Source organism: Streptomyces sp. NPDC048288 (assembly GCF_043201555.1).
GTDB lineage: Bacteria > Actinomycetota > Actinomycetes > Streptomycetales > Streptomycetaceae > Streptomyces.
In genome coordinates this window covers 172009-215221 of the sequence record NZ_JBICZD010000005.1, presented here as the reverse complement: position 1 = coordinate 215221, position 43213 = coordinate 172009, and the positions used below count along the sequence as shown (strand labels likewise).

Annotated in this window: 43 protein-coding genes and 2 pseudogenes (1 of these 45 cut by a window edge); 20 read left to right on the top strand and 25 right to left on the bottom strand. The window is 72.1% G+C overall.

Translation table 11 applies throughout. The features are described from left to right. Positions 1–201 precede the first annotated feature (201 nt). The 5 genes from ACGFZS_RS19730 (at position 202) to ACGFZS_RS19710 (ending at position 5412) form a co-directional block, all read left to right on the top strand. Positions 202–1161, top strand: coding sequence for a threonine/serine dehydratase (locus ACGFZS_RS19730; protein ID WP_393796179.1), 960 nt, complete (start codon positions 202–204; stop codon positions 1159–1161). Positions 1162–1359: 198 nt separating this feature from the next. Then, positions 1360–2982 carry a serine/threonine-protein kinase gene (locus ACGFZS_RS19725; RefSeq protein ID WP_393796178.1) on the top strand — a complete coding sequence of 541 codons (1623 nt, stop codon included), beginning with the start codon at positions 1360–1362 and terminating at the stop codon, positions 2980–2982. 158 nt (positions 2983–3140) lie between these two features. Beyond that, positions 3141–4187, top strand: coding sequence for a hypothetical protein (locus ACGFZS_RS19720; RefSeq protein WP_393796177.1), 1047 nt, complete (start codon positions 3141–3143; stop codon positions 4185–4187). Positions 4188–4249: 62 nt separating this feature from the next. Next, positions 4250–4675 carry an SsgA family sporulation/cell division regulator gene (locus ACGFZS_RS19715; protein ID WP_393543577.1) on the top strand — a complete coding sequence of 142 codons (426 nt, stop codon included), beginning with the start codon at positions 4250–4252 and terminating at the stop codon, positions 4673–4675. 68 nt (positions 4676–4743) lie between these two features. Next, entirely contained in the window at positions 4744–5412 is a 669-nt protein-coding gene (locus ACGFZS_RS19710; protein WP_393796176.1) for a DUF2238 domain-containing protein, read from the top strand. On the opposite strand, the gene ACGFZS_RS19705 is transcribed toward ACGFZS_RS19710, so the two are convergent. Continuing rightward, complete coding sequence (locus tag ACGFZS_RS19705; RefSeq protein WP_393796175.1) at positions 5397–5882, bottom strand: DUF6328 family protein; 486 nt, start codon at positions 5880–5882, stop codon at positions 5397–5399. The genes ACGFZS_RS19710 and ACGFZS_RS19705 overlap by 16 nt on opposite strands. A gap of 83 nt (positions 5883–5965) precedes the next feature. Then, positions 5966–6949, bottom strand: a complete 984-nt coding sequence (locus tag ACGFZS_RS19700) for an aldo/keto reductase (protein WP_393796174.1) — start codon at positions 6947–6949, stop codon at positions 5966–5968. A gap of 138 nt (positions 6950–7087) precedes the next feature. Here ACGFZS_RS19700 and ACGFZS_RS19695 point away from each other — a divergent pair, with 138 nt between their 5' ends. Next, complete coding sequence (locus ACGFZS_RS19695) at positions 7088–8794, top strand: cholesterol oxidase substrate-binding domain-containing protein (protein WP_393796173.1); 1707 nt, start codon at positions 7088–7090, stop codon at positions 8792–8794. A gap of 50 nt (positions 8795–8844) precedes the next feature. On the opposite strand, the gene ACGFZS_RS19690 is transcribed toward ACGFZS_RS19695, so the two are convergent. Next, on the bottom strand, positions 8845–9732 hold the full coding sequence (locus ACGFZS_RS19690) for an SDR family oxidoreductase (RefSeq protein ID WP_393796172.1): 888 nt from the start codon (positions 9730–9732) through the stop codon (positions 8845–8847). A gap of 133 nt (positions 9733–9865) precedes the next feature. Here ACGFZS_RS19690 and ACGFZS_RS19685 point away from each other — a divergent pair, with 133 nt between their 5' ends. Next, on the top strand, positions 9866–10762 hold the full coding sequence (locus tag ACGFZS_RS19685) for a LysR family transcriptional regulator (protein ID WP_393796171.1): 897 nt from the start codon (positions 9866–9868) through the stop codon (positions 10760–10762). On the opposite strand, the gene ACGFZS_RS19680 is transcribed toward ACGFZS_RS19685, so the two are convergent. The 3 genes from ACGFZS_RS19680 to ACGFZS_RS19670 all read right to left on the bottom strand — a co-directional run bounded on the left by ACGFZS_RS19680 (position 10759) and on the right by ACGFZS_RS19670 (position 14130). Further along, positions 10759–11346, bottom strand: a complete 588-nt coding sequence (locus ACGFZS_RS19680; protein ID WP_393666647.1) for a TetR family transcriptional regulator — start codon at positions 11344–11346, stop codon at positions 10759–10761. The two genes, ACGFZS_RS19685 and ACGFZS_RS19680, sit on opposite strands and share 4 nt — an antisense overlap. Beyond that, positions 11343–12842 (bottom strand): MFS transporter, encoded by a 1500-nt coding sequence (locus ACGFZS_RS19675; RefSeq protein WP_393796170.1) that lies wholly within the window; start codon positions 12840–12842, stop codon positions 11343–11345. Before ACGFZS_RS19675 ends, ACGFZS_RS19680 begins: the two co-directional genes overlap by 4 nt. Positions 12843–12939: 97 nt before the next feature. Further along, a complete protein-coding gene (locus ACGFZS_RS19670; protein WP_393796573.1) occupies positions 12940–14130 on the bottom strand; it encodes an FAD-dependent monooxygenase in 1191 nt (396 codons plus the stop codon). 343 nt (positions 14131–14473) lie between these two features. Between ACGFZS_RS19670 and ACGFZS_RS19665 the strand changes: the two genes are divergently transcribed. Both ACGFZS_RS19665 and ACGFZS_RS19660 read left to right on the top strand, forming a co-directional pair. Then, positions 14474–14860 carry a tyrosinase cofactor gene (locus ACGFZS_RS19665; RefSeq protein WP_393796169.1) on the top strand — a complete coding sequence of 129 codons (387 nt, stop codon included), beginning with the start codon at positions 14474–14476 and terminating at the stop codon, positions 14858–14860. Between the two features lie 35 nt (positions 14861–14895). Next, positions 14896–15717 (top strand): tyrosinase family protein, encoded by an 822-nt coding sequence (locus ACGFZS_RS19660; RefSeq protein WP_393796168.1) that lies wholly within the window; start codon positions 14896–14898, stop codon positions 15715–15717. 9 nt (positions 15718–15726) lie between these two features. Here the strand turns inward: ACGFZS_RS19660 and ACGFZS_RS19655 are convergent, their stop codons facing one another. After that, the gene (locus ACGFZS_RS19655; protein ID WP_393666639.1) at positions 15727–16419 is read right to left on the bottom strand and encodes a ribonuclease H; all 693 of its coding nucleotides are present in this window, start codon (positions 16417–16419) and stop codon (positions 15727–15729) included. A 47-nt stretch (positions 16420–16466) separates the two neighbouring features. Next, on the bottom strand, positions 16467–17261 hold the full coding sequence (locus ACGFZS_RS19650) for a VOC family protein (RefSeq protein ID WP_393796167.1): 795 nt from the start codon (positions 17259–17261) through the stop codon (positions 16467–16469). Between the two features lie 148 nt (positions 17262–17409). Here ACGFZS_RS19650 and ACGFZS_RS19645 point away from each other — a divergent pair, with 148 nt between their 5' ends. The 4 genes from ACGFZS_RS19645 to ACGFZS_RS19630 all read left to right on the top strand — a co-directional run bounded on the left by ACGFZS_RS19645 (position 17410) and on the right by ACGFZS_RS19630 (position 22096). Then, positions 17410–18417 (top strand): zinc-binding alcohol dehydrogenase family protein, encoded by a 1008-nt coding sequence (locus tag ACGFZS_RS19645; protein WP_393796572.1) that lies wholly within the window; start codon positions 17410–17412, stop codon positions 18415–18417. Positions 18418–18645: 228 nt separating this feature from the next. Continuing rightward, on the top strand, positions 18646–20088 hold the full coding sequence (locus tag ACGFZS_RS19640) for a family 2B encapsulin nanocompartment shell protein (protein WP_393796166.1): 1443 nt from the start codon (positions 18646–18648) through the stop codon (positions 20086–20088). Positions 20089–20105: 17 nt separating this feature from the next. Next, entirely contained in the window at positions 20106–21158 is a 1053-nt protein-coding gene (locus ACGFZS_RS19635) for a family 2 encapsulin nanocompartment cargo protein terpene cyclase (RefSeq protein ID WP_393796165.1), read from the top strand. A gap of 50 nt (positions 21159–21208) precedes the next feature. Beyond that, positions 21209–22096 (top strand): geranyl diphosphate 2-C-methyltransferase, encoded by an 888-nt coding sequence (locus ACGFZS_RS19630; protein ID WP_355720201.1) that lies wholly within the window; start codon positions 21209–21211, stop codon positions 22094–22096. A 57-nt stretch (positions 22097–22153) separates the two neighbouring features. On the opposite strand, the gene ACGFZS_RS19625 is transcribed toward ACGFZS_RS19630, so the two are convergent. Together ACGFZS_RS19625 and ACGFZS_RS19620 are read right to left on the bottom strand one after the other, a co-directional pair. Then, on the bottom strand, positions 22154–22636 hold the full coding sequence (locus tag ACGFZS_RS19625; RefSeq protein ID WP_393796164.1) for a VOC family protein: 483 nt from the start codon (positions 22634–22636) through the stop codon (positions 22154–22156). 111 nt (positions 22637–22747) lie between these two features. Then, positions 22748–23107 (bottom strand): helix-turn-helix domain-containing protein, encoded by a 360-nt coding sequence (locus tag ACGFZS_RS19620; RefSeq protein ID WP_393796163.1) that lies wholly within the window; start codon positions 23105–23107, stop codon positions 22748–22750. A 56-nt stretch (positions 23108–23163) separates the two neighbouring features. Between ACGFZS_RS19620 and ACGFZS_RS19615 the strand changes: the two genes are divergently transcribed. Then, entirely contained in the window at positions 23164–23985 is an 822-nt protein-coding gene (locus ACGFZS_RS19615) for a class I SAM-dependent methyltransferase (protein WP_393796162.1), read from the top strand. Positions 23986–24166: 181 nt separating this feature from the next. Beyond that, positions 24167–25054 carry an RNA polymerase sigma factor SigF gene (locus ACGFZS_RS19610; protein WP_365690842.1) on the top strand — a complete coding sequence of 296 codons (888 nt, stop codon included), beginning with the start codon at positions 24167–24169 and terminating at the stop codon, positions 25052–25054. An 83-nt stretch (positions 25055–25137) separates the two neighbouring features. Here the strand turns inward: ACGFZS_RS19610 and ACGFZS_RS19605 are convergent, their stop codons facing one another. From ACGFZS_RS19605 to ACGFZS_RS19595, 3 genes and pseudogenes are all read right to left on the bottom strand, one after another. After that, positions 25138–25590 (bottom strand): ATP-binding protein, encoded by a 453-nt coding sequence (locus ACGFZS_RS19605; RefSeq protein ID WP_393796161.1) that lies wholly within the window; start codon positions 25588–25590, stop codon positions 25138–25140. Positions 25591–25757: 167 nt separating this feature from the next. Further along, positions 25758–25916, bottom strand: coding sequence for a pentapeptide repeat-containing protein (locus ACGFZS_RS19600; protein WP_393796571.1), 159 nt, complete (start codon positions 25914–25916; stop codon positions 25758–25760). 44 nt (positions 25917–25960) lie between these two features. Then, a pseudogene (locus ACGFZS_RS19595) lies at positions 25961–27187 on the bottom strand (DUF6777 domain-containing protein); the annotation flags it as partial. A 155-nt stretch (positions 27188–27342) separates the two neighbouring features. Here ACGFZS_RS19595 and ACGFZS_RS19590 point away from each other — a divergent pair. Continuing rightward, positions 27343–28632 carry a streptophobe family protein gene (locus tag ACGFZS_RS19590; RefSeq protein ID WP_393796160.1) on the top strand — a complete coding sequence of 430 codons (1290 nt, stop codon included), beginning with the start codon at positions 27343–27345 and terminating at the stop codon, positions 28630–28632. Here ACGFZS_RS19590 and ACGFZS_RS19585 read toward each other — a convergent pair. The 4 genes from ACGFZS_RS19585 to ACGFZS_RS19570 form a co-directional block, all read right to left on the bottom strand. Beyond that, positions 28629–29591: a serine/threonine-protein kinase gene (locus ACGFZS_RS19585; protein WP_393796159.1), complete on the bottom strand. Its 963-nt coding sequence runs from the start codon at positions 29589–29591 to the stop codon at positions 28629–28631. The two genes, ACGFZS_RS19590 and ACGFZS_RS19585, sit on opposite strands and share 4 nt — an antisense overlap. Then, positions 29591–30139 carry a hypothetical protein gene (locus ACGFZS_RS19580; protein WP_393796158.1) on the bottom strand — a complete coding sequence of 183 codons (549 nt, stop codon included), beginning with the start codon at positions 30137–30139 and terminating at the stop codon, positions 29591–29593. The genes ACGFZS_RS19585 and ACGFZS_RS19580 overlap by 1 nt, the downstream gene beginning before the upstream one ends. Before the next feature lie 8 nt (positions 30140–30147). Next, positions 30148–32487 carry an FHA domain-containing protein gene (locus tag ACGFZS_RS19575; RefSeq protein WP_393796157.1) on the bottom strand — a complete coding sequence of 780 codons (2340 nt, stop codon included), beginning with the start codon at positions 32485–32487 and terminating at the stop codon, positions 30148–30150. 68 nt (positions 32488–32555) lie between these two features. Continuing rightward, positions 32556–32966, bottom strand: coding sequence for a hypothetical protein (locus ACGFZS_RS19570; RefSeq protein WP_393796570.1), 411 nt, complete (start codon positions 32964–32966; stop codon positions 32556–32558). Between the two features lie 311 nt (positions 32967–33277). Here ACGFZS_RS19570 and ACGFZS_RS19565 point away from each other — a divergent pair, with 311 nt between their 5' ends. Continuing rightward, entirely contained in the window at positions 33278–33661 is a 384-nt protein-coding gene (locus ACGFZS_RS19565; protein WP_393796156.1) for a nuclear transport factor 2 family protein, read from the top strand. A gap of 102 nt (positions 33662–33763) precedes the next feature. On the opposite strand, the gene mgrA is transcribed toward ACGFZS_RS19565, so the two are convergent. Next, positions 33764–34756, bottom strand: coding sequence for an L-glyceraldehyde 3-phosphate reductase (mgrA, locus tag ACGFZS_RS19560; protein ID WP_359213287.1), 993 nt, complete (start codon positions 34754–34756; stop codon positions 33764–33766). Positions 34757–34867: 111 nt separating this feature from the next. Here mgrA and ACGFZS_RS19555 point away from each other — a divergent pair, with 111 nt between their 5' ends. From ACGFZS_RS19555 to ACGFZS_RS19545, 3 genes are read left to right on the top strand one after another with little or no spacing between them, the layout of a single operon-like run. Further along, on the top strand, positions 34868–35782 hold the full coding sequence (locus ACGFZS_RS19555) for a LysR substrate-binding domain-containing protein (protein ID WP_393796155.1): 915 nt from the start codon (positions 34868–34870) through the stop codon (positions 35780–35782). A 60-nt stretch (positions 35783–35842) separates the two neighbouring features. After that, positions 35843–37324, top strand: a complete 1482-nt coding sequence (locus ACGFZS_RS19550; RefSeq protein ID WP_393796154.1) for a carotenoid oxygenase family protein — start codon at positions 35843–35845, stop codon at positions 37322–37324. A gap of 27 nt (positions 37325–37351) precedes the next feature. Beyond that, a complete protein-coding gene (locus tag ACGFZS_RS19545) occupies positions 37352–37867 on the top strand; it encodes a DUF664 domain-containing protein (protein WP_393796153.1) in 516 nt (171 codons plus the stop codon). Here ACGFZS_RS19545 and ACGFZS_RS19540 read toward each other — a convergent pair. The 7 genes and pseudogenes from ACGFZS_RS19540 to ACGFZS_RS19510 form a co-directional block, all read right to left on the bottom strand. Further along, positions 37849–38919: an adenosine deaminase gene (locus tag ACGFZS_RS19540; RefSeq protein ID WP_393796152.1), complete on the bottom strand. Its 1071-nt coding sequence runs from the start codon at positions 38917–38919 to the stop codon at positions 37849–37851. The genes ACGFZS_RS19545 and ACGFZS_RS19540 overlap by 19 nt on opposite strands. Positions 38920–38962: 43 nt before the next feature. Then, positions 38963–39358, bottom strand: a complete 396-nt coding sequence (locus tag ACGFZS_RS19535; protein WP_393796151.1) for a VOC family protein — start codon at positions 39356–39358, stop codon at positions 38963–38965. Between the two features lie 179 nt (positions 39359–39537). After that, a complete protein-coding gene (locus ACGFZS_RS19530; RefSeq protein WP_393796150.1) occupies positions 39538–40461 on the bottom strand; it encodes a M56 family metallopeptidase in 924 nt (307 codons plus the stop codon). Then, entirely contained in the window at positions 40458–40841 is a 384-nt protein-coding gene (locus ACGFZS_RS19525; RefSeq protein WP_393666597.1) for a BlaI/MecI/CopY family transcriptional regulator, read from the bottom strand. Before ACGFZS_RS19525 ends, ACGFZS_RS19530 begins: the two co-directional genes overlap by 4 nt. Before the next feature lie 138 nt (positions 40842–40979). Next, on the bottom strand, positions 40980–41885 hold the full coding sequence (locus tag ACGFZS_RS19520) for an aldo/keto reductase (RefSeq protein WP_365690816.1): 906 nt from the start codon (positions 41883–41885) through the stop codon (positions 40980–40982). Between the two features lie 35 nt (positions 41886–41920). Continuing rightward, complete coding sequence (locus ACGFZS_RS19515) at positions 41921–42604, bottom strand: chitinase (RefSeq protein ID WP_393796569.1); 684 nt, start codon at positions 42602–42604, stop codon at positions 41921–41923. A 282-nt stretch (positions 42605–42886) separates the two neighbouring features. Continuing rightward, positions 42887–43213, bottom strand: a pseudogene (locus ACGFZS_RS19510) (aldehyde dehydrogenase family protein) (its annotated part continues 1011 nt past the right edge of the window); the annotation flags it as partial.

Below are 43213 nucleotides of genomic sequence, written 5' to 3'. Positions count from 1 at the left end.
CACCCGCACCGGGACACGCCCACACACCCCGCACGCCGGAACACTCCTCACCAGGCCGCCACTCACCACCACGGACCTCCACGGCCTGCTGGACCTCCTGAGCCGCCGGGACCTGTGAATCCGGGTTGACCTGGGACGTCCGGCCGGGTCAGGGTGCGAAGGGCGCGGTCCTCCACCTCCGCGTCGGAAGGGTGAACCACCTTGATCGGCATCTCGGACATCGAAGCCGCCGCACAGCAGATCGCCGGGCATGTCGTCCGCACGCCCACCGTGCCCAGTCCTGGTCTGTCGGAGCTGCTCGGCGCCCCCGTCACCGCCAAGCTCGAACTCCTCCAGCGCACCGGCTCGTTCAAGGCGCGCGGCGCCACGGCGAAGCTGCTCTCGCTGAGCGAGGCCGAGCGGGCGGCGGGCGTGGTGGCCGTCAGCGGCGGCAACCACGGCATCGCCCTCGCGGTGATGGCCGAGGCCCTCCAGGTGAAGGCGACGGTGGTCATGCCCCGTACCGCGCCCGCCCGGTCGATCGCGCTGGTCGAGGCGGCCGGGGCGTCGGTGCGGCTGACCGACGGCATGGGCTCGGCGTTCGAGCTGGTCACCGTGTTGCGCGACGAGGGCCTCACCCTGGTCCACCCGTTCGACGACCCGATCGTCATCGCCGGGCAGGGCACGGTGGGCCTGGAACTCGCCGAGGACGCGGACGACCCCACCGACGTGATCGTCAGCATCGGCGGCGGAGGCCTGATCGCGGGCGTCGCGGCGGCCCTGCGCGCGAAGCGCCCGGACGTGCGGGTGTGGGGCGTGGAGACGGAGGGCGCGCAGGCCATGTCCGAGGCGCTCGCGGCGGGCGGTCCGCTGCCGGTCGCGGTGTCCTCGATCGTGACGACGCTCAGCGCGCCGGCCGTGTCCCGGCTGACCTACGACCACGGGGCGGCCCTCGTGGAGGAGGTCCTGGTGGTCCCGGACCGGGAGGCCGTACGGGGCAGCCTGGAGTTCGCCGAGCACGCCAAGGTGTGGACCGAACCGGCCGCCGGCTGTCTGCTGCCCGCGGCCCGGCAGGTGCGGGAGCGGGTCGGCGACGGGGTGCAAATCGGGCTCGTGGTGTGCGGGGGCAATGTGACACACCGGGAAATCGCCGAGTGGACCGAGCGCTTCGGGCTCGGCTGACCACCGCATCGCAGCCGGGCATTTACCGTCGGTTACCCGCAGGTCGAAGCCCGGCCATTCACTGTTTTCCCCAAGTTCGCCGCTGGTGCCGCCGTTTGAATAAAAGGCAAGAACCCTCCCGGAGTTGCAGATCCTTTGAACAAACCCGGGCGCGTCCCCCGTACCTCTGGTCAAGACGAGGCAGGGGTTCAGCGAGGGATGACGATGGTCAAGGCGCATGTCTCCGCACAAGAGTTGGTCGCCGGAAGGTATCGGCTCCTCGAGGTCGCCGACCGCGAGCCGAACCGCATCGGCTGGTACGCGGAGGACATCCAGGCGGAGCGCCCGCGCCTGGTGACCCAGATCGCGCTTCCCGGCGACCTCACCCCCGACATCGTGCGCCGGGCCACCGCCCGGGTGCTGCGCTCCTCCGAGGTCATGAGCGCGCTGCGGCCGGGCCGGGTGGCGATGGTGATCGACGCCTTCGAGGAGGCGGGCGCGCTGTGGACGGTGACGGAGCTGATCGACGGCACACCGCTCAGCGAAGTCCTCGCGCAACAGGGCTCGTTCGACTACGTACGGGCCGCCCGGATCGCCCTTGAGGTGCTCGACGTGCTGGAGGCCGCGCACAGCGACGGCTACACCCACGGCGAGCTCAGCCCCGGCCAGATCTTCGTCCGCGACAAGGGTCCGGTCGTGGTCACCGGGTTCGGTCTCGCGGGCGCGACCCTGGCACCCCGGGTCACCGCGCCGTCGTACGCCTCACCGGAGCAGGCCCGTGACGAGCGCATCGGGCCGGCCGCCGACCTGTGGGCGCTGGGCGCGATCCTCTACACGATGGTCGAGGGGCGGCCGCCGTTCCGGGACCGGGGCAAGGCCGACGCCACCCTGAAGGGGGTGGACCGGCTGCCGCTGCGCACCCCGTTGCGGGCGGGCCCGCTGACGCAGGTCGTGCAGGGGCTGCTGCGCAAGAACTCCCGGGAGCGGCTCAGCCGGCCGGTGGTCCGCCAGGCGCTGACACGAGTCCTCGACGAGGATCCCGACACGGTCGGGCAGCCGGCCCCCGTGCCCCGGCTGCGCGGCGCCTATGTGGCCGCCCGGGCCTCGGGATGGAGCAGGACCACCATGATCGGCGGCACCGCGCTGGCGGTGGTGACCGTGTCGGTGGCCGTACTGGCCGCGACCCAGGGACTGCCGGGCGGCGGCAGCACCTCGGCGGGCTCGGCGCCGAGCGCCACCGCCACGACCGACCAGCCGGGCAACCGCACCGACGGCAACGGACCGAGCCCCTCCCCCTCGAAGACCTCGGCCTCCCCCAGCGCCACCGCCGACCCGTCCCCCTCGGCCTCCGCCACTGCCACCGCCGGCGCCCTGCCGGCCGGCTTCCACCGCTACACCGCCCCGGAGGGCTTCTCCGTCGCGCTCCCCACGGGCTGGAAGCGCATCGAGACCTCCCGGGTCGATGACCTGGCCTACCGGGTCACCTTCGGCCCGGGCGGCGAGGACCCGCGCACCCTGGCGGTCACCTACAGCACCCAGGCCGGCCCCGACCCGGTCGCCGTCTGGCGGAACGACGTGGAACCGCAACTGGAACAACTGGACGGCTACCAGCTGGTCGGCCAGATCACCGCCACCACCTACCAGGGCTACAAGGCAGCCGACATGGAATGGCTCTCCGGCACCGGCGCCGATCGCGTCCACACCTTCGGCCGCGGCTTCCTCCTCGGTGGCGGTCGCAGCTTCTCCCTGCGCATCACCACGTCCGCCGTCACCTGGGACCTGCCCGCGAACAAGCTGGCGATGAAGACCTTCCTCACCACGTTCCGCCCGGCGAAGGCCTGACCGCCCACCCTCCCCGGGCCGACGCCGCCGGATGCTCCGGTCGGCGCCACGCGGCGCGCTCGGGCGGTCTTCGGTGGTGTGGCAAAGGCTGGTCAATGGGCGGATATAGGCTGCCGGTCTGTACGCATGCAGTTCCGCAGCCTTCAGGAGTGTTCTCCGTGACCCTAGCGATCGACCCGTCCGAGACGTCCGGTGCGTCCCCGGCTCCCCTGTCCGACCTCGTGGCGCGGGACGCGCGGGAGTTCGGGGCCTATGTGCGCACCGGAGGCTGGACGTTCGGGCTGATGGTGGCGCGCAGTGTGCGGCCGGGCGGCCAGGGTGCGGACGAGACGGCGAAGGTGTCGGCGAGGGAGTTCGCGGAGCTGGCGGGCTGCTCCCCGGAGCGGGTGATGCGCTACTACAAGGCGTGGGACAAGGCCGCCGACGACGGTCTGGTCCCGCACTTCGAGGCGCTGGCCCCCGGGCAGGAGGCCGAACTGCCGGACTCCGACGTGTGGTTGGCGTACTACGTCGCCCGCAGCAGCGCGACCTCCGAGCGGGGCACCGCCATCGCCGAGGCCGCGGAGGCGGAGGGCATCCGGCCCACCAAGGCCCTTGAGGTCGCCGAGAACCCCACCGCGCTGCGGGCCGCGATCCTCGCCGACCCGTCCACCGCCAGCGCCGCCCGCACGGCTCTCCTGGACCGCGTCAAGGAGGATCCCGAGCTGCAGACGGTACTGGCCCGGGACGTGGTCCGCACCGCCGACCTGAAGAAGGCCGTGGCCACCGAGAGCCGCTCGGCGGACCGGATCGGTTATGTCCGCCAGATCGCGGAGTCCGGCCAGATCAAGACCCCGGCCGGACAGACCGTCGACGCCCCCGTGGAACTCCGCCAGGAGGCCGAGCGCCATCTCTCGCTCCTGGACGAGCTGGACGAGGACGAGGACACCGGCGAGTGGGCGTCCGAGGCCTACGACACCCTGAAGAACCTGGTCGTCGAGGCGGTCGAGGCCGACCCCGACCTGCGGGTCCAGGAGAAGCGGACGAAGTTCTACAACAGCCTCCAGAAGGCGACCAAGGCGTTCGAGGAGCTGACCTTCGACGACGCCCAGGACTTCTACGAGGACGACATGGTCCAGCAGCTGGAGGAACTCCAGCAGGCCATCGGTTCCTGCCTGGCCGCGCTGCGTTCGCGGGACTCGGAGGGCAATTCCGCTCAGGATTGAGCGTTTTTCCCGTGAGAGGGGTACTAGAGGGCACCCAGCCGATCGTTCTCGGAGGCCTCTCGGTGAACCCCATCGTGCACAGGACCCTGGTCGTACAGCTCCGGGCGGACGGGACGGGCCGCTGCCCGGTCCTCGCCCATCTGTCGTACGACGCCGGTGACCCGTTCGCCGTCACCGCGGTGTTCACCCTGGACGGCCGGGTGCTCGCCCGGTGGCGGCTGGACCGCGAGATGCTGAACGACGGGCTGAGAGAGCCGGTCGGGGTCGGGGACGTGCGGCTGCGTCCGGTGCGGCAGGGCCGCTGGCGGGAAGTGCGCATGGACTTCCTCGGCGATCCGCTGCCCGGCGGCACCCGGCACCACGCGGTGGTGTTCGCCTGGGCGCCCGCGCTGGCCGCGTTCCTGAGCGACACCTACATGGTCGTGGCGCCCGGGCGCGAGGAGGTCCAGGTGGACGACGTACTCGCGGCGATCCTCGCGACCGGCTGAGTAGCCGTACTCATGTCCGTGCCCCCGGGGCGCGGCCACGATGAGGGCTCCACGACAAGGAGTCCGCCATGACCGCAGTGCACCCCGCCCCGCGCCCCGTTCCGCACCGGGTGCCCCGCCGTGTTCCGCCCGTCCTGCTCGCCGGGGTGGTGGTGGCCGGCATGGCGCTCTCGGCATGGGGCGCACGGGACCGTACGACCTGGTTCCTGGAGACGGTGTGGGTGCTGGTGGGGCTGCCGCTGGTGGTGCTGACCTGGCGGCGCTTCCCGCTGACGGGCCTGCTGGCCGGACTGCTGACCGCGCACGCGCTGGTGCTGGCCGTCGGCGGCCACTACACCTACGCCGAGGTGCCGTTGGGCGACTGGGTCCGGGACACCTTCGGCCTGGACCGCAATCCGTACGACCGTCTCGGCCACCTCATGCAGGGGTTCGTGCCGGCGATCCTGGTCCGGGAGCTGCTCAGCCGTACCTCGCCGCTGCGCGGCAGCCGCTGGCTGGCCCCGCTCACCGTGTGCGCCTGTCTCGCGTTCAGTGCCTTCTTCGAGCTGCTGGAGTGGCTGGCGGCGGAGATCGGCGGGCACGGCGCGGACGCGTTCCTGGCCACGCAGGGCGATGTCTGGGACACCCAGTGGGACATGTGCTGCGCGCTGATCGGCGCGACGGTGTCGGTCCTGGTGCTCAGCAGGGTGCACGACCGGCAGCTGCGGGCGCTGGAGGCGGCTCAGCGGGTGCTGTGACGGCGCCTGGACCAGAACGGCAGGCCGTACCAGCACACCAGGTACCAGCCGACGACGGCCACCACCACCCAGGTCACCGCGCTGCCGCCGGTGGCCACCCGGAGGATCAGCACCAGGGACGAGGTCATGGTGGCCAGCAGCAGGAAGAGGCCTACCTGGGTCAGCCCGGAGGCCAGCCGTACCGCCTGCGGCTTGACCTTCCGTCCGGCGACCAGCCGGTGCAGGGACACCGGGCCGATGAGGGCGCCGGTGGCCGAGGCCCCGAGGACGACCGTGACGACGTAGATCGTCTTGTCCACGTCGGACAGCTCGGCGTACTTCTGCTGGAACACCACGGTCAGCAGGAAGCCGAAGAGGATCTGCACCCCGGTCTGGGCGACGCGCACCTCCTGGATGAGTTCGCCCCACATCCGGTCGGCGCGCTCCTCCTCCGTCTCGTCGCGCCCGGTGCGCCGGTCCTGGTCGGTCATGACATGCGGGTAACCGCCGGGCCGGTCTCCCAAACGGCGCGGGCCGGGGGCGGCGCCTGTCCGCTCCCGGCCCGTACCCGGTTCTACCAGCGGTTCTCGACCTGGTCCTTGATCCGGCCGAGGTACAGCTCACGGATGGCGGTGACGGTCTCGGCGGGCAGCTCGGGGAGCTTGGCGGCGGCCGCGTTGGCCCGGGCCTGCTCCTGGTTGCGGGCGCCGGGGATCACCGTGGTCACCCCGGGCTGCTCGATGATCCAGCGCAGGGCGAGCTGGGCCGGCGTGTACCCCTCGGGGGCGAGGGCGGCGAACTCGGCGGCGGCCTCGACGCCCGTCGCGTAGTCCACTCCGGAGAAGGTCTCGCCCTGGTCGAAGGCCTCGCCGTGCCGGTTGTAGGTGCGGTGGTCGTCGGCGGCGAAGACGGTGTCCTTGGTGTACTTGCCGGACAGCAGACCGGAGGCGAGCGGCACCCGGGCGATGATGCCGACGCCGGCCTCGCGGGCCGCCGGGAGCACCTCGTACAGCGGCTTCATGCGGAACGGGTTGAGGATGATCTGCACGCTGGCCACGCCCGGACGGGCGATCGCGGTGAGCGCCTCCGCGCAGGTCTCCACGCTGACGCCGTAGGCGGCGATGCGCTCCTCCTCGACCATCGTGTCGAGGGCGTCGTACACCTCGCCGGAGGAGTAGACCGGGGTCGGCGGGCAGTGCAGCTGCACCAGGTCGAGGCGGTCCACGCCGAGGTTGCGGCGCGACCGGTCGTTCCACGCGCGGAAGTTGTCGAGGACGTAGTTCTCCGGGATCTGGTCGACCCGGCGGCCCATCTTGGTGGCCACCAGCACGTGCAGGTCCGGCCGGCCGCGCAGGAAGCCGGCGATGGTCTGCTCGCTGCGCCCGTCGCCGTACACGTCGGCGGTGTCGAAGAAGGTCACCCCCGACTCGGCCGCCGCCTCCAGCACGGCGAGAGCGTCCTTCTCGTCCACCTCGCCCCAGTCGGCGCCGAGCTGCCATGTGCCCAGGCCGACGACCGATGCCCGCTGTCCCGACCTGCCGATTACGCGTTCGTCCATGGCGCCAGTCTGTCATCCGCCACCGACAACGCTGTCACGGGCCCGAGCGACCGCCCCCACCTGTGAATCGTTCACTCACACGGGTGATTGCCTTCGACAGAAATCAGGAGTGCGTCAACCCGGATCTAGCGTGACGGCGTGACTGACACTTCAGCGAACAACACGTCCTGGGGCGACGGCTGGAGCCGTCGGGCCTTCCTGCGGTCCGCCGCCGTGCTGGCCGCCGTACCGGTGCTGCTGGCGGCCGATCCGGCCGAGGCCGCAGCCGAACTGCCGGACTTCCCGGCGGGGGTCGCGCTGTACCGCTCGGCGTACCGCAACTGGGTGGGAGAGATCACCGCGGACGGGCTGTGGGCCTGTGCCCCGGCCGACGCCGGCCAGGTGCTGGCGGTCGTCGACTGGGCCTGGCGGAACAGTCGTCGGGTGCGTGCGCGGGGCGCCTCGCACGGCTGGTCGCCGCTGACGATCACGGAGGGGACGGCGGCCGACGACCAGGTCCTGCTCGTGGACACCACGGCTCATCTCACGGGTCTCTCCCTGGAGTCCGGTTCGCTGGTGCGGGCCGGGACCGGGGTCACCCTGGAGGCCCTGCTCACCTTCCTGGAGGGCCACGGTCTCGGGCTCACCGCCGCGCCGGCGCCCGGCGATCTGACGCTCGGCGGCGCCCTGGCCGTCGACGCGCACGGGACCGCCGTACCGGCCGACGGCGAGGACCCGCTGCCCGGGCACACCTACGGCTCGTTGAGCAATCTGGTGGTGTCGCTGACCGCGGTGGTGTGGGACGAGGACACGGGTGCGTACGTCCTGCGGACCTTCGGCCGGGGCGAGGCGGACTGTGCGGCGCTGCTCACGCATCTGGGCCGGGCGCTGGTGACCGAGGTCGTGCTGCGGGTGGGGGCGAACAGCAGCCTGCGGTGCGTGAGCCGGACCGACATCCCGGCCGGTGAACTGTTCGCGGCGCCGGGTTCCGGCGGGCGGACCCTCGACGGCTTCCTGACGCGGTCCGGGCGGGTCGAGGCGATCTGGTTCGCGTTCACCGAGTACCCGTGGCTGAAGGAGTGGAGCGTCGCGCCGGCCAGGCCGCTCACCTCGCGGCACGTCACCTCGCCGTACAACTACCCCTTCTCCGACAACGTCCCGACCGTGGTCGCCGACCTGGCGGGGCGGATGGTGTCCGACGCGGCGTGGTACCTCGCGCCGGTGCTGGGGAACGCGCAACTGGACGTCGCGGCGCTCGGGTTGGTGACGACGCTGTCCTCGGACATCTGGGGGCCTTCGAAGAACACGCTGCTGTACATCAGGCCGACCACACTGCGGATCAACGCGAACGGGTACGCGGTGCTGACGGAGCGGGGCGAAGTGCAGCGGGTGGTGCACGAGTTCACCTCGTTCTACCGGGAACGGCTCACCACGTACGCGGCGTCGGGGCGGTTCCCGGTGAACGGGTCGGTGGAGATCCGGGTGACGGGGCTGGACGAGCCGGAGGATGTGGGGGTGGCCGGGGCGCAGGTGCCGTCGCTGTCTGCGGTACGGCCGCGCGACGGGGCCGACACGGCGGTCTGGCTGGACGTGCTGACGCTGCCGGGGACGCCGTACGCGGAGGCGTTCATGCGGGAGTTGGAGACGTTTCTGTTCGAGAGGTTCGAGGGGACTCGGGTGGAGTGGTCCAAGGGGTGGGCCTATACGGAGTCGGGTGTGTGGAGCGACGAGGAGGTGCTCGGGGTGAGGATTCCGGATTCGTTCGGGGGTGCGGTGTGGGATGCGGCGGTGGGGGTGCTGGATCGGCTTGATCCGCATGGGGTGTTCGGCAATGGATTTCTGGATGGGGTGCTTGTGCGACGTTGAAGTCCGCGGGTGGGTGGGGGCTGGTCGCGTCCACGCGGCGGAGCCGGCGACTAGAAGTAGTGGCCTTCTTCCAAGTCCGCGATCAGGCCGGGGTGTTCCGGTTCCCAGCCCAGGAGCTTGCGGGTGCGTTCGCTCGACGTCGGGTTGTCGGCCGACGCCACTATGCCGAGCCAGCCGAAGTGGGTCTGGGCCTCTTCGGCCGGGATGCTCTTCAGCGGTACGTCGAGGCCTCGGCCGATCGCCGTCGCTATGTCCTTGAAGGGGACTTCCTGGTCGGCGGCGGCGTGCAGGGCGGTGCCGGCGGGGGCCGATTCGAGGGCCAGGCGGAACAGGTGGGCGGCGTCGAGGCGGTGTACGGCGGGCCAGCGGTTGGTGCCGTCGCCGATGTAGGCGGCGACGCCGGTCCGGCGGGCGACGTCGATCAGGCGGGGGACGAAGCCCTGGTCGCCGCGGCCGTGGACGGTGGGGGCGAGGCGGACCACGGAGCTGCGGACGCCGCGTGCGGCCAGGGCGAGCGCGGCGAGGTCCGCGGCGCTGCGGTGGACGGCCGGTGCCGGGGTGTCCTGCTCGGCCGCGACCCCGCCGTTCGGGGCGAGCATGAGGGTGCCCGAGGTGACGACGAAGGGCCGGTCCGAGCCGGCGAGGGCGGTGCCGACCGCCTCGATCACGCGGAGGTCGGTCGCCACGGGCCCGGTCATGTCGGGGAAGGAGTCGTGGTCGAAGGCGAGGTGGATCACGCCGTCGGTACCGGCCGCCGCGCGGGCCAGGTCCTCGGGGTCGTCGAGGCTGCCGCGGTGCACCTCGGCGCCCGCCGCCGTCAGGGCTTCGGCGGACTTGTCGGAGCGGGCGAGGGCGAGGACCCGGTGACCGGCGCCGAGGAGTCCGGGGACGACGGCCGAGCCGATGAAGCCGCTGCCGCCGGTAACGAATACCCGCATGAGGGGTGCTCCTTCGAGGGATGGGGTGGTGTCCCCATCGTTCGGGCGGCGGGTGTCGCGCGTCCAAAGCCTGTTTCGTACTACGCAATGCCTCTGAGGCATGAGTGCAGGTCATTGTGCATATGCTGAAGACATGGCTGATGCGGCTCCCGCCCCCGACCTCGATCTGCGGATCGTCCGGTACTTCACCGTCGTCGCCGAGCAGCGGCACTTCGGGCGGGCCGCCGGTGCCCTGCACATCACGCAGCCGTCGCTGAGCCGGCAGATCCAGCGTCTGGAGCGGGTGCTGGGGGCGCGGCTGTTCGACCGCACCCCGCAGGGCGCGCGGCTCACCGAGGCCGGTGAGGTGTTCCTGCCGCGGGCCAAGGGGCTGCTGCGGGCCGCGGGCGAGGCCGCGGCCGTCACCCGGGCCGCCGCGGAGCCCAGCCGGATCACCGTCGGGTACATCAACGGGATCTTCGTCACCCCGGCCGTGCGCGATCTGCGCCGCCGCTTCCCCGAAGCCGAGGTGCGGACCCTGCACCTCGACTGGGGCGAGCCGCGCGAGGCCCTGCTGGCGGGACGGGTGGACGCGGTGGTGACGCGGCTGCCGCTGCGCACCGACGGGCTGCGGGTGACGGTCCTCTACGACGAGCCCCGCGTCCTGGTCGTACCGCTGGACCACCGGCTCGCCGGGAAGGAGTCGGTCACGCTCGACGACTTCGCCGACGAGCCGTTGCCCCGGGGCCGGGATCCGCTCTGGAACGCGTTCTGGCGTGTCGATCCCCGGCCGGACGGCAGCCCGGCGCCCGGCGGTCCGCTGATCGACGCGGTGGAGGACAAGTTCGAACACGTGGCCGCCGGGCAGGCGGTGGCGATCGTGCCCCGGGTGCCCGGCATCTCCCTGCGCCCCGACCTCACCGCCGTCCCGCTGCACGGCGTCGAGCCGAGCCATGTGGTGCTGGCGACCCGGGCCGGTGACAACAGCCGCCTGCTGGCCGCCCTCCGCCGGTCCGTCGAGGCGCTCCTGACCGCGCCGGAGCCCGGCTAGGGCGTCAACTGGGCCTGGACGGCCGGGCCGTAGCGGTCGGCGATGTCGGTGACCGCCGAGTCGCGCAGCCGAGGGCCGCGGGCGATGCCGTACATCACGCCCAGGCCGATCAGCTGGGCGACGGCGAGTTCGGCGCGCAGGCCGGGGTCCGGGCCGGTGAGCCGGGCGGCGAGGACGTCGACCACGTGGGCGCGGAAGTTGGCGCGCAGCACGTCCCCGAGGTCGCCGTGCAGGGGTGCGAAGACGATCCGCAGCAGCGGGTCGGCGCCGCGGTCGCGCTGGCCCTCCAGGACGTACCGGACCATGTGCGGGCCGAGGCGGTCCAGGGGGGCGTCGAGCAGGGCGGCCGCGTCGGCGTCGAAGGACATCACCCGGGCGAACAGGCCGTCCTTGTTGCCGAAGTACTTGAGGATCAGGGGCGGGCTGACCCCGGCGCGCTCGGCGACGTCCTTGAGGGTGATGTCGGCGTGCGCGTGCCGGGCGAGGAGATGGCGGGCGGCCTTGAGGATGGCCGTCCTGGTGGCCTCCGCGTCCCGGCGGGCGGGCGCGGCGGGGAGGTCCGGTGGGGTGCTCACGGCACTCATGCTCCCTCCAGCGCGTCGTCGCGCACGCCCTCGGCGCGGTCCTTGGCACGGGGGGCGTCGTCGGTGGCCCGGTCCTTGTCGCCCGGGATGGACAGGGCGGCGGCGCCGGCCGCGAGCGCGATGACGCAGGCCATCGCGAACGCGAGCAGATAGCCGTGCAGGGTGGGGATCGCGGCGCCGCCGACGAGGCTCGTGTGGTGGGTGAGCACGGCGGCGACGGCGGCGCTGGAGGTGGCCTGGCCGATGGTGCGCATGAGGACGTTGACGCCGTTGGCGGAGGCGGTCTGGCTCGCCGGGACGGCCCGCAGGATCAGCGTGGGCAGCGCGGAGTAGGCGAGCGTGGTGCCGGTGGCGACGACGGTGGCGCCCAGGATGATCATCCAGAGGTCGCGGCTGTCGGCGATGCGTACGACGTAGCCGCAGGCGATGACGGCGGCGCCGAGGGCGAGGGTGATGCGCGGGCCGCGGGAGGCCGAGATCCGGGCGGAGACCGGCGAGAACAGCAGCATGGTGACGCCGCCGGGGAGCAGGCACAGGCCGGTGGCGACGATGGACAGGCCCAGGCCGTACCCGGTGGCCTTCGGCGCCTGCACCAGCTGGGCGGTCACCAGGGAGTTGGCGTAGAAGGCGAACCCGGTGAGCAGGGCGGCGACATGGGAGAGCCCGACCCGGGGCCGGGTGACGAGGTGCAGGTCGACCAGCGGCTGCTCGGTGCGCAGCTGCTGCCACCACCACAGGACCAGGACGAGGACCGCGGCGGCGAAGAGTCCGAGGACGCTCGGGCTGGACCAGCCCCACTGGCCGCCCTGGGAGACGCCGAGCAGCAGACAGGTCAGCCCGGCGGCCAGCCCGAGCGCGCCGAGCACGTCGAACCGGCCGGACTCGCGTACGGGCGACTCCCGGACCGCCCACCAGACGCCCGCCACGCCGAGCGCGCCCAGGAGGCTGGTCAGCCAGAACATGGTGTGCCAGTCGTAGTACTGCACGACCAGCGCGGCCAGCGGCAGGCCCAGTGCGGCCCCGATGCCGACGGTGGAGCTCATCAGCGCCACCGCCGACCCCCGGCGCTCCGGCGGCAGTTCGTCGCGCAGGATGCTGATGGAGAGGGGGACGACGGAGGCGGCCGCGCCCTGGAGCGCGCGGGCGACGATGAGGACGGTGATGTCCGAGGAGAGCGCGCACATCACGGAGCCGACGGTCATCAGCGCGAGGGCTCCGGTGAGCACCCGGCGCTTGCCGTACATGTCACCGGCCCGGCCGAGCACCGGGGTGAGGACGGCCCCGGCGAGGAGGGTCGCGGTGACGGTCCAGGAGACGGTGCCGGCCGAGGAGTGGGTGAGCCGGGGCAGGTCGGGCAGCAGGGGGACGACCACCGTCTGCATGACGGCCATCAGGATGCCGCCGAAGGCCAGGACCGGGATGGTCAGCCGTTGCCGCAGCGGGCGCGGTGCGGCGGGCGAGCCCGAGGGGGCGGCTATCGGGACGGGCTGCTCCATCGGCGCTCCTGCGGACGGCACGGAAAAGTAGGTGAATATGAATTCACCCTACCGGGTGAATTACCTTTCACCTACCCGGTATGCCGCCGGGCGGCCGCTACGACCGGGCGTGCAGGGCCCGCGCCGCCCGCGGCCCGAGCCACCGCTTGAACCGGCGCAGCACCTCAAGCCGCCCGGCCGCCTTGTCGATGCCGTAGTAGAGCTGCGGCGGCACATACGGCAGCAGGGGCGAGTGCCGCTGGCCGAGCAGGGCGAACATGCGGTGCGGGGGCAGGTCGATGTAGCGGGGCAGCTGCTCGTACCACTGGGCGCTGAGGCGGGCGGCGCTCTGGGCGGAGACCAGTTCGGCCTTGCGCCGCCGTTCGTAGGCGGCGAGCGCCTGGGGCACGGCGCCGTGCTCGCGCAGGGTGTCGGCGAGGCACATCGCGTCCTCCAGGGCGAGGGTGGTGCCGGCGCCGATGGAGTAGTGGGTGGTGTGGGCGGCGTCGCCGAGCAGGACGAGGTTGCCGTGGTGCCAGCTGCGGTTGGTGAGGGTGCGGAAGGCGGGCCAGGCCGCCGTGGCACCGCCGATCAGCGCGTGGCCGTCGAGGATGCCGGCGAACAGCTTCTCCAGCAGGGCCAGTTGGCCGGCCCCGTCCATGGCGTCGAGCCCGAGGCCGGCCAGGGTGTCCGGGGCGCACTCGATGACGCAGGTGCTGTGCTCGGCGTCGTACGGGTAGCCGTAGCACCAGACCCAGCCGTGCTCGGTCTCGACGAAGGCGAAGGTGAAGGAGTCGAAGACCTTGGTGGTGCCGAGCCACAGGTAGTGGTTGCGGCCCTCGGTGGTCTCGGTGCCGAAGTCGTCGGCGTGCCGGGTGCGCAGGGCGCTGTGGATGCCGTCGGCGGCGACGACGAGGTCGGCCTCGGGGAGGTGGTCGGGCGTGATCTCGTCCTCGAACTCCAGGCGCACACCCAGGGACCGGGCGCGGTCGGCGAGGATCTCCAGGAGCCGGTGGCGGCCGATGCCGTGGCCCGGGTCGCCGGGCTGCCGGGTGATCAGGTCGCGGACGTGGGCGACGCCCTGGTGCCAGCGCACCGAGCTCTCCTCGATCGCGCGCGCCGACTCGGGGTCGAGCGCGTGCAGCCGGTCGAGCAGGGCGCGCCAGTAGGTGACGCCCCAGCCGTAGGTCGAGCCCTCGGGGCCGCGTTCGTGGACGGTGATGTCGTGGGACGGGTTTTGCCGCTTGAGCAGGATCGCGAGATACAGGCCGGCGGGCCCGCCTCCGACACAGACGACCTTCACGCACACACCCCTGGATTTCACTGAACGTGGTCAATTGGCACCGCAGGGTAGCAGCGCGGGTGAGTCCGGCCGGGTTTTCGAATCGCGCCAGATTGACGCCGTGAGCCACGCCACCCGGACGGCGGACCGCTGCGAAAGATCGACGGAAACCCCCTCGCCAGAGCAAGGAATTACCCGTTCCGGTAGCGGCGAGCCCCCTGTCGCAGCAAGATCATCTTCGTTCAATCTTGTATGACATGTAGTCAATTGTCCTGATCGTAGCCAACCCGATCCGGGCGATTTCTCCCGCTCCGGAACCGGCGGATAGGCATACGGGGTCATCACCCGCACCCACCACAGGAGCACCCGTATGCCCGAACTCACCCGCCGTCGCGCACTCACCGGGGCGGCCGTCCTCGCCGCCGCGGTCGGCGCCCAGACCCTCGTCGCGCCCGGCGCCTCGGCGGCCGGTCACTCGCACGAGGGATCCCTCGAACCCTTCGACGAGGTCTACCGGGGCCGACGGATACAGGGCCGCCCGGCCGGCATGGGCGACATGGGCGGACACCACCACGGACACGGCGCCGGCTACGCGGTGTTCGTCGACGGGGTCGAGCTGCACGTGATGCGGAACGCCGACGGCAGCTGGATCAGCGTGGTCAGCCACTACGACCCGGTCGCCACCCCGCGCGCCGCCGCCCGTGCCGCGGTCGACGAGCTGCAGGGCGCCGCGCTGCTGCCGTTCCCCGCCAACTGACCGCCCCCGCAAGGACTTCCGGAGTTTCGAAGCACATGACCGTACGCAAGAACCAGGCCAGTCTGACCGCCGACGAGAAGCGGCGGTTCGTCGCCGCCGTCATCGAGCTGAAGCGCGACGGCCGGTACGACGACTTCGTGCGCACGCACAACGCCTTCATCATGTCCGACACCGACGACTCGGAGCGCACGGGCCACCGTTCACCGTCGTTCCTGCCCTGGCACCGCAGATTCCTGCTCGACTTCGAGCAGGCGCTGCAGGCGGTGGACCCCTCCGTCGCGCTCCCCTACTGGGACTGGAGCACCGACCGGACCGTCCGCGCCGCGCTGTGGGGCCCGGACTTCCTGGGCGGCACCGGGCGCAGCTCGGACGGCCGGGTGACGGACGGGCCGTTCGCCGCGTCCGGCGGGAACTGGCCGGTCAACGTCCGTGTGGACGGCCGCACTTACCTGCGCCGGTCGCTCGGGACGAGCGTGCGCGAGCTGCCCACCCGGGCCGAGGTCGACTCGGTGCTGAACATGGCGACCTATGACATGGCCCCCTGGAACAGCGCCTCGGACGGCTTCCGGAACCATCTGGAGGGCTGGCGCGGGGTCAATCTGCACAACCGGGTCCATGTCTGGGTCGGCGGGCAGATGGCCACCGGGGTCTCCCCCAACGACCCGGTGTTCTGGCTGCACCACGCCTTCGTCGACAAGCTCTGGGCCGAGTGGCAGCGCCGGCATCCGCAGGCGGGGTACGTGCCGGGCGGCGGCACCTCGGACGTGGTGGACCTGGACGAGACGATGAAGCCGTGGAACGACGTGCGGCCGGCGGATCTGCTCGACCACACGCGGTTCTACACGTTCGACGTCTGAGCCGTCCGGTCAGGCCTCGGCCGTACGGCACTCCGGGTGGCCCCAGCCCTGCGCGTTCTTGGCGATGGTCTCGCCCGCCGCGTAGGAACGGCCGCACAGGCAGCGGCCGGGGAACTTCGCCTTGAGGGTGCGGGAGGAGGAGCCGTTCGCCGTCTTGCGGGGTGCCGCCTTGCGGCGCGGGGCCGAGGCCGCGGGCGTCGGGGAGGACGGCGGTTCCGGGGAGCCGAGGGCGCTGCTCGCGGCCTCCTGGGCCGTCGCCGCCTGGCTGGCCGCCCGGTCGGCGAAGTCGTTCAGCGGGTCGCCGTCAACCTGGTGGGCGGGGACGTAGCGGAAGTCGACCGTGCGGCCGTCGAGGAGCGCGTCGATCCGGACCACGAGGTCCTGGTTGGCGACCGGCTTGCCCGCGGAGGTCTTCCAGCCGTTGCGCTTCCAGCCGGGCAGCCAGGTGGTGACCGCCTTCATCGCGTACTGCGAGTCCATCCGCACCTCGAGGGGCACGTCCGGGTCGGTGGCCGCCAGCAGCCGCTCCAGGGCGGTCAGTTCGGCCACGTTGTTGGTGGCCTTGCCGAGCGGCCCGGCCTCCCAGCGGGCCGCGGTCGCCGCGTCGTCGGACACCACCCAGGCCCAGCCGGCCGGTCCGGGGTTTCCCTTAGAAGCCCCGTCGCACGCGGCCACCACTCGTTCACGCATGGCCCCGATCATGCCACGGCCGGGCGCCCCGCCCGGCCGTGGCCCCGCGTCCGCCCTGGTCAGACGTCCTTGACCTGCGGCATCTCACCCTCGGTGGTCGTGATGTCGATCACCGAGAAGTTGGCGCCCTGCGGGTCGCTGAGCGCCGCGAACCGGCCGAAGGGGCTGCTCATCGGACCGAAGCGGAGGATCGCGCCGAGCTTGGTCGCCTTGGCGACGGCCTCGTCGCAGTCGGCGACGGTGAAGTAGACGTTGATGTACGAGGGCACCTCGGGCGGGAAGTCGTCGGTCATCCGCATCCGGCCGAGGACGGTCTGCTCGCCGAGGTCGAACATCCGGAAGTCGACGTTGTCGTCCTCGATCTGCTTGGCCGTGTAGGGGAAGACGGCGCTGAAGAAGGGGTCGGCCTTCTCCGGCTCACGGGTGAACACCTCCGCCCAGCAGTAGGCGCCGGGCACGGCCGTGGCCTCGAAGCCCTCGTGGACACCGCCCTGCCAGATGCCGAACACCGCGCCGCTGGGCTCCCGGGCCAGGCACATGGTGCCGAACTCGCCGACCTGCATCGGCTCCATCAGCACCTCGCCGCCGTTCTCCCGGATTTTCGCGGCGGTCGCCGCCGCGTCGGGCGAGGCGAAGTAGAGGCACCACTGCGACTGCCCCTCCTGGCCGGGCATGGGCGGGACGACGGCGGCGACGGCCTTGCCGTCCGCGTAGGCCTGGGTGTAGTTGCCGTACTCCGACGTCGACTCGCCGAACGTCCAGCCGAGGACCTCGCCGTAGAAGCTCTTGGCCCCCTCCAGGTCGCTGAACATCGCGTCGGCCCAACAGGGCGTTCCTTCAGGTTGTACCGCCATGGCCGCGGCCCTTCCGATCGAGCGGATTCTCCCGCTTCCTCACGCTAGCCACCGGGCGGTCCGCCCGCGCGCCGAACGCCGGACTCCGGCGGACACTGGGGAGGGGACCGGCGGCCTTCGGCGGACGGGGCGCGAGATGGCGGACACGATGCGGGCGTGGTCGGTGGTGCGGCCCGGGATGGTCGAGGCGGATCTGCTCCGCCTCGTCGAGCGTCCGGTGCCGGTGCCCGGGGCGGACGAGCTGCTGGTCCGGGTGCGGGCCTGCGGGGTGTGCCGCACCGACCTGCATGTCACGGAGGGTGATCTGCCCGTACACCGGGCCGGGGTGACCCCGGGGCACGAGGTGGTGGGCGAGGTCGCGGGCGCGGGCGGGGCGGTCACCGGCTTCGCGGTCGGCGACCGGGTCGGGGTGGCCTGGCTGCGGCGCACCGACGGGACGTGCGGGTACTGCCTGCGGGACGCCGAGAACCTGTGCCCGCACTCCGAGTACACCGGCTGGGACGCCGACGGCGGATACGCCGAGTACACGACGGTCCCGGCCGGCTTCGCCTATCGCCTGCCCGGCGGCCTCGACGACCCGGCGCTCGCCCCGCTGCTCTGCGCCGGGATCATCGGGTACCGCGCGCTGCGCCGGGCCTCGCTCCCGCCGGGCGGGCGGCTCGGGCTCTACGGCTTCGGGGGCAGCGCCCATCTGTGCGCGCAGGTGGCGCTCGCGGAGGGCGCGCGGGTCCATGTGCTGACCCGGGGTGCCGAGGCCCGGCGGCTCGCCCTGGAACTGGGCGCGGACTCGGCGCGGGACGCCTACGAGGTGCCGCCCGAGCCGCTGGACAGCGCGATCCTGTTCGCGCCGGTCGGGGATCTGGTCCCGGTCGCGCTGCGCGCCCTCGACCGGGGCGGGGTGCTGGCGGTGGCGGGCATCCACCTCAGCGATGTCCCCCCATTGAATTACGAACGCGAACTGTTTTACGAACGTGAGCTGCGGAGTGTCACCTCGAACACCCGTGCCGACGGGTGGGAGTTCCTGGCGCTCGCCGAGCGGTACGACCTCCGTGCGACCACCCACGCCTACCCGCTCTCGGAGGCCCCGAAGGCCCTGCGGGACCTCAAGGAGGGCCGCTTCGACGGGGCCGCAGTGCTGGTGAACGACCTTTCCTGAGTCCAACCCCGCGCCCGCCCGGGCACGAGAGCGAGCCACCGGCGCGCGATCTGGCGACGCGCCCCTTTCCGCATCGGACCACGGGTTTGCGCAACTCGGGCAAAGATCCGCCCCGTTCGCGCCGTACCCGGAGATCACCGGGGCTGTTTGGCTTGTCGGTGCGCATCACCACCTCGCACCCCACCGACCTTCCGGGTCACCGTCGTTCACCTCGTAGCTGGAGGGAAAGTGTCCACACCGGACAGCGTCATCGGTTCCGCCGTCGACGAGCCCGAGCCGGATCCCACCACCGACCGGCAGCTCACCAGTCTGAGCACCCGGGCGGCACGTCAGCTCGCCACGACCACCAAGTCCGAACCGCAGATGCAGGCCATCACCTCACGATGGCTGCTCAAGACACTGCCGTGGGTGGACGTCAAGGGCGGCACCTACCGGGTGAACCGGCGCCTCCAACTGCGCACCGGGCGCGGCCGGGTGAGCTTCGAGCAGAACGGCGGGAACGACATCCGGGTCATCCCGCAGACCCTCACCGAACTGCCCATCCTGCGCGGCTACGACGACCTGGACGCGCTCACCGAGATCGCCGGCCGCTTCCGGGCCCGTGAAGTGCGGGCCGGCCAGGTGCTGTTCGAGGCGGGCCAGCCGGTCACCGAGACCTACCTGGTGGTGCACGGCCGGTTCACCCGGTACGCGGCCGGCAAGTACGGCGAGGAGGAGGTCGTCGGCGTCATCACCGACGGCGACCAGATGGGCGACGAGGCGGTCGGCCAGACCGACCCGCTGTGGCTGACCTCGGTCCGGGCGGAGACCCCGGGCGTGGTGCTGGCCCTGCCCTGGTCGGTCGTCGAGGAGGTCATCGACCGGGTCCCCTCGCTGGGCGCCCACCTCCAGGCGTACGTGGACCGGCAGCGGCTGCCGATGAACCGCAAGGGCGAGGCCGAGGTCCCGGTGCAGGCCGGCCACAGCGGCGAACCGACCCTGCGCGGCGGCTTCGTGGACTACGAACTGGCGCCGCGCGAGTACGAGTTGTCCATCACCCAGACCGTGCTGCGGGTGCACACCCGGGTCGCCGACCTCTACAACCACCCGATGGACCAGACCCAGCAGCAGCTGCGCCTCACGGTCGAGGAGATCCGCGAGCGCCAGGAGTGGGAGCTGGTCAACAACCGCGAGTTCGGGCTGCTGCACAACATCGACTACGGGCAGCGGATCAGCTCCTTCACCGGACCGCCGACCCCGGACGACATGGACGAGCTGATCTCCATGCGCCGCAAGACCAAGGTGCTGCTGGCCCATCCCAAGGCGATCGCGGCCTTCTTCCGGCAGTGCAACCGGCGCGGCCTGGTGCCCATTACGGCGAACGTGGACGGGCACGAGATCCCCGCCTGGCGCGGGGTCCCGATCTACCCGTGCGGCAAGATCCCGATCAGCGACGACCACACCAGCAGCATCATCGCGCTGCGCACCGGCGAGGGCGACCAGGGCGTCGTCGGCCTCCACCAGACCGGTATCCCGGAGGAGTTCCAGCCCGGCCTCAACGTCCGCTTCATGGGCATCAACGAGCAGGCCGTCATCAACTACCTGGTCACCGCCTACTACTCGCTCGCCATCCTGGTCCCCGACGCGGCCGGGATCCTGGAGAACGTCCAGCTCGGCCGCACCGCCGACTGACGGCCTGGAGCACATCCATGACCACGACCACCACCTCCTACGTCCTGCCCGGGCCGCCGAACATCGCGGAGCGCCTGCGCCCGGCCCGGCGCACCGGTGCGGTCCCCGGACTGCACTACCGGCCGGCCGTGCCCGCCGACCCCGAGAAGGCCGCCGAGCTGGACCGCCGGCTCGAGGCCTGGGCCCGGGAACTCGACCTGTTCCCCGATGCCTGGACGGGGGACTTCTCGGACTTCCAGTTCGGCCGGGCCGTCGTCCTGCAGCATCCGGGCGGGCTCGACCTGGACCGGCTCACCGCCGCCGGCAAGCTGCTGCTCGCCGAGAACATCGTGGACTCCTGCTACTGCGAGGAGGACGAGGGGCGGGGCGGCTCGCGGCGCGGGCTCGGCGGCCCGCTGATCATCGCCCAGTCGGCGCTCGACCCCTACCACGGCATCCCGGAGATCGAGGAGGAGTGGCGCGAGGGCATCGCGGCCGACGGTCCACTGCGCTCCTACCACTTCGCGCTCTCGGACTTCGCCGAGTTCGCCACGCCGAGCCAGACCGACCGGTTCGTGCACGACATGGCCCGGCTGCACCTCGGCTATCTCGGCGAGGCGGCCTGGATGGAGACCGGGTACACGCCGCGGGTCTGGGAGTACCTGGTGATGCGGCAGTACAACAACTTCCGGCCCTGTCTGTCGATCGTCGACGCGGTGGACGGCTACGAACTGCCCGAGCAGCTCTACGCCCGCCCGGAGATCCAGCGGATCACGGCCCTGGCCTGCAACGCCACCACGATCGTCAACGACCTGTACTCCTTCACCAAGGAGCTGGCCAGCGACCCGGACCACCTCAACCTGCCCCAGGTGGTGGCGGCCAACGACCGGCAGGGGCTGAAGGCGGCCTATCTGAAGTCCGTCGACATCCACAACCGGATCATGGCGGCCTTCGAGGAGGAGTCGGCCGCCCTGTCCGCCGGCTCCCCGCTCGTCGCGCGTTACGCCGAGAGCCTGGCCGCCTGGGTCGCCGGCAATCACGAGTGGCACGCCACCAACACCAACCGCTACCACCTGCCGGACTACTGGTAGCCCCTCAGCCACATCCGAAACACCGTCAGAAACACGTCGAGGAGAACCTGTTGACCACCGCCCCTGTCGCCCGGAAGAAGACCACCACGTCAGCCCCGGTGCCGACCCAGTCCAGGTACCAGAACCGCGTCGCGGACTACTGGAATGCCGAGGAGAACCCGGTCAACCTCGAACTCGGAAAGATCGACGACCTGTACCACCACCACTACGGCATCGGCGAGGCCGACTGGTCGGTGCTCGACGAGACCGACCCCGAGCTGCGCAAGGAGCGCGTCACCGGCGAACTGCACCGGCTGGAGCACGCCCAGGCCGAACTGCTGGCCGGTCACCTCGGCCCGCTGACCCCGGCCGACCGGGTCTTCGACGCCGGCTGCGGCCGGGGCGGCGGCAGCATCGTGGCGAACCTGCGCTACGGCTGCCAGGCCGACGGGGTCACCATCTCAGCCAAGCAGCACGAGTTCGCCAACGACATGGCCCGCAAGCGGGAGGTCGGCGACAAGGTCCGCTACCACCACCGGAACATGCTGGACACCGGCTTCGAGACGGGCGCGTACGCGGCCTCGTGGAACAACGAGTCCACGATGTACGTCGAGTTGGAGCTGCTGTTCGCCGAGCACGCCCGGCTGCTGCGCCGGGGCGGCCGCTACGTCACGATCACCGGCTGCTACAACGACACCTACGGCCGGGCCTCGCGCGAGGTGTCCCTGATCAACGCGCACTACATCTGCGACATCCACCCGCGCTCGGAGTACTTCCGGGCGATGGCGAAGAACCGGCTGGTGCCGGTCCATGTGGAGGACCTCACCCAGGCCACCATCCCCTACTGGGAGCTGCGCAAGCAGGCCGAGCACCTGGTGACCGGCATCGAGGACGCGTTCCTCACCGCCTACAAGAACGGCAGCTTCCAGTACCTGCTGATCGTGGCCGACCGGGTCTGACCCGGCGGGGTCCGCGCGCGGGGCGGTGTCCGGACACCGCCCCGCGTCCGTGTGCGGTCACTCGCCCGCGTACGCCTTCTTCAGCGCGGCGATGTCGAGCTTGCCCATGGCGTACATCGCCCGGGTGGTACGCGCCGCCTTCTCCGGGTCGGCGTCGCCGATCATCTCGATCAGGCCGTCGGGGATGACCTGCCAGGACAGGCCGTACCGGTCCTTGAGCCAGCCGCAGGGGCCGGGTTCGCCGCCGTTCTCGGTGAGCTTGGCCCAGTAGTGGTCGACCTCCTCCTGCCCGTCGCAGTAGATCTGGAAGGAGATCGCCTCGCTGAACTTGAACTGCGGGCCGCCGTTGATGGCGACGAACTTCTGCCCGTTGGCCGTGAAGTCGACGGCCAGCACGGAACCCGGCTCGCCCGGTCCGGCCTCGCTGTACCGGCCGACCTTCCCGACGCTGGAGTTCTTGAAGATCGACACGTAGTAGTGGGCGGCCTCCTCGGCCTGGCCGTCGAACCAGAGACACGTGGTGAATCCGTCGGTGGTCATGGGCACCTCCTGGAGCGGGGAACGCGGTCATGTGTACCGACCGCCGCGCGGCCGGAAACTCATCGGTGGCCCGCCTACGATCCCGGCCATGACCACGTCGCTGAACCGCCGTCAGGCGGCCAGGCACAGTCCGTTGCAGGGCCTCGGCACGGGGCGGGCGGCGGCGGTCCTGCGGGCGAACTCGGTCTGGACCCGGGACAGCAGACTTCCCAGGTCGAGGCCGAGGGCGTGGGCGGCGGCCGCGAGGACCTCCGAGGAGGCCTCCTTGCGGCCCCGCTCGACCTCCGACAGATACGGCAGGGAGATCCGGGCGGTGTCGGCGACGTCCTTGAGGGTGCGTTCCTGGGTCAGTCGTTCGCGCCGCAGGACGTCTCCGACCAGGTCGCGCCAGAGCGGCTCCCTGGGGTCGGCGGGCGGCTCCTGCGGACGCAGCGGAAGGACGGGGGCGTGGTTCGGCGGTTGGCTGCTCACCCCGTCAGCCTAAAAGCAGTGGCCCACGCGGGAGGGAGATCGGCATTCTCCCCCGCATGGAAGCGCATGAGTCCAGCGGAGCACGGCAGCACCTGCGGGTCACCTTCGACGAGGACGCCGAACTGTACGAGCGGGCGCGGCCCCGCTATCCCCCTTCCCTCGTGGCGGAGCTGGGCCGGGTCACCGGCGCCGCACCGGGAGTCCGCGTCCTGGAGATCGCCCCGGGCACCGGCCAGCTGACCGTCGACCTGGCCGGGTCCGGCTGTGCGGTGACCGCCGTGGAGATGGGCCCGTCGATGGCCGCGGTCGCCCGCCGGCGCCTCGCGGGGTTCCCGGAGGTGGAGGTCGTCACCGCCGCCTTCGAGGAGTGGGAGCCGCCACCGGAGCCGTTCGACGCGGTGGTGTGCGCGACCGCGTTCCACTGGATCGACCCGGCGCTCCGGGTCACGAAGCCGGCCCGGGTGCTGCGCCCCGGCGGGCTGCTCGGCGTCGTCACCACCCACCATGTGGCGGGCGGCACCGAGGACTTCTTCGCCGACGTCCAGGAGTGCTACGAACGATGGGATCCGGCCACACCGCCCGGGCTGCGCCCGTCCCCCGAGTCCGCCGTCGCGACCGACACGGCCGAGTTCACCGGCTCCCCGTACTTCACGGACGTCACGGTGCACGGCCACGCCCAGGAGATCACCTACCGCACCGGCGCCTACCTGGACGTCCTGCTCACCTACTCGAACCACCGCGCTCTCCCCGAGCCCGCCCGCGACGCCCTGCTCGCCGACATCCGGGAGCTCATCGACTCCCGCTACGACGGAGTCGTCACCAAGCGCTACTGGCACGAGCTGATCACGGCCGTTCGCGTCGGGGAGACCGGCGGGTGAGCCGCTGATTTTCCGCCACGCGTGCGGACGGGACGCATGCGTGGCGTCACCCCGGGTACCCGACCGTCAAGCACGCATGGGATGTCCGGTTCCGGGTACCCGACCCAGGGGCGAAACCCTGGACAGGGCCGGAACGACAGGCCGAAGAGGCAGCCGCCGAACCGTGACTTGGGAGAGGGAAATGGATACCGCCGGGATCCGGTCGGAAGCAGTGGTCACCGCGCACACCGCGGAAGAGCTGACAGCGGAGGGAGCCCTGCCCGGAATCGAGGACCCGAAGTCCGTGGCCCCGCGCGACGCGCGGGAGTTGTCCCGGCAGTTCTTCCGCCGGCTCGCCGAGGTGGAGGAAGGAACCCCGGAGTACCAGTACGCCCGGAACACGCTCATCGAGATGAACATGTCGCTGGTGCGGTTCGCGGCCGGACGGTTCCGCAACCGGGGCGATGACATGGAGGACATCGTCCAGACCGGGATGATCGGCCTGATCAAGGCCATCGACCGGTTCGAGCTGTCGCGCGAGGTCGAGTTCACCTCCTTCGCGCTCCCGTACATCGTGGGCGAGATCAAGCGGTTCTTCCGGGACACCACCTGGGCGGTGCACGTGCCGCGCCGGCTCCAGGAGCTGCGTGTCGAGCTGGCCAAGGCCCGCGAGGAGCTGTCCAGCCGGCTGGACCGGGAACCGAGCGTCGTCGAACTGGCCACGCTGATGAACCTCTCCGAGGACGAGGTGGTCGAGGGCCAGCTGGCGTCCAACGGCTACAACTCCTCCTCCCTGGACGCGGCCCTGACCGGCGACGGCCCCGAGGACGGCGAGTCCGTGCTCGCCGACTTCATCGGCGTCGAGGAGGAGGGCCTGCGGCTCGTCGAGGACTTCCAGTCGCTGGCCCCGCTCATGGCCGAACTCAGCGAACGCGACCGGGAGATCATCCATCTGCGGTTCGTGGAGGAAGCCACCCAGGCGGAGATCGGCGAGCGCCTCGGCTGCTCCCAGATGCATGTCTCCCGGCTGATCAAGCGGATCATCACACGCCTGCGTCAGGGGATGCTGGGCGAACTCGGCTGCGCCTGACGGCAGGACTCCGGGCGCTGCCCCACACCGGCGCGTGGGGCGGCGCCCGTGGTGTCCGCGAGGGTCGGTGAAGAGGAAAGCGGTCAGTGCGGGAAGCGCACCAGGGCCTGCACCCGCTTGCCGACCGGCACCCGCTCGGCGCTGACCTCGGCGGCCAGGGCGTGCACGATCTCCAGGCCGTGCCGGCCGACCCGCTCGGGGTCCCGGGGGAAGCGGCGGGGCAGCGCGGCGCTGCTGTCGTACACGGAGACCAGGACCGCGCTGTCCGTGCCCTCCAGTTCGAGGATGTACGGGCCGTTGCTGTGCCGGTCGGCGTTGGTGACCAGCTCGCTCACCACGAGGAGCAGCTCGCCGTCGGCCCGGGGGTCGATCGCGGCGCACCACTCGGTCCTGAGCTGCTCCAGGAAGCGGGCCGCGAAATCCCGCGCCTCCGCTATGCAGCCGGGTTCGCCCGTGTAGTGCGCCGCCCGCCGCAGCGGCTCCACGGGTACGTCGAAGCCAGTCGGTATCACTGCCCCGCCCAGGTGTTCGGTCATGCGTGTCTCTCTCGGAGGCCGGTACGGCCGGTCGCTGTTGCATCCATGCTCGTACCCCGAGTGCGGTCGGGCAGTCCCGGGAGATGTTCGCCGATCGCGCACAAGAACGTCGCGCTTCTCACACCGGCGGGGACGCGGGGGCCGAGCCGGGCGGGACCGCCGGGGATTCAGGGGCGGCGGAGGACACCCCGGACTCCGGACCGGGCGACGCGGGGGACGGCGGCCCCTCGGAGCGCGGCACCTCGGAGGGCAGCACCCCGGAAGGGAGCACCTCTGAGGGCAGCACCTCGGAGGGTGGCACCTCGGACTTCGGAGACTCCGGGGATTTCGGGGACTCCGGCGACCTCAGCGACTCCGGTGATTTCGACCCCGGCCCCGGCTCGGTCGCCGGCGATTCGGACCCCGGGGACTCGGTCTTCGGGGACTCGGTCTTGGGCGACTCAGTCTTGGGCGATTCGGTCTTCGGCGACGCCGACGAAGGACCCTGCGACGAAGGCGGCTCGGAGGACGGCGACTGGGACGAGGGCGCCTTCGAGGACGGCCGTGGTGAGGACGGGGCGTGCGAGTTCGCCGACGGGGGTTTCGAGGACGGCGAGTGCGACGAGGGGGACGACGAGCCGGTGCCGGGGCTCGACGGCCGCGAGGGGCCGGTGGGGGCCGGCGGGTACATGGGGTTCGGGTCGGCCGGAGGCCTGGTGCGGTGGTCCTGGTGCCCGGTGTGGTCGCCCCGGTGGCGGCCGAACCAGTCGTCGTGCCGGTGGTCGAAGATGACGAAGACGTTGACGACCCGCGCGGCGGGTGCGACGACGACCACGTTCCCGGGCCGGTACGCGGACCAGGCGGCGCCGATGGTCCGGGGGGCGGTCCGCTGGGCGACCGGCGGGGTCAGCGGGTTGCCGCAGGCGCACCGCACCCGGGGCACGCCGTGTCCGTCGACCATGACGGCGGTACCGGCCTGGAGGACCGACTGGTAGGTCGTCGCACCGCCGTCGCGGTAGCCGTGGGCGGTGACCCGGGTGTCCGCGCGCAGCTGCACGGGGGTGAGCGAGCGCAGGTAGGCGGGGACACCGGAGGGCTGGACGCCGACCTGCGAGGCGAACGCCTTGTTGCGCGGCGGCGAGGCCTGGAAGTACTTGATCTGCTGCTCTACGTCGCAGCTGCCGCTGTTCTGGGTGCCGCTGTACAGGCCGGGCGCCGCGCCGCTCACCCCGCGCACCTCGTTCACCGGCGTCCCCGAGACCACCGGCGCGGCCGGGGCGGGGGACTCCGAGGTCGCGGAGCCCTTCACCGTGGTGGACTCGGTGAACGGGTCCTGGCCGGCGCTGTTGGCGGCCTGGAGGAAGACCTCGCCGCGCTTGCCGGTGCCGCTGCCCGCATGGGTGAGGACCACGGCGAGGACGGCGGCGACCACCACGGCGGTGGTGAGCATGGCGATCCGGGGCGCGGACCGCCACCACGGCTGGTGCGGCCGTCCGTCCTCGCCGCCTGGGCCGGTGGGAGGCTGCGAGGGGGGTCCGGCCGGTGGTCCTGAGGGCCCGGACAGCGGGCCGGAGGGAGGCCCCGTGGGGCGGCCGGATGACGGCGGTTGGACGCTCACGCGCTCATCTCCCCGCTGCGATAAACGGCATTTACAGAAAATGCCTCATTTGATGCACAACGAGCCCAATGTGCGCCGGTCCCGTACCGTCCGCAAGCGGACGCGGACGGCTCACCCGGCGGGCGGGGTGTCCGGCCGTTGCCTAGCGTGACAGCGTGAGCCCCCGAATCGCCTCCGAGCGGCCGGTGACCGCGCCGTCCGCCCGTCCCGTGGCCCGGCACGGCTGGCCACTGGCCCTGGCCGTGGTCCTGGCCGCGACGGTCGCCATGGCAGCGGTGGCCGCCGGGGGGCTGTGGGCGGCGGGCGCGACGGACCTGCCGAAGGGCGCGTTCGGGCCGGTGGTGCTCGCGACCGTGGTGACGGCGGTCGGCGGCACGGTCGAGCTGTCGGGGAACGCGGGGGAACTGGCCCGGACGAACGCCGGGCTGACCGCCGTACCCCTGTCGGTGACGCTGGTCGGGGCGCTCGTGGTGGCCGGGGGCTTCCTGCGGCCGCTGCGGCATCGGGCGGTGGCCGGTGCCCGGGAGCTGGCCGGGTGGGCGGCCCGGCTGGCGGTGCTGTGGCTGCTCGCGCTGATCGGCCTCGCTCTCGGCGCCCGGCACACCTTCACGGTGAACGTGGGCACCGGCGTCCTCGGTGACGTCACCGACCTCCTCGACGCCTCGCCGAAGGTGGGTTTCACCACGGATGTGCCGCTGACCGTCGGGTTCGGGCTGCTGTGGCTGGCCGGGATCCTGCTGCTGGCGCTGCTGGTGTCGCGCGGGGCGCCGCTGCCCGGGCTGCTGCTGCGCTTCCAGGCGTCGGTGCGCCCGGCGGCGTACGCGATGGTCGTGCTCGTCCTGGCGTACGTGGCGCTGGCACTGGTGATCGCCCTGGTCACGATGGTGACGCGCGGGCAGGCCAGGGAGACCCTCGCGCTGATCCTGCTCGGGCTGCCCAACCTGGCGTGGCTGGCCCTGACCGTGGGTCTCGGCGCGACCTGGGACGGCAGGGTCGACGGGCCGTTCGGTCTGCCGGTGCCGAAGGTGCTCGCGGAGGTGCTGCGCACCCCCGACGTCTCCACCCTGAGCGTGCGCACCCTGGCGGCCCACGACGGCAGGGCGTGGTGGCTGGTCGGGGTGGCCGCGGTGCTGCTGCTGGCGGCCGCCCTCGTGATGGTGGTGCGCTCCCCCGCCCGCATCCGCCCCTGGCAGCACGCGGTGCATCTGGCGGTCGCCCTCGCGCTGACCATGCTGACGCTCTGCCTGACCGTGCGGGTCTCCGCCCACTACGGCCTCTCGCTGTTCGGCCTCGGCGACCTGGGCGGCGGCCTGTCGGGTGAGGTGCTGCTGCGACCGCACCTGTGGTCGGCGGTGGGGCTGGGCGCGCTCTGGGGCCTGGTCGCCGGGTTCCTGGGCGCGCCGGCGGCCCGCCGGGTGCGCCGGCGGGGCGAGGTGGCCGCCTAGCGGACCCGCAGGACGGGTGTGGCCCAGGACGGCGGGCGGGGGACCGGCCGCCGCTCCCCCGGCGTGTCGGCCTGCGTGGCGGCGGGGGTGACGGCCGGCCTGGCGGCGCGCAGGGCGGTGACGAAGGCGAGGCAGGAGTCGTAGCGGTCGTCGGGGGACTTGGCGAGGGCCTTCGCGAGGACCTGGTCCACGGCCGGGCCGAGGTCGGGGCGGCCCGGGGTGAGCGCGGGCGGCTCGTCGTACTGGTGGGCCCAGAGCACGGCCATGTCGTCGTCGCGGACGAAGGGCGGACGGCCCGTCAGGGTCTCGTGGACGACACAGGCGAGGCCGTACTCGTCGCAGCGGCCGTCCACCGGGCGGCCCGCGATCTGCTCGGGTGCCACGTAGTCGAGGGTGCCGACCAGCTGGCCGACGGAGGTGAGGCCGGTCAGGGACAGGGATTTCTTCGTGAGGCCGAAGTCGGTGAGGTAGACGTGCTCGGGGTGGTCGCTGTCGGGGCCCCGGGCGACCAGGATGTTGCCGGGCTTGACGTCCCGGTGGACCAGGCCGTGGTCGTGGGCCGCGTCCAGCGCGGACGCCACCTGGGCGGCGATCCGCACGGCCGCAGAGAACGGCAGCGGGCCCTTGCGGTCCAGGAGTTGACGCAGGTCGCAGCCGTCGACGCAGCGCATGGCGATGTACAGGACACCGTCGCACTCACCGGCCTCGTAGACCGGCACGATGTGCGGGTGGTCGATGGCGGCGGCCGCCCGGGACTCGTGGATGAAGCGCCGGCGGAAGGTGTCGTCGCGGACGAGTTCGGGGGTGAGCAGCTTCAGTGCCACCGTGCGGTCCAGGCGCGGGTCGTGGGCGCGGTACACGACGGCCATGCCGCCGCGGCCGAGCCGGCTCCCGATCCGATAGCCGGCGATCTCCTGGCCGGCCAGGTCGGTGAGCGCCTGCGCGCCGCCGCCGGTCATCAGCGCTCTCCGTCGGGGGTGACCACCCGGGTCGGGCAGTGGCCGGGGCCGTCGGTGTCCGGCTCGGCCTGGTCGGTGACGTACGTGGTCAGCCGTCGTCCGTCGCCGTACAGCCAGCGGCCCTCGGCGGGGTCGTACAGCCACACGGACTCCCCGTCGACCACCACGCCGATGCGCAGCCCGTGCGTGCGGTCCCGGAAGGACTCGCCGTCGAGGGCGCCGCCCGCCAGCTCCTGGACGGCGGCGTTGTAGTCGGCCAGGGCCCGTTCGGCGCGGGCCAGCAGCGGACGCGGGTCGGTGGCCTCGGTGGACGGGCCGCCGGTGAGGGGCGGGTCGTGGGGTACGGCGACGAGGTAGCGGCCGTCGACCCAGGCGGCCCAGCCGTTGGCGCAGCCGATGTGCGCCCAGTCCCCGCGCCGCTCGACCAGTTGCACCGGCAGCAGCGGGTCGAGGGGCACCGTGGGCCGGGCGGGGTCGGGGGCCTCCCAGGCGGGCATGCCGTCGGCGGGGACGACGTGGGTGGGCCGGAATCCTGGCGTCGTCGTCATCGCCTCGCCTACTTTCGCATCACGGCCGGTTCGTGCCGGCGCAGCAGCCGGGACAGCACCACGCCGAAGCCGACCGCCAGGACCACCAGCATCAGCATGTTGCGCAGCCAGACGCCCGCCGAGTGCCGGAAGAGCGGGTCGGCGGTGAGGGCGCCGGGGACGATCCGGTGCAGGTCGACGGTGCCGGCCATGGCGCCGAGCCCCCACCGCGAGGGTGCCAGCCAGGCGAGCTGTTCGATACCGGGCACGCCGTTCACCTTCAGCACGGTCCCGCAGAAGACGACCTGGACGATGGTGAGCAGCACCAGGAGCGGCATCGTCACCTCCTCCTTGCGGACCAGCGCGGAGATCAGCAGGCCCAGCATCATCGCCGTGAAGGAGAGCACGGCCACGGCGACCGTGATCTCCAGCAGGGGCGACATCAGCACCCCTCTGCCGCCGGGCGCGTCGAGGTCGACGCCGGCGAGTCCCACCTGGGTGAGCACGATCGCCTGGAGCACGGTGATGGCGCCGAGGACGACGACCTTCGACATCACGTAGGCCGATCTGGGCAGGCCGACGGCTCTCTCGCGCTGGTAGATGACGCGTTCCTTGACCAGCTCGCGCACGGCGTTGGCGGCGCCGGTCAGCACCCCGCCCACGCACAGGATGAGCAGCGCGTTGGTCGCGGTGTCGACGGTGAGCCTGCTGCCGGCGACGGCCCGGGCCATCGAGCCCATCACGAACGGCAGCGCGATCATGATGGCGAGGAAGGTGCGGTCGGCGGCGAGCGCGGCCGTGTAGCGGCGCACCAGCGTGGCGAACTGGGCGCCCCAGCCGCGCGGCCTCGGCGGCGGGGCCGGGGCGAGGGGCCCGCTGCGCGGCACGACCGGCTGCGTGCTGGAGTTCACGATGTACTTCCGGTGGTACGACGAGTCGCGGTACTCCCCCGCCCAGTCCCGGCCGGTGTCCCGCTCGAACGCCTCGAAGGCCTCGGGCCACTCGTCGAACCCGAAGAAGCCGAGGGCCTCGCCGGGCGGTCCGAAGTAGGCGGTCCGCCCGCCCGGCGCGAGGACCAGGAGGCGGTCGCACGCGTCGAGACTGAGCACGCTGTGGGTGACGACGATGACGGTACGGCCGTCGTCGGCGAGGCCGCGCAGCATGTTCATCACCGAGCGGTCCATGCCGGGGTCCAGTCCGGAGGTCGGTTCGTCGAGGAAGAGCAGCGACGGCTTGGTCAGCAGCTCCAGGGCGACACTGACCCGCTTGCGCTGTCCGCCGGAGAGGCTGTGCACGGGCTGGTCGGCGCGCTGTTCCAGGCCCAGTTCCCGGATGACCTCCTCGACCCGTTCCCGGCGTTCGGCCTTGGCGGTGTCCTCGGGGAAGCGGAGTTCGGCGGCGTAGGTGAGGGCGCTGCGGACGGTCAGCTGGACGTGCAGGATGTCGTCCTGCGGGACCAGGCCGATGCGCTGGCGCAGTTCGGCGTAGTCGCGGTAGAGGTCGCGGCCGTCGTAGAGGACGGTGCCGTGCTCGGCGGGGCGCTGCCCGGTGAGGGCGCCGAGCAGCGTGGACTTGCCGGCGCCGCTCGGTCCGACCACGGCGAGCAGGCACTTCTCGCCCACCGGGAAGGAGACGTGGTCCAGCAGGATCTTGCGGCCGTGGTCGACGGCGACGGTGAGGTCCTGGACGTCGAGGGAGACCTCGCCGGTGTCGACGTACTCCTGGAGCCGGCCGTCGACCAGGCAGAACGCCGAGTGGCCGATGCCGACGACGTCCCGGGGGCCGAGCGGGGCGCGGGTGACGGTGCGGCCGTTGAGGTAGGTGCCGTTGTGGCTGTTCAGGTCGACGATCTCGTGGCCGCCGTCGGGGCGGGCGCGCAGTTCGGCGTGGTGGCGGGAGACGACCAGGTCGTCGACGACGACGTCGTTGTCGGGGGCGCGGCCGATGCGGACCGTGCCGGCCCGGAGCGGCCGTACCGAGGACGGTTGCCGGAAGGTGCCGGTCCGGCCGGGCATCGAGACGACGGAGGGCCGGTCCGGGGCGGGCGGTGCGCGGCCCACCAGGACGGCGCTCGGGCCGTCGGCGGGGCTGCCGAAGCGGATGACCGTACCGGGGCCGACCTCCCATTCGCGGACGCGGCGGCCGTCGGCGTAGGTGCCGTTGGTGCTGTCCTCGTCCTCGAGGGTCCAGTGGCCGTCGGCGGGCCGGAGCACCGCGTGGTGCCACGAGACCCGGGCATCGTCGATGACGATGTCGCTGTACGGGTCGCGCCCGACGTGGTAGTCGCGGCCCGGGCTCATCACCGTGGAGCCCGTGTCGGTCTCCAGGACGAGTTCGGGCGCGGTCGAGGCGACCGGCCACTCCGCCATGGCCAGAATTCTACCGATCTGACCTCTTATGTGCCTGGTCATGCCGCCGGGGCGGCGGCTGTCACGTGTCAGGCGACGGGGACGACGAGTGCCGGGCTGGTGCGCTGCATACGGAGGGCGTCGACGGACTCGGCGAGCAGTTCGTACTCGGTGGTGTCGTCCTGGACGGCGATCCTGACCAGCCGTCCGCCGGCCAGCTCGTCGGCGACGAGTTCCTGCCGGACCACGTCGGAGCACCAGGCGCGCAGCAGTCCGGGCACGTCGAGCACGGTCTCCGCGACCGGGACGAGTGCCCCCCGCGGAAATCTGGGGTTCTCGGGTAAGGGGTCCAGCCGCTCCGCGATCCAGGAGGCCCGGTCCCGTAACCACCACAGCGCCAGTGCCAGGGTCGGCGCACGGTACGTGCCGAGCGGAACGCCGATGCGCTGCCCGCCGCACGTGCCGTATGCCGTGACATGGCACAGGAATTCGTCGTGCACGATCACTCCCCCGTAGCTCGCCGGTGTGCCGTCGCGGGCCGGTTTTCCGTGCGGCTCCTGTGCGGTGAAGTGCTCCTGACATTCGAGTATGTTCACTTTCGAAACACTGTCACCACGCCTTTCCGGCCAGTCTCTTGGCATATTCCCTCTACGAATTGGCCGAAATGCGCGTGCTGTACCGGCCAACCTTCATTACCCGAGGGGTAATCGACCCGTCGCCCGGATCCGGGCAGGGTGGTGCCAACGGATCGCCGCACACCGCGATCCACCACCTGACCTGCGATGACGACCTCGATGGAGGCTGATCCGCCATGTCCGTGAACACCGACCGTCACCAGACCGCCGCCGCCCGCTACTTCGAGGCCTGGAACGCCACCGACCCGGAGGCGCTCGGCAAGGCGGTCGCCGCCGCCTGGGCTCCGGAGGGCTCCTACACCGACCCCTTGGCCGATGTCGCGGGGCATGCGCAGATCGCGGCCGTGATCGCGGCGGCGCACGCGCGGTTCCCCGGTTTCGTGTTCCGTCCGCTCGGCGCGGTGGACGGCCACCACGACACCGCGCGCTTCGGCTGGGAGCTGGTGAACGAGGCCGAGGGCTCCGCACCGGTGGCCGGTTTTGACGTGGTCACGCTCGACGAGGAGGGCCGGATCCGCCGGGTTCTGGGCTTCCTCGACCGGGTTCCGGCCGGAGCCTGAGCCGGCGCCGGGTTCGACGCGCGATACAGGGCCGCGAGGCGACCGGAAAGGGTGAGGGGGACGCGGTCCGCGTCCCCCTCACCGAATGCGTCACCGAACGCGTCACCGGTTGATGATCGCGTCGATCCGCGTCAGTTCCTCCGCGTCGAAGTCCAGGTTCGCGGCGGCGCCGACGCAGTCCTCGACCTGCCGCACGCTGCTGGCGCCGATCAGCGCGGAGGTCACCCGGCCGCCGCGCAGCACCCAGGACAGGGCGAGCTGGGCCAGGGTCTGGCCGCGGCCCTTGGCGACCTCGTCGAGCTCGCGGAGCTGCCCGACCAGGTCCTCGGTGACCGCGTCCGAGTTGAGGAACGGGCTGTCGCTCGCCGCCCGGGAGCCCTCGGGGATGCCGTCGAGGTAGCGGCCGGTCAGCAGGCCCTGCTCCAGCGGGGAGAAGACGATGGAGCCGACCTGGAGCTCGTCGAGCGCGTCCAGCAGGCCCTCGGTCTCCGGGCGGCGGTCGAGCATCGAGTAGCGGGGCTGGTGGATGAGCAGCGGGGTGCCGAGTTCGCCGAGGATGCGGGCGGCCTCGCGGGTCTGCTCCGCCGAGTAGTTGGAGACGCCCACGTACAGCGCCTTGCCCTGCTGCACCGCGGAGTGCAGGGCGCCCATCGTCTCCTCCAGCGGAGTCTCCGGGTCCGGGCGGTGCGAGTAGAAGATGTCGACGTAGTCCAGGCCCATCCGGCCCAGGGACTGGTCGAGCGAGGACAGCAGGTACTTGCGGGAACCCCACTCGCCGTACGGGCCCGGCCACATCAGATAGCCGGCCTTGGTGGAGATGATCAGCTCGTCCCGGTACGCCGCGAAGTCCGCCTTCAGGGCCTCGCCGAACGCGGACTCCGCGGCGCCGGGCGGCGGGCCGTAGTTGTTGGCGAGGTCGAAGTGGGTGACGCCGAGGTCGAAGGCGCGGCGCAGGATGGCGCGCTGGGTCGTCACCGGCCGGTCGGGCCCGAAGTTGTGCCAGAGGCCGAGCGACAGCGCGGGAAGCTTCAGGCCGCTGCGGCCGCTGCGGCGGTACGGCATGTCGGCGTAGCGGTCGGGGTGTGCGGTGTACAACGCGACTCCAGAGGGGTTGGCACACGATCTACCGATCCCACTCTTTCCCGAGCCGCGGGCAGTGGTCCAACAGAAGAATCCGATGGAATTGTGCGGTTAGGCTTCTCAATCATGGAACTGCGTCATCTCCAGCACTTCGTGGCGGTCGCCGAGGACCAGCACTTCACCCGGGCGGCCGAGCGGCTGCTGGTGTCCCAGTCCGGGCTCTCGGCGTCGATCCGGGCCCTGGAGCGGGAGCTGCGGGCGCCGCTCTTCGTGCGGACGACCCGCCGGGTGACGCTGACCGAGGCGGGCCGGGCGCTGCTCGGCGAGGCGGAGCGCATCCTCGCCCAGGTGCGCTCCGCGCACGAGGCGGTGGCGGCGGTGCAGGGCGTGCTGCGCGGCACGCTGGCGCTGGGCACCGAGCAGTGCATCGCCGGGGTGCATGTGGCGGGGCTGCTCGCCGCGTTCCGGCGCCGCCACCCCGACGTCGAGATCCGGCTGCGGCAGGCGGGGTCGGGGGCGCTGGCCGAGGAGGTCGCCGCGGGCCGGCTCGACCTGGCCTTCGCGTACCGCACCCAGGACGACACCGACCAGCTGCGCTCGGTGGCCCTGACCAGCGAGCCGATCACCGTGCTCTGCCATCCCAGCCACCGGCTGGCCACGGCGGGCGCGGCGGTGCTCCCGGAGGATCTCGGCGGCGAGGTGTTCGTCGACTTCCACCCGGACTGGGGGCCCCGCCGCGCGACCGACGCGGCCTTCGCCTCGGCGGGCGTCCGGCGCACGGTCGCGCTGGAGGTCAACGACGTCCACAGCCTCCTGGACCTGGTCGACGAGAACCTCGGCATCGCCGTCGTCCCCCGCCACTTCCGGCACAAGCGGCCCGCGCTCACCGCGCTCGCCCTCAAGGACACCGACGAGGCCGCGTACGAGACGGTCGCCCTGCTGCCGCCCGAGACGGCCACCAGCCCGGCGGCCCGGGCCCTGATCACCCTCCTCGAAACAGGGGACCTGACACCACCCCCGGACGGGGCCTGCCCCTCCTGACCCCGCCTCCCCGCCGCCGCAGACTCGTGTCCGTCACCTACGGAAACGGGGAGTGCGGAGATGGCGGAACACACACGGCGTACGGTGCTGCGCGGGGCGGCGGGCATCGCGGCGGCAAGCGCGCTGACGGGAGCGGCGACCCGGCCGGCAGCGGCGGCAGAACCGGCAGAGCGCCTCCACCCCTTCCTGGAGGGCGCGTTCGCCCCGGTCACCGAGGAACTCACGGCCTTCGACCTGCCGGTCACCGGCCGCATCCCGCACGAGCTGAACGGGCGCTACTTGCGCAACGGCCCGAACGTCCTCGGCCTGGAGGATCCGCGCGCCCACCACTGGATGCTGGGCGACGGCATGGTGCACGGGGTGCGGCTGCGGGACGGCCGTGCCGAGTGGTACCGAAACCGCTGGGTGCGCTCCTCCCAGGTGGCCGCGAAGCTCGGGGAGTCCTACCCGCGCCCGGTCCCGCCGGACGACTTCGCCTGCAACACGCATGTCGTCCCGTACCGGGGGCGGATCCTCGCGCTGCAGGAGAGCGGCCCGCTGCCGTACGAGCTCGACGGCGAGCTCAACACCGTGGGCACCCACGACTTCCGGGGCACCCTGGAGGGCGCGTTCACCGCGCACACCAAGTACGACGCGCGCACCGACGAGCTGCACGCGATCACCTACTACCCGACCTGGGACCACGTCCGGCACCTGGTCGTCGGCCCGGACGGCCGGCTCGCCCGCACCACCCGGATCCCGGTCGCCGACGCGCCGATGATGCACGACTTCGCGCTCACCGAGAGGCATGTGGTGGTCTTCGACGTCCCGGTCACCTTCGACCCGGCGGCCGCCGAGCGCGGCGCCCCGGTGCCGTACGTCTGGAACCGCGAGCACCCGGCGCGGGTGGGTGTGATGCCCCGGGGCGGGGGCGCGGTCCGCTGGTTCGACGTCGATCCGGTGTTCTACTCGCACACGCTCAACGCGTACGACGAGGGGGCGTCCGTGGTGATCGACCTGACGACGTATCCGGCGCCGTTCGACGTCGCGGGCCCGACCACCGACGGACCGCACGCGGTGGGCACCGCGAGGCTGGAGCGCTGGACGGTCGACCTGCGCCACGGGCGGGTCCGCCGGCGCACCCTGGACGACCGGCCGCAGGAGTTCCCGCGCGTCAACGAGGAGCTGGTGTCCCACCGGCACCGCTACGGCTACTCGGCGGCCGCCGCCGAGATGTCCGTCGCCTATCTCGCGGGCGACGGCAACCCTCCGGACCGCGCGTTCTCCGACGCCCTCTTCAAGCACGACCTCGCCCGCGGCACGGCCCAGGTGCACCGGCTGCCGAGGGGCGCCGCGGCGGGCGAGGCGGTGTTCGTACCGCGCGAACACGCGGCCCAGGAGGACGACGGGTACACCCTCGCCTATGTCCACGACCCCGACCGGGGCGCCGCCGACCTGGTGATCCTCGCCGCGCAGGACTTCACCGGCGCGCCGGTCGCCCGGATCCATCTCCCCGGCCGGGTGCCGCTGGGCTTCCACGGAAGCTGGATTCCGGACGCATGACGGCCGGGGATGCGCGATCGTGGTCGCATGCATGCAAGGGACATCCTCATCGACGGCTTCGGCCGCATCCAGGAAGAAGTCCATGCCGCCCTCGACGGCCTCGACCCCGAACTGCTCAACCGGCGCCCGGCCCCCGACGCCAACTCCGTCACCTGGCTGGTCTGGCACCTCACCCGGATCCAGGACGACCACATCGCCGACGCCTTCGACCTGGACCAGGTGTGGCTCACCCAGGGCTGGGAGAAGCGCTTCGGCCTCGACCTGCCGCCCCATGACCACGGGTACGGCCACACGGACGCGCAGGTCGCGAAGGTCACGGTGGACTCCGGCGACCTGCTGACCGGCTACTACGACGCGGTGCACGAGCAGACCCTGCGGATGCTCCATGACCTCCCCGCGACGGACCTCGAACGGATCGTGGACGTCCGCTGGGATCCGCCGGTCACGCTGGGCGTACGGCTGGTGAGCGTCCTGTCCGACGATCTGCAGCACGTCGGACAGGCCGCCTACCTGCGGGGACTGCTTCAGAGCGCGGCGGCGTAACCCGGCAGGACGACGTCCTCGATGAGGGCCTTGCGCTCGTCGAACGGGATGAACGCGCTCTTCAGGGCGTTCACCGTGACCGTGCGCAGGTCCTCGACGCCCCAGCCGGCCTCCTCGACCAGCAGGGACATCTCCCGGGTCATCGTGGTGCCGGAGACCAGCCGGTTGTCGGTGTTCAGGGTGACCCGGAAGCCCAGCTCCTTCAGCGCGGTGATCGGGTGCTCGGCGATCGAGGTGGCGCAGCCGGTCTGGAGGTTGGAGGTGGGGCACATCTCCAGGGCGATCCGGCGGTCGCGCACCCAGCTCGCGAGGCGGCCGAGCTTGCCGTCGACGATGTCCTCGGTGATCCGGACGCCGTGCCCGATGCGCTGGGCGCCGCAGTCCTGGATCGCCTGGTGGATGCTGGGCAGCCCGAACGCCTCGCCGGCGTGGATGGTGAAGGGCACGTTCTCGCCGCGCAGCAGCTGGAAGGCGTCCAGGTGGTCGACGGCCGGGAATCCGGCCTCGGCGCCGGCGATGTCGAAGCCGACGACGCCCGCGTCCCGGTAGGCGACGGCCAGCTCGGCGGCCTCGCGGACGCGGTCGAACATCCGCATGCCGCAGAGCAGAGTGCCGACGCGGATCGGCGTGCCGGCGGCAGCGGCCTTCGCCATACCGGCGGCGAGCCCCTCCTGCACGCTCTCCACGACCTCGTTGAGCGTCAGCCCGCCGTTGACGTTCAGCTCCGGCGCGTACCGCACCTCGCCGTACACCACACCGTCGGCGGCCAGGTCGAGGACGTACTCCTCGGCGACGCGTCGCAGCCCCTCTTTGCTCTGCATCACGGCGAGGGTGTGCTCGAAGGTGGCTATGTAGCGGACCAGGTCGCCGGAGTTGGCGGCCTCGAAGTACCAGGCGGCCAGCTCGTCGGGGTCGGTGGTGGGCAGGGTGTGACCGACCTCCGCCGCCAGCTCGACGAGGGTGGCGGGGCGCAGGCCGCCGTCGAGGTGGTCGTGCAGGACGGCCTTGGGGAGGCGACGGATCACAGCAGCATCTACGCGCGTAGCGGTCATGGCGGGGCTTTCCTCGGCAGGTGGTTCGGGGTGATCGGTCAGGTCAGGCGGCGGGCTGGAGCAGGTCCCAGCGGTTGCCGTAGAGGTCCTGGAAGACGGCGACGGTGCCGTACGGCTCGTGCCGCGGCTCCTCCAGGAAGGTCACGCCGGCGGCGGCCATCCGGGCGTGGTCGCGGGCGAAGTCGTCGGTGTGCAGGAAGAACCCGACACGCCCGCCGGTCTGGTCGCCGACCCGGGCGCGCTGCTCCTCGTCCTTGGCGCGGGCGAGCAGCAGTCCGGTACCGGCGGCTCCCTCCGCCCCCGGCTCCACGACGACCCAGCGGGACCCGTCCGGGCGCGGCGCGTCCTCGACGAGCCGGAACCCGAGGGCCTCGGTGTAGAAGCGGATCGCCTCGTCGTAGTCGCCGACGACAAGGGTGACCAGGGCGACGCGTCGCATGGGGGGCCTTTCGGTGGAGCGGTTAGCGGGAGAGGTTATACGTAAAACTTGACGGACGCCAGTTCCGCTTTTCCGGGGGTGACTCTTCAAGAGGCGACGCCCAAAGCGCCCCGTCAGGGGCGCGGGGAACTGCGCGACCAGCCACGACGAATCCCGCACCCGACCACCGGCCGCCCGCCCTACCGCTCCGCTTCCCCCTGAGCGACCTCCACCCGATGGTGAAAGTCGGCCATCCCGGTCACCGACGCCGCGCAGGACAGCCCGACACCGGCCACCAGCAGCACCGCGACCCACCCCCCGGCCCGCCGCCGCCCCTGCGGCGCCAGCAGCGCCTCGACCCGCTGCGGCACCGGCCCCGACGCGACCCCCGGCACGAACGCCGGCCGCTCCGCACCCCCGCCCTGCCGCGCCAGCGCGGCCCGTGCGATCGCGCGGGCGGTCAGCCGCCGGTCCCCCACGGCACGCGCCGCGGCCTCGTCCGCGACCCGTTCCACGGCCAGCAGGACGACGTCCCGGACCCGCCGCAGCGCCGGATGACAGTGCGCAGCGAACTCGGCCACCGCGAGGAAGAAGTGGTGCCCGCCGGCGTTGTGCGCCCGCTCGTGCGCGAACAGCGCCTCCCGCTCGGCCCCGTCGAGGCTGCGCAGCATCCCGGTGGTGACCACGATCCGGTGCGGCCGGCCCGGCAGCGCGTACGCGTCCGGACACGGCGAGTCGACGACGCACAGGTCGCCCGCGGCGGCCCGCCCGGCCTCCGCGCGGGCCGCGCGGAAGGCACGGGCCTGGTGGAGCACCGTCCGCACCAGGCGCCGGGTGCCCAGCGCGACGGCGCCGGCCGAGACGGCCGCCAGCGGCAGCACCAGGCGGTCGGAGCCGAAGCGCAGCGGCTGGATCAGCTCACCGAGCGAGGCGAAGAACGGCAGTCTCAGCAGCCCGGTGAGGACGAACGCGCCGAGCGCCGCCAGGGAGCAGCCCGCGAGGGCGACGGCCGAGCCGGTGACCGTCCAGAGCGCGGCGGCGGGCGACAGCCGGTCGAGCGCCCGCCGGGCCAGTGCCGGCAGGGCGAACGGCACGAGCAGGGGCAGGATCAGCAGGGCGATCATCGTCCACCGGACTGCTCGTCGGCTTCGAGCAGATGGCGGAGCACCCGCTCGTCGTCGGGGCTGAGCTGGGCGACGAACCGGGCGAGCACGGTCTCCCGGTCGGCGTCCCGGTCGAGTTCGGTGTGCATCCGCTTCGCGGTGAGGCCCTGGGCGTCCTGGACGGGGACGTAGGCGAACCCGCGCCCCTGGCGGTGCCGGTCGACCACGCCCTTGTCGTGCAGCCGGGTCAGGATCGTCGTCACCGTCGTACGGGCCAGGTCGGTGCCGAGGCTGCGCTGCACCTGGCCGGGGGTCTGAGGCGCGCCCGCGGCCCAGAGAGCCGCCATGACGCTCGCCTCGAGTTCGCCGGCGGGCCGGCGTTCGTCCTTCGCGTCGGCCATGGAAGATTCCTCACCCCTTCGTCGTCCACAGTCCGGCAGACCGTCTACGGCAGTGTAGTCAACACTGCGGCGGCCACCACCCTTGAGCCCATTATGAGGAGGACCGCCGCGGCGGACGGAGGAAATCTCCCTCGCGGGTCAGGCGGCACCGGTGTGCAGGGCGTCGAGCCGGGCCAGCTCCTCCTCGGTGAACCGGAGGGCGCCGGCGGCCACGTTCTCGGCGAGGTGGTCCGGGTTTCCGGTACCGGGGATGGCGAGGACGTGCGGGCCCTGGTGCAGGGTCCAGGCCAGGCGGATCTGGGCGGGACTGGCGTCGTGCGCGCGGGCGACGGCGAGGACGGCCTCGTCGTGGTCCTCGGTGGCGCCGTGCGCCCCGGACTCGCCCGCGACGGCGAAGAACGGCACGAAGGCGATGCCCCGGTCGCCGCAGAGGCGGACCAACTCGTCGGTGGCCGGATCCCGCATGTCCAGGCCCCAGCGGTTCTGCACGCACACCACGGGGGCGATGGCGAGCGCCTCGTCCAGATGGCGCGGTTCGACGTCGGAGACGCCGAGGTGCCGGACCAGGCCCGCCTCGCGGAGTTCGGCGAGGGCGCCGAAGTGCTCGGCGATCGAGTCCTGGCCCATGCGGCGCAGGTTGACCACGTCGATGTGGTCGCGGCCGAGCTGGCGCAGGTTCTCCTCGACATGGCCGCGCAGCTGGTCGGGGCGGGCGGAGGTGTTCCATTCGCCGGAGTAGTCGCGGAAGGGGCCGACCTTGGTGACGACGACGAGGTCGGCGGGGTACGGGGAGAGGGCGGTGTTGATGAGTTCGTTGGCGGAGCGCAGCGCGGAGAAGTAGAAGGCCGCCGTGTCGATGTGGTTCACACCGAGTTCGACGGCCTTGCGCAGTACGGCGACCGAGCGGGCGCGGTCGCTCGGGGTGCCGTGGTGGAAGGCGGCGCTGCCCGTCAGCCGCATCGCGCCGAAGCCGAGGCGGTGGACGGGCAGGTCGCCCAGTTTCCAGGTGCCGGAGGCGTCCGCGGTGATCGTTTCGGAGGTCATCGACGGAGTCTGGCACACGGCCCCTGACAAGGGGGTCAGCAATACAGGTTGTTTCCGGCCGCGACACCGAGGATCTGCGTGAACTTCTGGTAGGCGCTGACCCGGCTCTGCACCTGCGCCGGGTTCTTGCCGTCGCACTCCAGGGAGCCGTTGATGGAGCGGATGGTCTGCCCGAAGCCGGCCTGGTTGACCATGGCGTTGTGGCCGGTCATGGTGCCGGGACCCTTCTGGGTGTTCCAGTACCACAGCCCGGTCTTCCAGGCCACGGCGGAGTTGTTCTGGACTTGCCAGGGGTTGTTGAGGAGGTCGATGCCGAGCGCGTCGCCCGCGGCCTTGTAGTTGAAGTTCCAGCTGAGCTGGATGGGGCCGCGCCCGTAGTAGGCGGACTGGCCCGCGGGGCAGCCGTAGGACTGGCTCCAGTCGCAGTAGTGCGAGTAGTTGGCGGTGTTCTGCTCGACGATGTAGACCAGTCCGCCGGTCTCGTGGCTGACGTTGGCGAGGAAGGCGGCGGCCTCCTGCTTCTTGACGGTGTCACTGCCGGTGTTGGCGAACGCCGGGTAGGCGCTGAGCGCGGCGGTGAGACCGCTGTAGCTGTAGAACGAATTCCGGTTCGGGAACATCTGGTTGAACTGCGCCTCGCTGACGACGAAGCCGACCGCGGAGGCCGAGGGGGCCGCCTGGAACACCAGGGCGGAGCTTCCTATGGCCAGCGAGGTCAGGAGTGCGGCGATGCGACGCCTCACACGGATCAACTCCTTTGCGGAGCACGGCCGCACCCCTCGAAGGGGGAGCGGCCGCGGTGGGGGGTGTGAGGCCCACTCAACTGCTTTGGTCTGTACCAGTCAAGGGTGTAGACCAGTCAAGCCAGGAGCGGTCTCCGCCCGGTGGTTTCCGCAATTGCGCCCGGAAACCAGGAAGTCGGGCATTCGGCGCCGCCGGGAACGGCAGCGCTCGGGCCCGGCCGCGTCGGTACGCGGCCGGGCCCGGAGGGAATCGGCGGATCAGCTCAGCGGCTTGGCGAGGACCGCCTTGCGGTGGCTGAACGTCTCGATGGAGTAGCGGCCGTGGTAGCTGCCCATGCCGCTCTCCCCCACCCCGCCGAACGGCAGGTCGGAGACGGTGAGATGGGCGACCGGGAGGCCGTAGCCGAGGCCGCCGGAGGAGGTCTCGGCGGCGAACCGCTCCCGGGTGGCGTCGGACTCGGTGAAGACGTAGAGCGCGAGGGGCTTGTCGCGGTCGTTGACGAACCCGATCGCGCCGTCCAGGTCCGGGACGGTGACGATCGGCAGGACCGGGCCGAAGATCTCCTCCCGCATCACCGGGGACTC

Coding starts and splice junctions, on each gene's coding strand:
- ACGFZS_RS19725 (WP_393796178.1), top strand. CDS start 1,360: ATGACGATGGTCAAGGCGCATGTCTCCGCACAAGAGTTGGTCGCCGGA.
- ACGFZS_RS19710 (WP_393796176.1), top strand. CDS start 4,744: ATGACCGCAGTGCACCCCGCCCCGCGCCCCGTTCCGCACCGGGTGCCC.
- ACGFZS_RS19705 (WP_393796175.1), bottom strand. CDS start 5,882: ATGACCGACCAGGACCGGCGCACCGGGCGCGACGAGACGGAGGAGGAG.
- ACGFZS_RS19700 (WP_393796174.1), bottom strand. CDS start 6,949: ATGGACGAACGCGTAATCGGCAGGTCGGGACAGCGGGCATCGGTCGTC.
- ACGFZS_RS19690 (WP_393796172.1), bottom strand. CDS start 9,732: ATGCGGGTATTCGTTACCGGCGGCAGCGGCTTCATCGGCTCGGCCGTC.
- ACGFZS_RS19685 (WP_393796171.1), top strand. CDS start 9,866: ATGGCTGATGCGGCTCCCGCCCCCGACCTCGATCTGCGGATCGTCCGG.
- ACGFZS_RS19680 (WP_393666647.1), bottom strand. CDS start 11,346: ATGAGTGCCGTGAGCACCCCACCGGACCTCCCCGCCGCGCCCGCCCGC.
- ACGFZS_RS19675 (WP_393796170.1), bottom strand. CDS start 12,842: ATGGAGCAGCCCGTCCCGATAGCCGCCCCCTCGGGCTCGCCCGCCGCA.
- ACGFZS_RS19665 (WP_393796169.1), top strand. CDS start 14,474: ATGCCCGAACTCACCCGCCGTCGCGCACTCACCGGGGCGGCCGTCCTC.
- ACGFZS_RS19660 (WP_393796168.1), top strand. CDS start 14,896: ATGACCGTACGCAAGAACCAGGCCAGTCTGACCGCCGACGAGAAGCGG.
- ACGFZS_RS19655 (WP_393666639.1), bottom strand. CDS start 16,419: ATGATCGGGGCCATGCGTGAACGAGTGGTGGCCGCGTGCGACGGGGCT.
- ACGFZS_RS19650 (WP_393796167.1), bottom strand. CDS start 17,261: ATGGCGGTACAACCTGAAGGAACGCCCTGTTGGGCCGACGCGATGTTC.
- ACGFZS_RS19645 (WP_393796572.1), top strand. CDS start 17,410: ATGCGGGCGTGGTCGGTGGTGCGGCCCGGGATGGTCGAGGCGGATCTG.
- ACGFZS_RS19635 (WP_393796165.1), top strand. CDS start 20,106: ATGACCACGACCACCACCTCCTACGTCCTGCCCGGGCCGCCGAACATC.
- ACGFZS_RS19625 (WP_393796164.1), bottom strand. CDS start 22,636: ATGACCACCGACGGATTCACCACGTGTCTCTGGTTCGACGGCCAGGCC.
- ACGFZS_RS19615 (WP_393796162.1), top strand. CDS start 23,164: ATGGAAGCGCATGAGTCCAGCGGAGCACGGCAGCACCTGCGGGTCACC.
- ACGFZS_RS19610 (WP_365690842.1), top strand. CDS start 24,167: ATGGATACCGCCGGGATCCGGTCGGAAGCAGTGGTCACCGCGCACACC.
- ACGFZS_RS19605 (WP_393796161.1), bottom strand. CDS start 25,590: ATGACCGAACACCTGGGCGGGGCAGTGATACCGACTGGCTTCGACGTA.
- ACGFZS_RS19585 (WP_393796159.1), bottom strand. CDS start 29,591: ATGACCGGCGGCGGCGCGCAGGCGCTCACCGACCTGGCCGGCCAGGAG.
- ACGFZS_RS19580 (WP_393796158.1), bottom strand. CDS start 30,139: ATGACGACGACGCCAGGATTCCGGCCCACCCACGTCGTCCCCGCCGAC.
- ACGFZS_RS19575 (WP_393796157.1), bottom strand. CDS start 32,487: ATGGCGGAGTGGCCGGTCGCCTCGACCGCGCCCGAACTCGTCCTGGAG.
- ACGFZS_RS19565 (WP_393796156.1), top strand. CDS start 33,278: ATGTCCGTGAACACCGACCGTCACCAGACCGCCGCCGCCCGCTACTTC.
- ACGFZS_RS19555 (WP_393796155.1), top strand. CDS start 34,868: ATGGAACTGCGTCATCTCCAGCACTTCGTGGCGGTCGCCGAGGACCAG.
- ACGFZS_RS19550 (WP_393796154.1), top strand. CDS start 35,843: ATGGCGGAACACACACGGCGTACGGTGCTGCGCGGGGCGGCGGGCATC.
- ACGFZS_RS19545 (WP_393796153.1), top strand. CDS start 37,352: ATGCATGCAAGGGACATCCTCATCGACGGCTTCGGCCGCATCCAGGAA.
- ACGFZS_RS19540 (WP_393796152.1), bottom strand. CDS start 38,919: ATGACCGCTACGCGCGTAGATGCTGCTGTGATCCGTCGCCTCCCCAAG.
- ACGFZS_RS19535 (WP_393796151.1), bottom strand. CDS start 39,358: ATGCGACGCGTCGCCCTGGTCACCCTTGTCGTCGGCGACTACGACGAG.
- ACGFZS_RS19530 (WP_393796150.1), bottom strand. CDS start 40,461: ATGATCGCCCTGCTGATCCTGCCCCTGCTCGTGCCGTTCGCCCTGCCG.
- ACGFZS_RS19525 (WP_393666597.1), bottom strand. CDS start 40,841: ATGGCCGACGCGAAGGACGAACGCCGGCCCGCCGGCGAACTCGAGGCG.
- ACGFZS_RS19520 (WP_365690816.1), bottom strand. CDS start 41,885: ATGACCTCCGAAACGATCACCGCGGACGCCTCCGGCACCTGGAAACTG.